The following is a 57671-nucleotide window of genomic DNA, read 5'->3' as shown; positions in this document are numbered from 1 at the left end:
CCGGGGCCAGCGCGGCTTCGAAGGCGTTGCAGCGATTGAGCAGTTCGCCACGATCGACCCCGTGCAGCCAGACCCACAGCGCGTGCTGGGTCGACGGGTTTTCCACGCCGACGCCGGTCATCGCCGGGAAGCTGCGCAGACCGTCGATCTGCACATTCAGGGCCTTGGTCAGGGATTCACCGAAACCGATCACAGCCGACTTGCCGTCCACCAGATTCATCAGGTTGTCGATCGCCTGCGGCAGTGCGGCTACCGACTCAAGGGCGAAAAACAGGTGACGTGCTTGCGCAGGAACGGGGGTGGCGAGAATGCCCGGCTGGTAGTAACTCATGTGAACTCCTTGGGAAAGTGCGCGGGAGTTTACCTGTGGCTGGAGGGTTTGTGGGGTTGAAATACTGGTGAGTGGCACACGGAAGCCTGTGGCGAGGGAGCTTGCTCCCGCTCGGGGGCGAAGCACCCGCAAACCCCGCCGGCATGGTGTGTCTGGAAAAATGGCGTGGCAGGTTTTGGGTCTGCTGCGCAGCCCGGCGGGAGCAAGCTCCCTCGCCACAGGGGAACGATGTCTAAGCGGTGCTTGCATCCTGGCGCCAAGCACTCGGGCTCATCCCCGTCCAGCGCTTGAACGCCCGACGAAAACTGCGCACGTCGCTGTAGCCGACTTCTTCGGTAATCCGCTCGATGGGCATGTCCGGATTGGCCAGCAAACTCATGGTCCGTGCCTGACGCACCTGCTCCAGCAGTGCCTCAAAGGTCAGCGCATGCTCGGTCAAACGGCGACGCAAGGTGCGACTGCTCATGTTCAGGTCGCCGGCGATCTTCTCGATATGGCTGCCCCGGCTCAAGTCTCGGGCAATTGCCCGTTCCACCGCTTGAATCAGATCGAGTTTCTGGTGTACCTGCGCCGCTTCCAGCTCCAGCAAGGCCACCGCCTGACGCAGCGCCAGCGAATGATGATTGGGCAGATTGACGTCCAGCCATTGCGCATCGATCAGCATGCGGTTGTGCAGGCAGCCGAAGCGTACGTCCGGCCCGAGCAGGCGGTGGTATTCGCTCAGGTAATCCGGCGCGGCATGCACGAACTCCACGGCAATCGCCTTGAACTCATTGCCCGCCAAGGCCCGGCCATACACCAGCAGGCTGGCGAAAAACTCTTCGACGGCGAACACCTGCACATCGGCGAACGGCAAGCGGCACTCGGCGTTCAACTGCACCTGATCGCCGACCACGTCGACACTGGACACCACGATCCCGCCGGAGGTGTGCTGATGGCGGATGCCGAGGGCAAAGGCATCGCGCAAGGTCTTGCACAGCGACAGCACATGGCCGAGCAGCCCCAGCGTCCCCAACACATTCTGCGCCCCGACCCACAACCCCAGCCCCTGATTGGGCAGCACTTTGAGCGCGCGCTGAATCATCGCCACGGCCTGGCGGTAGGAGATCCGCTGCGCCGGATCCTGCAGATCTTCGAGGGTGAAACCCAGGCCACGGCACAGGCTTTCGGGGTCGATGCCTTTGTTGTGCACGACTTCGGCGAGGGTTTGCAGAAGGAACGGCGAGACCAGCGCCAATTCAAAAGTGGGGTCTTGGACTTTTACGTTCATGGGGGCTGACATTCCGGATCAAGCTTGATTGTTATTTTTGTAACCGGTTATGTCGAAGGAAGTTAGCACAGGGTTGGCCGACTGTCCGCAGAAGTCCCCCTAACTGTCCGCCAATACCCTGCCCCGGCGGGCGCCAAGCGCTTATTTCTATGGTGCCGGACGTTCTGCGTACCGGCGCCACGTCCCACCACAATAATAATGAGGACAGCCATGAGCCCGAACCGCGCCACTTTCCCCTTGCGTCTGGCACTGACCTTGCTCGGTTGCACCGCGTCCCTGCCAGCCTTGGCCACCGAAGCCGGCGTCGACAACATCGGCCCCGGCACCGACGGGTTCTTCATGCTGCCGCTGGAGGTCGACAGCCTTCCGCAGAACATGGTCGCGTTCAACCTCTACTACAACCATTACAAGTCGACCAAGCTCAACATCAGTTCGCTGGGCGGCAAGGTGCCGAATGTCGAGATCGAATCCACCGCCGTCATCCCGCGCATTGATTACCTGAGCCCGGTGCGGGTGTTCGGCGGACGCCTGGCCGGCTACATCGCCCAGCCCTGGCTGAAGCAGGAAGTCTCGGTGTACGGCCTCAGCGATACCCGCGAAGGCATGGGCGACACCACGATTGCGCCAATCATCCTGTGGGACATGGGCAAGAACCTGACCCTCGGCGCTGCGCTGGAAGTCACCGTGCCCACCGGCGAATACAGCGTCGACCGGCTGGCCAACACCAGCAACAACTTCTACACCTACAAGCCGCTGTTCTCCTTCACCTGGCTACCCACCGACAAGACCGAAGTGTCGATGAAGACCACTTACAGCTTCAATGAAAAGAACAAGGACACCGACTACAAGTCCGGGCAGATCTTCCACTTCGATTATTCGGCCAGCTACAAGATCACCGACGATGTGATGTTCGGTATCAACGGCTACTACCTCAAGCAGACCACCGACGACAAACAGTACGGCCACACCGTGCAGTTCGCCGGGCAGGATGTGGATGACGGCGTGCGCGGCAAGGTCTTCGCGATTGGCCCGGCGCTGCACCTGACCTTCCTCAAATACGCCAGCGCGGAGATTCGCTGGGCCAAGGAGTTTGACGTGGAAAACCGCCCCGAAGGCGAGATGCTCTGGGCCAAGGTCAGCATCCCCTACGCCTTCTGACCTCGACCTGTAGGAGCTGCCGCAGGCTGCGATCTTTTGATCTGGCTTTTAAAAAACAAAGTCAAAAGATCGCAGCCTGCGGCAGCTCCTACAGGGAACGGTGTTGCTGGCGAATCCGATGACAACCTTCGTCGATTTTCCCTTAGGGGCCACGGAAACGTCTGACATCTTTCCCGCCAGTGCTTCGGGATACTTCGCACTTCGTCTTGCCAGGGACGACAGCGAGCCACATCCCCCTTAGACTGCTTCACATTGATCATGGAGGTCACTATGAGCGCCGAACTTTCACTTATCGTTTCAGACTTCGAAACCCCAGAGCAGGCCGCCAGCTATGATCGCTGGTTCCGGGCACAGGTACAGGCCTCGATGGATGATCCGCGGCCCAACATCCCCCACGAGCAGGTGATGGCCGAGATGCGCGCCCTCATCGAATCGAAACTCAACAAAAACAGTGCGGGTTGACTGGCGACCTGAAGCTCGCACTCAACTCTGGCAAACCCTGAACTACATCGCTGACCGTAACGCCGTTGCGGCCAGTCAACTGAACGCCGCCATCGAAGCGGCTACCTCGGCCCTCCCACTTCACCCCTATCTTTATCGCTTCGGCAAGGTCGCCGGTACCCGGGAAATCGTTGTCCATCCCAACTACGTCGTGGTTTATCGGGTGACCGACCGGATCGAGATTCTCAACCTTTTGCATGCTCGACAAGCGTATCCCTGATCCTCCCCCTTCCACTCAAAAAAAGGGCGACCCACCGGCCGCCCAAAGTACTACACGAGAGTCCTTTACAACGTCAGCTGCCCCCGTTCCTCCTCGGTCAGCTGCTGTTTCGCCTGTTCATCCAGTGCCCCCGCTCCCAGCACCTGCACCGGGCTGTTCGGGTTGTAACCCGGCGCCGGCGCACGGCTTGCACCATCACGGCTCGGCGCCAGTTGTTCGTTGCCGAAACTCAACACCTGCACGGTGAACACCGACGCCTGGTTCTGCCGCGCCGCTGCTTGCTGCTGACGCGCCACGTCTTCAGCGGCCTGGGTTGCCGAAGACGCCGCCGAACTGGCCGAGGTGATCGCGCCGGTGTTCACCGCCGCCACCACCGGTACGCCACTGGTTTTACCCTGCACGGCGATGTTGGCGGCGTTGACTACGGTCAGCGCGGCGATGTTGACGTTGCCCGAGACGCGAATGCCCGCCTCGCCCGCATCAATGGTGCCCAGCGGCGCGATCAGGTCGATGTCTCCCGGCGCCACTTCGGCAATCGGGTTAAGGGTGGCGATACCCGCACCGGTGCTCGGCACCGAAGGCGACAGGGTTACATTGCCCCAAGTGTCGTACACGCGTTTCGGCGGGGTGTAGACCACAGTGGTTTTCGAGCCGCGACCGGCGTTGATGTCGCCCTCGGCGGACCAGCCGAGGATCGAGCCGCCGAAGGTGGTCATGATCCGGCTCTGCCCCAGCAGAATGCTGCCCTGCGAGTAGAGCTGAATGTTGCCCGAACCCTGCGTAATGATCCCCGCCGTGGACGGTGGTGCTGCGCCTTCGATGCCGAACACCTGACCGCCGCCCGGCGTGAGCATCTGGATATCGCCGCCGAACAGGGTCTTGACCCCGGCGCCACCGTAGAGCGTGATGTCGCCGTCGTAGCGGATCGGGTTGCCCGCCACATCGGTGGTCGGGAACAGCGCCGCGATGGCATTGCGACCACGCAGATAGCTGCCTTGACGCGGGCCGTCGACGTCGTTGTACTCCAGGCCGCCCGCACGCAGTTCGGCGAAGTACACCTGCCGCGCAAAGATCGCCTGCTCGGCGCTTGGCAGCGCGGCATAGAACGCCTGTGCCTGCTCGGCGTTGCCGCTGAAGCCGTAGCCGAGGGTCAGCCAGCTCTGCAATTCGTCGAGGTAGGTCTTGACCACTTTGCCCGGCTGGCTGTTGAGAGCGGCATTCGGATCAGCAAGGTTTTGCGGACTCAGGTAACGGGCGATGAACCTTGTGTAATCCGGCCCCTGCGCGCCCGTGCCCGCCTGCAATACCACGCTGGCGCCAGGCCGCAAATCCCCGGCCACTATCGAGCCGAGACTGGTGATGCTGGCGCGGTTTTCCATCAGGATGTTGCGCCCGGCATTGATGTCCAGCGTGCCAGGGCCGGCGATATCGAAGCTGCTGTAGAGAATGTCGCGACCCGCCGACACCCGCGATACATCTCGCTGGTCATTGTGGACGAACAGGTTGCCAGTGGAAAAAATGTTCTCCTTGCCGCTACTCATTTCCACTGTCGGCACCGCCGCAGGCTGCCCCAGGGTAGTGCCGGAAGCAACGATGTCGCGTCCGGCGATCATCCACACAGGCCCCGCCGCTTCGTACCAGGTGCGTCCGGAAGTGGAAAAGCTCAACGTTTCGCCACTGCGAATGCCCACCAGATCCCCCGTCAGCGCATAGAATCGCGCCGGCCCCTGTACGTCGTTCAATCCCGAGTAGCTGTTGGGACCAAAGGCAAACAGCGGATATCGCACGTTGCCCTCAGGTGCCACACCATCGTCGCTGTAGTTGGTGCGCAGCGGCTTGCTGGTGTTGCTGTTGGTGGTATACGTGTTGAACGCCGGGTTGAGCGGCGTGGTAATGGCCATCGGGCTGGCTCCCGACTGGTTGATCGCATAGCCACCGGCGTAGATAGAGTCACCTGCCAACAGTTCAAGCTGTCCCGACTTCGACGGTGCCAGGAGCAGTGAGTAACCTAGCAGCGGGTAGATATCCACGCCAGTGAACGTCGCGGACGGCCCTGCATAGATGGACCCCTGCCCCGCCACCGCGCGCAGAATCGACGGGTAGACAAACCGGCCATCGGTAGGCGAGGTATTGCGTCCCGTGATCAGGCCGTTGCTGGTACTGAACTCGGATATCTGTGTGCCCGGCGTCAAGTTCCCGCCAGCCGAGAACAGATCGATTGCGGTGTGATCCGTCCACAATGAGAAGCCACTCAGGGTGCCGCCCTGCTGAACGCTTGCGTCGGCCGCCATGATCGGGCTGGCGTTCATCAGACCGACTCGCCCAGGATCCGCTGCACCGCCCAACACCAGATCACCGCGGCTGCTCAGGCTCATGCCCGAGTCACCCGGAATCAGTACCACGCCTCCGGAAGCGCTACCGGTGGTCGAGGTAAACGGATCAAGTGCCCGGGTTTCCCGAAGATCATTGACCACGGTGCCGGCGCCGTACTGCAGGTTGATGCCACCCAGTGCTCCACCCGTCATTTGTGCCGCACCGCGCAGGTTGATCAGCGCACCTTGCAGATCATGGACCGGTTTGCCGATACCGGTTTCTCCGGCCCGCGCTTGCAGCGACGGGTTGAGCGTGCCGCCGATACGAATATCCATGTCACCACCACCGGTCATCTGCACGCTGCCATCGCTGGCGACTCGACCGGTGCTGCCGACTGCGACGATCAGCCCCTGCCCGCGCGGATAGTGAACGGCATCGCCCATCGGTTTGAGCATGCCGGCATCACCACCAGTCCGCAGGCTGATATTGCCCCCGCCCAAGGTGCCGAAACCGGTGAACCCCACCAGGTACGGTTCAGTATTAATCACACGATCCGAGATCATTTGGGTGGCGTAACTGCCGAAGTTGATCCACCACGCCGTGGGCACATCCGGGCTACCCGTGCCTTGGCGCCACAGCCAGTTGCCCACTGCCACACTGGCCATCTGCTCGCGGAACCCAGCCGCTTCCGATTGCGCTTTCGTGCCCACCGAGTCACCCGACACCGACCCGCCGGCATTGATTGTCAGGTTGCCCCCCATCTGCGGATACCAGGCCTGATAGAGGCTGTCGCTGCCGCCGTTGACCCACTTTTCATAATCGGCGCCGGCGGTGCCCAACACCGAGTTATTGTCCGAGAGATGCCCGCGTTTCTGGTTATACAACGGGTCGACATTCGATGACTGTGTACCGGCGGTGTACACGCCGAAAGGCGAATCCATGCTCAGGTTGCCGGCAGCCATCAGATCGAGATCGCCAGTACCGGTGCGCAGGACACTGAACATCTGCGTATGAGCTTTAGCGGTTTTTCCGGGATTGTTGCCGATGCACAGCTCTGGCTGCAGATCACAAATGAATTGAGCCTCCTCGGGAACCGGCTCGTAATCCGGGCCCGCTCCACTGCCTGGCGCCCAGACCCAGCGAGCCATGGGGGCACAATCGCTCGGCTCGATAGTGCAAGCAACCAGAGCGTCATCGGGGACGGGTTCAAACTCGGGGAAGCCATATTGGTTACCCGCCGCCCAGACCATTCGCCCGGGCGATGTCGTCACCTTCACACCGTAATGAGTATCGGCCAGCCGCAGATCACCCTCGCGGGTCACCGGTTTCACGACACGACTGTCGGCTGAATCAATATCCGCACCCGCTACCACGCGCATCGACCACGACGCACTGCCAGATGGCAGCATGCTCGCCACCGCCCAGTTCTTGCCTTGCTGGTCACCCGTGAACGGACGCAGTTCGATCAGCGAAGTGCCATCGGCAAGCTTTACATCCGTCATCGAAGGAATCAGCGAGCCGCGCAGCAAGGCCAGCGAGCTGCTCAGCTTCACACCGGAAACCGTTAAAAGATCGAGGTCGAAAACCCCTGGCAGCGGCACGCCCCCGGGCCAGGTCATGGCCTGCAGGCTCGTCGCCTTGTTCAGGCGGATACCGGCACCCAGGCGAGTGTTCGCCGGCAACGTCACACTTTCGCTGAGCAACGTTCCCGCCGCATACAACAGATTTCCGTTGGCATCATGGATAGCTCCCGCCAGCACAGTGCCGACGCTGAACGTGTACGCCTCGCCCAGTACCGCCTGGGTCGGCAGCAACGTGCCACTGGCCAGTCTTGCACCCTGAATCGTCACGTCGTAATTGAGTGTCGCGCCCACCGGAAACTGCGTGCCCTCGGCCAGTGTCACCCCACTGCCCGGCACGATCAGATCGCCACCGAACGGCTGCACACCGGCAATCAGTTTCCAGCCGGCATTGTCCTGGGTTTCCGGTGGCGGCGCGAAGCCGTCATTGATGCTGCCGTAAATATCGAGGTTGCCACCGGCACGAATCACCAGGCTGCCCGCTTCGCCGGAACCATTTACGGAGGGGTTCAGCTGCGTGTGCGGATTGAGACTGGCGTAGCGATAACCGGACAAATCCAGATCGCCCTCCACCACCAGATCACCGTCAGCCGTCTTGCTGGCGATCTCCACACCGGGTCGCAAGTGGAACGCATCGGCATACGTGGCGTTATTCAACCCGGCGAGCTTGCGTTGCAGCAGATCGTTGTTGCCCAGTGCGGCGTTGATAAAGTTGCTGCTGTCGCCGTGAATGCGTTCAAGCATGGCCTGATCGATGACTTGATACGGCCGACCACTGACCGCCTGATCGACACCCTCGCGGGCATCGGTGTAGCGGCGCAAACCGTTCAGGCCGATGGAGCGAGCGCCCTGAATGGTCAGCGCACCGCTGGCATCGATGGCGATGTCATTGCTGCCCAGACGCGGCGCGTTCAGCTCCAGCGTACCGCGCAGCATTCCATCGTGTTGTCCGGCAAGGAAACCGGGCACGGCATCGGTGCCGTGGCGCAGGTCGATCCGTGCGCCGCTGCCCAACGAGAGCAAACCATCGCCGGAATTCAGTTCGACCGTGGCGCGGTTCGGCGCATCGATGATCTTGCCGTAGCTGTCGACCCGCAGTACGCGACCATGGGCATCGAGCACGCTGCTACCCGCCAGGGTCAGACCATTTTTCGCCGACAGACGAATGCTGCCGACACGCTCGCCACTGGCGTCGATCAGACCGGCCACCGTCAGGCTGCCATTGTCCACCGACACATTGACCTCACCGGCCTTGAGGCCGTCGCCGATCACCAGGTTGCCTTGCTTGAGCTGCAAGCTGCGGCTGCCGTAAACCTGCCCGGCATTCAAGCGCTGGTTGAGCGCGGCAAACTGCTCAGAGGCGTTACCACCCAGGCGCTGCGCGCGAATGTCCACGCCACCGGCCTTGTACGGCACCAACGTGCCGCCGGCGTCGTAGTAACCGCTGCTGCCGCCGACAATCTCGCCTTGCAGATCGACCATCCCGGCCGCATCGGCCAGCGCGACGACGCTGAGGTTACCGGCCTGATTGTTGTTCGCCGACAGGTCGATCCGCGAGCCCGCAGCCTGACGGATATTGCCGTTGGCGCTGTACAGCAATACGTCGCCGCCCCAGCTGTATTTGCTGACATCGTTGAACGGCAAGGTACGTCCGGCCATGTCCAGCACGGCACCAGTGCCCAGCGTCAAATCGCCCTCGGACTTGACGGTCAACTTGCCGCTGGCCAAGGCGATACGGCTGTCGAGCACGATATCGCGGGCTTCAAGATTCAACTCCGCACCCAAGGCATTCGCCACGCCGGCAGCGCCAGCGCCACTGAGCGTCAGGCTGTTGCCAGCCTTGAGCAGGCTGACCGAAGCCGCTTCACCGGTGAGCAACGGCGTGCGCAGGTTCAGATTGCCGCCACTGTAGCTGTAACCCTTGAGCGGATCGTAAGCGCCCTGTTCCTGATACACCGCCAGGCTGCCCTTGTGATTGGCGGTGATGCGCTCGTTGGCGCTGAGGTTGACGTTGGCAAAACCCAGCGCCAGACGATTGTTCTGATCCAGACCGCTGGCCTGAGGCATCGGGCCGTAACCCAGCTCGATCCGCTGGGCCTGAATGTCCAGCGTACCGCTGCCCGTACCGGCGCCACCGGTAATGACGCTGCCGGCGCTTTGCGTCGCGCCGTTCCAGATCAGGTTGGCAGTACGAATGCTCGCCACATCGTTGGCATCGCCCAGACCGTAGATCGCCGGGGTGACCAGCACCAGGTTCTGCAGTTTGCTCTGGCCGGTCTGTGGATCGATCGTGTCGAGGCTGACGCTGCCGAAGAAATTGAAGGCGTCGCGAGTGGTCAGGCTCAGGGTTTCCAGAGCCGGCGCGGCAAACTGCGTATCACCGCGCAGCAAGCGGTCGAGTACGTTCTGGTTCAGCGTCAGGCCGGCGGGCACGCGGCTGCCCGCCGCTGCAAGTGCTTCGGCGCTGCCGGCATTGACCGAGCCGACCGACAGTGCCAGATGACGGGTGCCGAAACGCACCGCTTCACCGAGTTCGAACTGGTTATCCGTGGCGGCCGTGATACTGCCGTTCGAATACAGCAGGGCCGGATTGTTGCACGCACTCGCTGCGCAAGTGCCGATCCGGATGCTGCCCGCGCCGCTGATGCCGCTGGCCGCTTCCGGCGCCAGCACATTGGTCCAGCCGTTGGAAACGACCAACAGGCTGGAACCTTTCGGCTCATAAACGTAACCGGCCAGCGAGTCGTAGGCCACGTTGCCACGCCCCAGCGTATTGATCCCGCCTCCCGCCTCGACCGTGATGCCGCCAAGCGTTGACGTGGTACGCAGCAAAACCTGCGGCGCAGACAGAATCGCCCCTTCACGCAAGACAATACTTTCACTCGCGCCCAGGAAGCCGATGATGTTAGCGGTCGTGTTGTACAAGACATTCGGCATCGCACCGATGGTCAGCCGCCCCGCGTTGAGGCTGTTGAGCGTGTCGGCGTACAGCGACACACCGTTGAAACCCGGTGTCGATGCACGGCCCGCACCCAGTATCTCGAAGCTGCTCCCGGCGTTGCCGCCACGTACCACCGCTGTGCCGGCCATGCCGCCCTCGGCAGCCTCGAACAGCGTGCGCCCGTTGAACTGCAAAGCGATGTCTTGCTTGCCGCCGGAGGCCAGGCGCAGATCCAGTGTCTTGCCGTCCATGGGTGCCAGCGCACGCGGCACACCGCGCCGGGCGGCGTCGCTCTGGATGAATTGAGAGAAACCGGTTTCGTTGTACTGCGAGTAACGACGCAACACATCGGCTGACGTGAGAATCAACTGACTGGCCAGGCTGTCACGCAGGCCGGTATTGGCAATCGACATCTGCCCGCTGCTGGTCCATGAACCATTGCGCAGTGGCAACGCCCCCGTTGTCACGCCGGGTGCTGCCTGACCGTTTACCTCAACCCGGAACGCACCAGGCATCAGGGCAAACGTTGACGGCAACAGTGTGTAAGTACCCGCCGCCAACCCCGGCACACCGGCGCCAATAGTGATCTGCTGGCCAATGCGCGGATCGCCCGCACCCGCTTCGGCCAGCATCGGCGCGTAGCTGCTCTGGTTGCCGGGCACGATGGCATACACCGGGTTGCTCGCCAGCCCCGGCAGGCTGAAGGTGCCGTCAGTCGCAGTGCGCACCAGCGGGTTGAAACGTGCATCGGTGGAACCCCCGCGACCGGACACGAAACCGGCGCCACGCAGATCGCCACCGCCGGACAGGTCGATGACCGCACCGCTTTGCACATCGGCGAACTGCGTGCCGATCGACACGCCTGATGTTTCGCCGGAGATGCCGTCGAGCACCACGGATTTGCCGTTATAGCGATAGTCGATACCGTCCGTGGTGCCACCGTATGGCATGACCAGGCCGGCACCGCTGACCGAAGTCAGACTGCCCGGCAAGAGGCGAACCTCGTGAGTGGTGCTGAGCAAATCGTCACCCAATACGATCTTGCCCAGCGGTGCACGCAAGACACCGCCCTGTTCGATGTACGCGGCGGAAAAAATCAGCTTTCCGAATGCCGAGTACGGCACCGCAGTCGGTGCCGCGCCGTGGCCGCTGATCCGCAAGGTGTGTTCGGAAACCGGGACGGCGCCCTGATAACCGGCACGCACCTCAGCCTGAATGCCGGTGGCGGGATAGATCTGCGCCGCACCGAGGTTCAAGTCGCCCGGCGTCCACAGCCTGGTTTTCTCCGCACCATCATTCGGCGCGAGGAAGCGCAGGTCGCCGCTGCTGTCGAGGCTCACCAGACCGAAAGCCCGACGGCTGTATTCAACGGCCGGCGCCTGCCGTTGCAGGATCGAACCCTGAGTCCCGAAGGACAGGCCATTGCCCACGTCCAACAAATTCGCGGAGGCATTGAACGTTGCATCGGACGATCGGGCCGTCGGGCCAGGGAGCAACCGTGGGCGCATCATGTTGAAGCCGGCGAAGTAGGTGCCCACCCCTGACAGACGCAGGTATGGAGCACTCAAATCAACCCGTGCCGAGCCTTTGGAATTCTCGGCGAGAGACAGAGCTGCGGCAAAGAGACTGAGGCTCTGATTCATGCGCAGATTGACGTCACCGTCAAACGACAACAGACCGTTGCTCAGCAGGCTGAGATTGTCGAAACCGCCCGTCATCAAGCCATCGGCACTCAGACGGGCTTGACCGTAACGCAAGCCATCGGCGCCTTCGCCGGGTTGCAGGTTCGCGGGCAGCAGCTCGTTTTCTGCCGCCTGGCCAATGATCATTTCCCTCGGCGAGCGCACCGCGTTGCTCGCCGAATCGGAATACAACGGCGTCTCCAGCGCCAGTTCCAGACGACCACCGGCCGCCCCGACGCCACCCGCCGCCGCACGCAAGTTGCCTTCAACGAAAAGACCGTTATAGGAACTCAAACTGATGCGCCCGCCGTCCGTTGCGATACGCGTCGGGCCTTGACCGGCGATATCCAGAACGGCCTCGGTGCCCGTGGCATCCAGCCGCGCGCCCGGACGTACAATCACGTAGGCATCGGCAGCCGTGGCGGTTGCCAGTTTCGGATCGATCTCGCCGCCGAGGATGATGCTGCCGCCCCTGCCGACCTGCCCGTAAGTGCGGCCCAGGGTGTCGGTCGCCGCATTGGCACGCCCGGCGACATCCAGCACGGCCTGCTCGCCGATCCAGATCGAGCGGTCATGTGCGCTCGGATCAGCCGTTTGAATCGAAGTGGCCGGCTGGATCGAGCCGAATTGTTGCTGACGAATATCGATCGTGCCGCCCCAGGCATTCAGTTCACCGTCGACAGTGATCTGCCCGGCACCGCGCAGCTTGATGCTCTGTCCCGGGTCGACGCTGATGCGCGAGCCACGGCCCAGGGTCAGCGGGCTGTTGGCCGCGTCTATCAGCCCGACCAGCGTCGCGCCACCTTGCAGGGTCAGGCTGGCACCGGCACGTTGGGTCAGCACGCCCTTGGTCGGGTTTTCCTGGAACAGCGTCGGTGTCCACAGCTCCAGCGCCGTTCGCGGATCGACGCCACTGACCTGATTGGGTGCCGCATCACCGAAACGGTACACCGGCAGGGTCACATCAATTGCGGCGCCTTCGGCAACGTCGAGCCCGCTGAGACCGATCAGGTTGTAAGCGGAGAACCCCTTGCTGAACAGGTCGGTGGACAGTTGCAGGGTGTTGTCTGCCAGGGCTTTATCCGTCTGGCCGACGAGAATCCTGTTGGCCTGCACCGTCAAGGTGCCACCGCCCGTGACGCCATAACCGCGCAGTTCGCCATCGAGGTTCAGATGCGATGTGCCCGGCGCGGAAATAGCGCTCGACTCCAGCGTCAGATCACCACCCTTGCCACCCCGGGTCTTGCCATTGGCGAGCATGGCGCCACCGGAAGAAGCGTCGAGCAGGCTGCCGGCAGCGACGTCGATATCACCGCTGCTGCGGATCGATATCAAGCCACCGTTCAGATACGCGAGGCTGGCGTTATCGTCCGGGTTGGTGCGCAGGTTGCTCCACAGCCCTCGGGTGTCGAGATGCACGCCCTCGGCGATGCGGGTTTGCGTGGTTTTTCCGGCTTTGGCCGCCAGGCGAGTGTCGGTGTTTGCGCCACCATTGAACTGATTGAGTACGTTGCCCAGACGCAGGCTGCCACCGCGAGCAGTCAGGTCGGCGCCGATCTGAACATCCGGGGCGTACAGGGTGATGTCGCCACCGCTATCGACCGTCAGCGCACCGTCAACGGCGATCTGATCCTTGGCCGAAACCTTGAGCGCACCGAGGCGGAACCCGTTGAGCTGATCGTTATCGAGATACAGCTTGCCCTTGCGGGTATCGGACACCGCGCCGGTGAGGTCCGGATCATTTCCGGCCACCGGGCGCGCGCCACCGATCTGCACCTGATCGAGCAATGGATTGAGGGTGTAGAGCAGGCCATTCGACGCCGCGACAAAGGTCGGGTCGTAACTGCCGACGATCAACTGCGCACGCCGGGCCAGCGCGGTCTGGCTCTGCTGGTAGCCGTCGAGCACCGGTTTCGGCGCCTGATTCTGCCGCTCGCCCTGGTACACATCGCCGATCATCTGCCCGTCAAGCACGGCGTTGGCCGTGGCGATCACCAGTTGCCCGGCATCGCGGCCCACGGTGTAACCCGACTCGAAACGCGAGCGCGGGGCAATCAGCGGGGTGTAGTAATAACGGGTCTGGCCCCAGCGCTCGCTGCTGTCTTCATAGCCTTTGTACAGCCCGGTATAGAGCAGATCCCCCGGCGCGCGCGACACTTCATACAACTTGCCGTCGGCGCCACGCAGCCAGCTCTGGCGGATCTCGCCGCTCTGCACATCCAGGGTGCCGCCGGACAGGTTGATCAACGAGCCTTTTTCCGTGACCACGTCGTTGCCGGCAAAACTCACCGTGCCGCCCTGAGCCATCCATTCGCCGACGCTGTGCCCTTGGGTGCCGAGGTAACCGCCGACTTCGAGCAAACCGCCCGCCGTGTACCAGCGATCCGTGGCGTAGCCGTTGGTGCCGGCCGGCACATACACCAGATCGCGCACATCGACCCAGATGTCATTGCTGTTGAGCGCGCCTTTCTCGCGGTTGACCGAGGCATCGCGCTGCTCGTTGCCTTGCACGTTGATCTTGATGCTGTTGTTTTCCATCGCCACTTTGACGCCGAGGGCACCGGACACATCGATCATCGCGCCGTCGCGCACCAGGCTGCGGCGCTGTGCGCTGACCGCGACCTGGCCGCCGGTGGCCAGGGTGATCGAGCCGTTCTGGAACTCGACACTGCCGCCGCTCTGAATCTCGACGCGTGACTGGTCGCTACGGATCCGGTTATTGGCCGTGACGCCCGTCAGCGCGGCCTGATGCTGGCTGTCGAGGGCGGTCAGGTCACTGCTGTCGAGCATGATGGCCGTGGCACTGCCCTGCCCCAGCGTGACGCTGCCGCTGCTGTCGGTGTTCGGGTTGGTCAGGTGAATCGTGCCACGCGTTGCCACTGACGTGCTGGCGAGCAATACACCGTTCTGCACCACCTCATGACCGGTCAGGGTGATGTCGCCGGTGGCGGACTGGATCAAGCCGTTGTTGGTGACATTGCCCGCCACGGCACCGGCCTTGAAACCTGGGATGACTTCGTTGCCGAAGGTGGTGGACAGCGCATTGCCCTCGGTGCCCGAGCCCTTGCGGATATAGAAACGGTCACCGGCGGCGAGCACGGTCTGGCCCTTGGCGGTGCTGATGCTGCCGTCATTCTGCACTTCATTGCCGAGCAGCAAGGCATAACCACCGGCAGCGGTAGACGATGCCGGCTTGTGGGTGTCGATGGAGGCACCGCGTTCCACCAGCACCTTGCCGACGGCATCGGTGAAGGTCGGCTGGGTGCCGGTGCTGTCGAAGTACAAGCCACGATCACGGAACTGGATATCGGTGATGTTCGCCGCTGCCGCCACCAGGTTGCGCACATTGACCTGACTGCTGCCGCTGAACACGATGCCGTTGCGGTTGATCAGCATCACCGTGCCGTTGCCCTTGATCTGACCTTGAATCTGGCTGGCCCGGGCATTAGGGTCGTTGACCCGGTTGAGCACCGCCCAGTTCGACTGCTGGGCGAATTCAACGGTGGTATTGCGACCGACGTTGAAGGTTTCCCAGTTGAGAATGGCCTTGTCGGCGGTCTGCTCGATTGTCACTGTGGTTTTGCCATCGACCTGGGTCTGCTGCGGGCCCTTCGCGTTCTGCCAGCCTTGAGTCAGGCTGTTGTCGACCTTCAAGCCACCCTCGCCCAGGCCGTCCGGCACGAACTGCACCGTGCCCAACGCAGCAGCGCGCCCGGCCGCCTGCGCCGCCTGTTGCGCAGCAATCGCGGCAACCGTGTTGTTCAGGGTCTGTATCGAACGCTGCAACTGCGCATTGGCTTTTTGCTGTTGGGCCAATGGCGGTATCATCCCCGGCAACCCGCCAACGCTCGGACGCGCCGCTGCGGCCTGCTGCGCTGCCCCCTTGGCGGCAAACCAGCTCGAACTGAACGCCGTTTGCGCCTGCGCACTGCCCGCCACCAGACACAACGCCACCGCGTGCGCCAATGGCTTGAGCAGCCACAGCGTCGGCTCCACGGCATCACGCTGGAAGGACTGAACGTGGGTACGACGACGGGATGGGCGAGCGAGCATCACTACGAGATCCTTTTTTGATTGCCACATATGGCCGCAGGCGCGCAAATACCTGCTGTTACGACATAGGCAGTTGGCGGAAGGCGCGACCGAACGGATGTCACACAAACTTCATGTTGGGCGTGTATCCGAGCCAAAAAAAATGACGGCAACCCGAAGGTCGCCGTCATCGCTGTTACGACCGCGCGAGCTTACAAAGGACGACCGATAGCGTTGCAGACGCTGGCGTTGTTGATGTCCAGGTTGTTGCCCGAGGTGTTGGTGATGAAGTTGGCGGTTACAGCGGTTTTCCAGGCGTTAGGCACGGCGACGAACTTGTGGGCCTGAGTCGCAGTGTTGTTGCCCGGATTGCTGTAGTGCTGAGTCAGGAAGGCTTTGACGGCTGCGGCCACGGTTGCATCCTTGTAGCACTGACCGAAAATGAAGTTGGTGTAGGCAGCCAGCTTGTAACCCGAAGCCGGGTTAGCCACCACTGGCGACCAGTTGGCAGGGTTTGCAGCCTGGGCCGGGGTCGAAGGAGCCGACACCGACGACAGTGCCAGGGTGACGTTGAGCGAAGTTGGCTGAACACCGTTGACGCGAGCAACGACAGCGTTGCTGGTAGCGTCGACACCGTCCGGACCGACATAACCGATCGAGCCGTCAACCGCGTTCACAGTAGTGGCGACATCGGACGTGTTGGCGACGCCAACCCAGTTCGACGGCAGCGCCGAACCGGCTGGCAGACGCGCGTTGGTGAAGGTCGAGTTGGTAGCGAACTGAGTCGGGCAAACCGAGTTCAAGTGACGGCTGAGGATTTCCGAAGTGCCGCTGGAAACGTTGCGGTAAACAACGCGAATCGGCGTGGTGTCGGTCGTGCCGAGCAACTGGCCCCACGTGGTTTTGGCACCGGAGAAAGCGTCGCACAGCTGAGCGCTGGTCAGGTTCAGAGCGGTCTGGCCGGCTTTTTTGTACGGGATGGCAACCGAAGTGGCCACCGAAGGCAGTTGAATCAGCGGGCCGTACGAAGCGCCGTAGGTGGTGTTGTAGGTGCTGATTTCCGAAGCGCTGAGGATCGAATCGCTACCGGCGAAATGCACGGTGCCGGTGGTGCTGAAGCCGGCCGGGTTGTTGGTCAGGAAAGCAATCTTGCCGGCCCCGCTGCCCACGGCGGCGTAGCTGAAGTTGGCTGGCAGGATGCTGTCGGCCGAACCTTTGTACAGAGCGGCTGGCAGAGTGGCGCCACCACCGGTAACGGCCATGGCTTGAGCGGAAGCCAGGGCGGCGACGGTCAGGGAAGCGGCGATCAGAGTGCGCTTGAACATGAAGAATCTCCTTTTCAACGATGGGTGTGAACACAGGTTTTCAGGGGTCTTGCATGACACTGGGAAGACTCACCGCTGACCTTCGCAAGCGGGGTCCGTGGTTAAGTCGCACTGAGAAATTCGCAGTTTCCGGTGACAGATAAAGGAAAAAACCTCGGGAGCTGCGTAGGGTTTTTCAGCGGGTTTTCTCGGGTGTTTGCGGGGGATGGCGAGGGGTCTGGATCGTGGGTTTGGCTGAAATTGGCTGCAGCCGTTGCGGGGTGGTTGCAGATGACAGAAAGGAGAACCCGAGGATGGGGGAAACCTGACTCGGGTGATGCTGAAGCCTTGGAAAAAAGTCTGAATTATTTGTTGTTCTGCATGGCCCTATCGCTGGCAAGCCAGCTCCCACAGGTATTGATGTTGTGACACAGATCGCATTAACAACACTGCCCCCTGTGGGAGCTGGCTTGCCAGCGATGGGGCCCGGGCAGACAACATCAATCGCAGCTACTGCACCAACTGGTTGATCTCAATGATCGGCAACAACACCGCCATCACAATCACCAGCACCACCCCGCCCATCACCACAATCATCAGCGGTTCGAGCAACGCGGTCATGCCCATTGCCCGCCGTTCGATATCCCGCGACAGGGTCTGCGCCGCCCGTTCGAGCATCGGCGGCAGCGCGCCGGTTTTCTCGCCGCTGGCGATCAGGTGAATCAGCACCGGCGGAAATACGTTCTCCACCCGCAACGCCGCCGCGAGGTTCACCCCTTCGCGAACCTTGGCCGTGGCGTCGCTGACGCTCAGGCTGAGTCGATCATTGGATAACGTCTGCCGCGCCGCCTCCAGCGCCCGCAACAACGGCACCCCGGCACCGCCGAGAATCGCCAGAGTCGAGGCGAAACGCGCCGTGTTCAGCCCGAGGATGAAACGCCCGATCAGCGGCAACTTCAGCACCCGATGATGCCAACTCAAACGCGCCGCCGGGTTGCGTAAATACAGGCGCCAGCACCAGAAAGCGCCAGCCATCACCGCCGCACACAACCAACCCCACGCCCGAATGAAATCACTGGCCGTCAGCATCGCCAAGGTCAGTCCCGGCAGATCCTGCCGCGCCTGGGAAAACGCGCTGACCACCTGCGGCACCACATAACTGAGCAGGAAAATCACGATGCCGATCGACACCAACCCGACCACACCGGGATAGATAAACGCGGTGAGGATCTTGCCGCGCAGGTTGTTGCGCTCCTCGATGTAATCCGCCAGCCGCTCCATGACCTGCGCCAGATCACCGGACTCCTCCCCCGCAGCGATCAACGCGCGGTAGATCTCCGGAAAATCCCGTGGCCGCGCGGCCAGCGATTCCGCCAGACGCATGCCGCTGCGCACATCGGCGCGTACCGCACTGAGGGTGTGGGCGATGTGTTTTTTCTCGGCCTGCTCCACCGTCGCGCTGAGCGCTGCTTCCAGCGGCAGACTGGCGCCGAGCAGGCTCGCCAGTTGTCGCGTGGCCCAGGCCAGATCGTTATCCGACATACGCGCACTGAACAGACCACCGCCGCCATGCTGGGCGACGTTGCTTTCCTTGTGCACCGACAACGCGGTCAAACCACGGCTGCGCAACACGCCGAACGCCGCGCCCTGGCTGTCCGCCTCCAGGTGCCCGGACTCGATCTTGCCGGTAGCGTCGGCGGCTTCAAAACGATAGCGATTCATCAGGCGTCCCGGGTCACACGGAGGATTTCTTCAGGGGCGGTGGCACCGCTGCGAATCCAGCGCTCACCGTCCTCGCGCAGGCTGAACATCCCGGCCTTCGCCGCTGCCGCACGCAAAGCCTGCTCCCCTGCCCCCTGGTGAATCAGGGTGCGGATGTCGTCGTCGATGCAGAACAATTCGTGGATGCCGGTGCGGCCGCTGTAGCCGGTGTGATTACACGCCGCGCAACCGACCGGGCGCCAAGTGCCGGGTGTCGCCGGGTCTTCCTGCTTGCACTGATTGCACAGCCGTCGCACCAGCCGTTGCGCCAGTACGCCGAGCATCGACGACGCGAGCAAGAACGGCTCGACGCCCATGTCGATCAAGCGGTTGACCGCCGAGACCGCGTCGTTGGTGTGCAGCGTCGCCAGCACCAGGTGCCCGGTGAGCGAAGCCTGCACGGCGATTTGTGCAGTTTCCAGATCGCGGATCTCGCCAATCATGATGATGTCCGGGTCTTGCCGCAGGATTGCCCGCAGCGCCAGGGCGAAGGTCATGTCGATCTTGGCGTTGACCTGAATCTGGCTGATCCCCGGTAGGTCGTATTCCACCGGGTCTTCGACGGTGAGGATGTTGCTGGTGCTGGCATCCAGTCGCGCCAGCGCGGCATAGAGGCTGGTGGTCTTGCCGCTGCCGGTGGGGCCGGTGACCAGCACGATGCCGTGGGGCTGGCGGATCAGGTGATCGAGTCTGGCCAGCACCTGCGCGTCCATGCCCAGGGTTTCCAGATGCAGACGCCCGGCCTGTTTGTCGAGCAAGCGCATCACCACCCGCTCGCCATGCCCGGTGGGCACGGTCGACACGCGAATATCGATCGGTCGCCCGGCCACACGTAGCGCGATGCGGCCGTCCTGTGGCAAGCGTTTTTCGGCGATGTCGAGCTGGGCCATGATCTTGATCCGCGACACCAGCGCGCCGTGCAACGCCTTGCGCGGCGAGACCACATCACGCAGCGTGCCGTCGACCCGGTAGCGCACCACCGAATGGGTTTCGAACGGTTCGATATGAATGTCGCTGGCCTCATCGCGGGCGGCCTGGGTGAGCAAGGCGTTGATCATACGGATCACCGGCGCACCGTCCTGGGTGTCGAGCAGGTCGGTGATTTCCGGCATGTCCTGCATCAGGCGGTCGAGGTCGACTTCGTTTTCTGCTGCACCAACTACCGCCGCCGCACTGCCGGTATCCGCGTAGGCTGTGGCAAGCAGGCCATCGAGTTCGTCGTCGCGCACGCGCTTGAGCGACGTCTCACCAAACTGTCGGCGTACCTCGCTGATCGACCAGCCGGGCGTCGATGGGCACACCGTCAGCACGCCGTCGCACAACAGAATGCGCTGGGCCTTGGCCCAGGCGTAGGGAAGTGAACTCATCTATAACCCCTCCCCAACTCTAGGGTCTAGACATGTTTTTGTGGCGAGGGAGCTTGCTCCCGCTCGGGGGCGAAGCTCCCGTAAATCCGGCATGCAGGGTATATCTGGAAGAATGAGGTAGCAGGTTTTGGGTCTGCTGCGCAGCCCAGCGGGAGCAAGCTCCCTCGCCACAGGAATGTTTTTCAGCTTGCGGGCCGAGTTCATGGCCTTGGCCCAGGCGCAGGGAAGCGAACTCATATCAAAACCTCCCCAATCTCTCTGCCTGGAGGTGTTCCTGTGGTGAGGGGATTTCTTATGGAGAGCGGATTTCTTGTGGTGAGGGGATTTATCCCCGATGGGCTGCGCAGCAGCCCCGAAACCTGACATCCGAATACATCTGACTCACCGCGTGCATTGGCTTTAGGGCTGCTGCGCAGCCCATCGGGGATAAATCCCCTCACCACAGGTTTACTTCTCAGATTGAGGGTCGGATTCAAAAGCGTAGGAGCTGCCGCAGGCTGCGATCTTTTGATCTTGATCTTCAGCGACATTGAAAAAAGCCAAAGCAAAAGATCGCAGCCTTCGGCAGCTCCTACAGGTTCGGTGTCGTTCCCCATTCCTGTGGCGAGGGAGCTTGCTCCCGCTGGGCTGCGCAGCAGACCCAAACCCTGCAACCCCATTCCCGCAGACACACCTTGCATGTCGGACTTGCGGGCGCTTCGCACCCGAGCGGGAGCAAGCTCCCTCGCCACAGTCATCATGCTGTTCAAAAGCGCGTGCTCCCTTCAATCGGCACAGCCTTGATCGTCGCCCTCGGTCCCGTCCCCGGCACCACCGCCGGCACCCCCTGCGCCGCCGTCGGCAACTGCGGCGCCTGCATGTCCGGCATTGCCCAGCTGCGTTCCGGTTGCAGGCCGCCCTGGGCGCGGCGCATGAAGTCGTAGCGGTTGAGGGTGATGCTGCGCCCCGCTTCGCTGTCGCGGATGATGTACGGGCGCAGGAATACCATCAGGTTGGTCTTGGTGATCGCCCGGCGCTCGTTGCGAAACAGCGCGCCGATCCCCGGCAGCGTCCCCAGCCATGGCACCGCTTCGTTGCTCTGGCTGTAGCCGTCCTGCAGCAAGCCGCCGAGGACCATGATCTGCCCGTCGTCGAGCAGGATGCTGGTATCAATCGCACGTTTGTTAGTCACGATCCCCGCCGACGCCGCACTGGCCGACGCGCGCTCGTCGATGCTGCTGACTTCCTGATAGATATCGAGCTTGACCGTGCCGCCCTCGGAAATCTGTGGCCGCACATTCAGCTTCAACCCCACCTCTTCCCGGGTCACGGTCTGGAACGGGTTGTTGCTCGTCCCCCCGCCCCCGGTGACATAGCTGCCGCTGACAAACGGAATGGTCTGGCCGACAAAAATGCTCGCTGCCTCGTTATCGAGGGTCAGCAGGTTCGGCGTCGACAACACGTTGGTGCCGCCCTTGCTCTTCAGCGCCCGGGCCAACACTTTGAGGTCGAGAATCTTGCCGATGCCGGGGATATCGACGGTGCCGTTGACGTAGCCGAGGTTCAAACCCTGGGGCAGCACATCGAGACTGGTCTTGCCATTGAGATTGATCCCCGAACCGCCAAGATTCGCCCCACCGATCACGCCTTTACCGCCGAGATTGCCGGTCTGCCACTGCACACCGAATTCGCTGGCATCGTCCTCGCCGACCTCAACAATCAGGCTCTCGATCACCACTTGCGCGCGGCGCTGGTCGAGCAGGTCGATCACCTCGCGCAGGTTGCGATACAACGGCTCCGGCGCGGAAATCAGCAAGGTGTTGGTGGTGGCGTCAGCCTGAATCGTCACCCCGCCCGCGCTGAACGCGACGTTCTGCTCACTGGCCTGACTGCCGCCGCTGCCGGTCGAACTGCTGCCCTGCGCGTAACTGCCGCCGGTGCTGCCGGTGCTCGACGTGGTCGAGGTGTTGCCACCTGTTTGCGTGCCGCTCTGCGCACTCGAACCGCCATTGTTGTTGCCGTTGCTGCCCATGGCACTGAGCACCGAGCGCGCACTGTCGCTGGTGCCGCTGTCGCTCTCGCCGGTCAACAACCCACGCAACGCTTGCGCCAGTTTCGCCGCCTGCGCGTTACGCAAATAAACCACGTGCAGGTTGCTCGGATTGCTCTGCGCGTTGTCGAGTTTGTAGATCAGATTGCGCGCCAGCTCGGTGCGCTCGGGGCTGCCGGCGCGGATGATGATGGTGTTGGAACGCGGGTCGCCGATCACCGCGATTTTCTGCGTCGGATCGTTGCCCGGCGCGTCGAGCAGATCCGCGACCATCGGCGCGATGTCGGCGGCGATGCCGTTCAGGATCTGCACCACGTCGGTGTCGATCGCGCTCGGCGTGTCGATGGTCTGGATCAACTGGGCGACGCGGGTCAGGTTCTCGGCGTAATCAGTGACGACGATGGTGTTATTGCCGGGGTAGGCATTGATCGGATTGTTCGGCGACACGATCGGGCGCAGCACCGGAATCAGGTTCACCGCGTTCTCGTATTGCAGGCGAAAGGTGCGGGTGAGCATGCCGTTGCCGGCGGGTTTGTCCGGGCTGTAGATCGGCCCGCCGAGCAGTTTCGCATCGGCTTCCGGCACCACTTGGGCGACGCCACCGACATCGACCACGCTGAAACCCTGCATGCGCAACGCCGCGAGCAACATGTCATAAGCCTGGCGCGCCGGCACCTGCCCTTCCGAGACCAGCGTCAGGCTGCCCTTGACCCGAGGATCGACCAGAAACTGCTGGCCGGTGGAACGCGACAACGCGCGCACCACCGCTTGAATATCGGCGTCGACAAAATTCAGCGTCACCGGCTGATCGCCCAGCGGATTGCTCGGCAGTGTGCTGCCGCGTGGGGCGCCGCCACTGCGTGCGCGTTCGGTAATGTTGTGCATCTGCCGTGGTTGCGGCGCGGTTTGTGCCTGGGCGCGTTGCCGATCGAGCAGCGCATCGCCGCTGCGTTGGGTGTTGGCCAGTGGCCGACCGAGTTCGCTGTCCACCAGCAACGGCGGCTGGTTCGGCGGCGTGGTGGTGTTGCTGCACGCGCTCAATGCCATCAGCAGCATCGGCAACGCCATGCGCGCCGGTTTGGATCCTGACCCCTTCATGAAGCTTCCTTAGCGCCCAGCGCCTGATCCATGCGAACGGTGCCTGACAATGTGCCGGCAGTGACTTCGGTCGAAGCGTTGTCGGCGCGTTGCAGACGGGCCTCGACTACTTGCAGAGAAAGTTGTGCCGGGGTGCTCAGCAGCCAATCGAGCACTGCGTCGGCTGGCGCCGCATCGAACGTCAGCTGCCAAGCGCCGGCCTCCCCGGCCTGTAATTGGTAATGCCCGGCCAGACCGCTGGCCTGCAGCGTATGCTCAAGAGACTGCGCCAGACTTTGCCCTTCGGGGCGCACGCTGACTTCGCGCAACAGCACTTCCAGCGCTTCGGTCTGCGCGCGTAACTTCGGGGTTTCGCTTTGCCAATAAGTGATTTTTTTCAGAGGCGGCTGAATCAATGCGACCCACACCAACAGCGACAGCAGCACCACCGCCATGCCGCCGACCATACGTTTTTCGCGCAGGGCCAACGCTTGCCAGCGGACTTGAAGCTGCGTGCTGAAACGCTGCCAACGGGCGCGGTACACCGCGAGCGATGCCTTATTCATCTTCTGCTCCGCTGTCGTCAGCGCTTTCGTCGGGGGTGGTGACTTCGTCGCTCGGTCGCAGCAGCCAGCCTTCATCATCAGCCGTCGCACTGATCCCGACCTGGGCCAATGCGCTCTGCCAATCCTTGTCCTTGTCATTGGCGCTGCGCCGGGCATCGGCCAGCAGACTCAACTGCAAGGTGTCATCGACAAACGTCAGGCGCTCGACCGTGCCGGCCATGAACGGCATGCCACTGCCGGCCTGCAACACCAGCCGATTGAACGGCTGCGCTGGATCCTCCGCCGCACCCTTCTGCCGCGCCGCCAATTGCTGACGCGCCTGCTGCAGCGGATTGAGGATCACCGGCAACTCGGGAAAGGCCTGCTTCACCCGCAGCGCCATCTGTGCCTTGAGCTGCTGGCCCTGGCTGGCTTCGCGGGCGGCATACAGGTTCAAGCCGATGACCCACACCGCCACCGCCAAGGCGCAAAGCCCCAACGCCCGGCCCCAACCGCGATGCTCGCTGCGCTGCTGTTGCACCGCGCCCTGCAAGCCCCAACCGGGTAGCGGCCCGGTCCAGCGTTGCGCCTCGGCCATCGGCAATTGCGCATCCGGCGGTGGCGTCGAACCGATCCAGTGCAGCGGCGTGCCGCAGCTCAACAGCCAATCGCCAATCTCCTCGTCGAACAGCGGCTGCACCCGCGCCACCTGCACGCTTTCGCGCAGCAACAAATGGCCGTCCTGCCGACAGGCCACCGTGCCCGGCAGCACCGGCAAGCGGTACGCCGCCGGGTATAGACCGCGCAGATTCAGACCGGCCTGCTTCAGCAGTTGCCCCAGATGCTGCAAACGCTGACGCGGCGCCCAGGCAATCTGCACCTGCCCCGCTTCATCCCGCGAACTGTGAGCGATGTGCATGTCATTGCAGTCACCGAGCATCAAAGCCTGCGCCGCGCATTGCACCGCCGCTGCGGTCTTGTTCGCTGGCAACGGCGGCAATTCGATGCTCGCCAATAGGCTGTCCGCCGGGTGCAGAAAACCGCTCAGCGCTGGCTGCTTCGCTGACTGCCCCAGTTGGCTAAAGGTCTGGCGCTGTTCACGAACGACCTGCCCCTGACGGTCCAGCCACGCGCAGTCCATTTCACTGTCGAGACTCAACCCTGCCAGCGGCGGCAAACTCACACGCAACTGGCTCATACGCCCACCCGCGACCAGATCACTTGCGGCAAACGATCCTCGCTGCGATGCAACAACGCATCGAGGCTGACCCGACGCTGATCCCGCCGCGCCTCGCCACGCAGACGAAACCAGTCACTGGTGATGCCAACCTTGATGCTGGTCAGCTCCAGATTCGGCATGCGCAAGCGGTTGACGAAATCGCCACGGTTGATGAACCAGCGCCCGGCGTCACGCTCATTGATCAGCGCCTGCGCCCGCTCCAGCGACAACCCCGGCACATACGCGGCCAACACCGGCGCGGTGGCGGTATTGCCGTTGAGCCAGGTGGTCGCCGGAATTACCGTGAGATACGGCGCCAGTTTGCCGATGACCGCCTCATTCACACCCTCGACGCTGCGCAGATCATCAACGCTGCGCAGCATCGGCAACTTCGGATTCTGTGGTTTGCGCGACGCATTCGGCGACGTGGCACGGCCACTGTCAAAGGCGTTTTTGCTCGCGGTGTTTTCGGCAATCTGCGGATTCAACAGATACGGATAAGAGACGATCACCCGCTGACTGATGCGCTGACTCAACCCGGCGCTGATGCCGATCAACTCGCAAAGCCGCTGAAACACCTGCACCTGCGCCTCATCGATACGCTCGTTGGCCACCAGATTGCGTAGGTTGAACTTGCCCTGCTCATCCTCCAGCCGCCCCTCGAAACCGTGCGCATTCAAACGCTGCGCCCACGGCTGATCGAGCCGGGTCAACGGATCACGCTGCCGCGCATCCCAGAGCAATTGCCGGCTGATCTCCAGACCACCGTGCAACACCCACCGCCCCTGCACCCGCTGCTGATCCGCCTCCAGCGCACGAGTCGAAACGCTCTGCCGGGTCAACATCCCCGCCGCAATCACCGCGACCACCGCCGCGATCAACAGCGCACTGATGATCGCCATCCCCTGCTGGTTCGATTGGCTGTTCATCGCCGGCCTTACAGCTGCCAGGAACCGATATCGGCATTCACGCCGTCGCCGTCAGGCTGACCGTCGGCACCGAGGGAAAAGATATCGATCTCGCCATTGGCGCCGGGGTTGAGGTACTGATAAGGACGACCCCACGGGTCATTCGGCAAACGCTCCAGGTACGAACGCCAGTTACTGTTCTTCGCATCCGCCGGCCGCTCCACCAGCACTTTCAGCCCCTGCGTCATGCTCGGGTAAGTGCCGTGATCGAGCCGATACAACTTCAGCGCCTGCATCAAACCACCGATGTCCTGCCTGGCTGCCGTGGCCCGCGCCTGATCCGGCCGGTCGAGCACCTTGGGCACCACCATCGCCGCCAGAATCCCGAGAATCACCACCACCACCATGATCTCGATCAGGGTAAAACCCTGCTGCCCACGGGGCATCCGGCTCGGTCGTCCGGGCTGTTTGAACTGCGCGATATCCATCTCGACATTCCCTTGGCTTGATTCGATTCGACGCGCAGTGTTGCAAGAAGATATGTCAGGGATGTTGAAAATCCTCGGGAGTTTTCGTCGTCAAGCCGTCAAGGACGCGGGTTAGGGTCGAGGGCTGTGTTTTGGTTTTGGGCCTTTTATGCGCGCGTGTTCCCGAGAAGCGGGTTTCACCCTGATTGAAGTGCTGGTGGCGCTGGCGATCATTGCCGTGGCGATGTCGGCGGCCGTGCGCGTGGCCGGGTTGATGACCCAAAGCAGCGGAGTTATGCGTGATCGCTCGATTGCCATGATCGCGGCGCAAACGCGCATGGCGGAACTGCAACTGGAAGGTCGATTGCCGACCGGTGTGAAAGCCGTTGATTGTGATCAGGGACGGTTGTTGTTGCGGTGTGAGCAGGTAATCGCAGCGGCAGAGAATGGCCGATTACTCAAGGTCGGCATCCAGGTCTTCAACCGCAACCAGGACACCCCGCCCCTGGCCCGCCTGGAAACCCTATTGAATCGCCCCCTGTAGGAGCTGCCGAAGGCTCGGGCCGCGTTCGGACGATCTTTTGATCTTGTTTTTTAAAACTAAAAGATCGCAGCCTCCGGCAGCTCCTACACAAACATCTCAGGCAACGGAATTGGCGCATACACCATCGCCGACAGACCAACTCCCCCAGTCTCCAACGTCGTACGAAAAATCTTCGACCAACATAAAACCCTGTGGGAGCGGGCTTGCCCGCGAAGGCGCCAGAATGGGCACCAAATCAACCACCAAGTGATGCCGATACGCTCATTAAACGATGATTACCTGTCGAATGCCCGATCATTTCCAGAGGATGATGTCGGACAGAAGCAGTCAACGCATGACAATGGTATTGTCCACTCCTTTTCATTGTTTCTGACAGATCATGAATAGAGTCAAATCCTCAATCCGGGCCGTTGCTTCCGCACAAGGTCTCCCTGAATCAGCCCATCTTCTAATTGAATTCGGGCCCCCTGGGGCCGCTTGCTTCGAGCTTCCCGATACTGTTGTGAGACTTCTACCTTGCTCTCGTTGATGGATATCTACATGCCCAACACCTCGCAGAACGCGCGACTAAATGAGTTGCTGACTGTGAGCGAAGCCAATATTGACAGGGCTGAATCCAACGCCGACCTATTGAACGTGATCCACGAGTTCGCCTCGTACGATGGCCCGCTCAAGTTCAATTTCACACGTGCATGGTGGTTTTTCGGCACCGGCCTGTTATTGATTGCGGGCACTGTGGCCCTTTTTGGCTATATCGACACCTATCACGTGGTTTCTTTTTTTCACCGTCTGCAAATTGAGCCTGGCTTGTTCGGCGCAGTCACTGGTGTGCTAGGCATCGGGTTCGCCATTGGGAGCATGAAATGGATGAAATCCAAGGCTGATCGCTTGCCATCGCTCAGCCGCGAAATTGCTGAACTATCCTCCTACTTCCACAACGAGTTGATGTTCCTGGAAGAAAACTCGCACTGCACCCTCAACGAACTGGATACGCAATTTGGTGACTACCGCCGGGGCAACTACAGCCGCGAGTTGGTTGAGTCGTTAGAGGGCGTGTTTACCGGCAAGCTGCGCGATCTCCCTTATCACTACCGCCAGTTGCACTACGTCAACAAACGGGAGGAGCAAGTCACGGTGACCGACAAAGATGGCAAAACCAGTACGGAGACTCGAGTGGTGTATGACCATTACGACCGGTACAGTCTGGTTTTCGACTTTCCCTGGGTCACCGGGATATCGGTCAGATCCGATAACCAATCAGAGAACGACTATTCATGGCCAATGGACACGGCTTCTCCGGACTTTAATAAATCGTTCTGTTTGACAGGGCAGAGCGAGATACTCTGCGCGAAATTCATCAAACCTTCGACAGTGCTGCATTTGTTGAAATTATTTGAAATCCTCGATCGTCCGAACCTGGAGTTCTCCGACGATGGCTTGCTTTGCCTCAGCTTCGCGAGCAGTGACCTACTCGCGTTCGACACAGAATATTCGCTGGCTTCACCCAACGAGTTTTACGCAGAAATTTTTGCAGGTGTCGAACTGCCGCGCCTGATGTCTGTGCTCCAATGGAGCCACGCACTCTCTGAGCTGCACGATGACAACTTTACCTTTACCGCCTCTCCACCAAATAAATGCAAAGAGAAGTAAGCCATGGACATTGCACTCATACTCTCCGCTGTTATCGCCGTAATCATCATTTTGGTGGGGTTGGGCATCTACAACGACATCATCGCCCGACATAACGGGGTACAACGTGCCTGGTCGGACGTCCTGGTTTACGAACGCCAGAAGACAAAAGTTCTCGATCAACTGCAAAAAGTGCTCGCAGACTTCATGGTTTTTGAGTCCAGCCTCCTCGAAAAAATCACCGGCCTTCGCAGCGCCATTCACGCCCTTCCTGCTGGCGCAAACGGAAACGCACTCACCAACGTTGAAACCGCCTCGCGGGAACTGATGGGTGGCTTGCGCATTGCTTTTGAGGCTTACCCTGACCTGAAAGCATCGGAAGCGGCGAACAACATGATGCGTGAAATTGCCGAACAACAAGAAAACGTAGGCGCAGCCATCACCATCTACAACCGCAACGTCGAACTGTTCAACAACTCCATCGAGATGTTCCCAGGCTCGGTCGTCAACGGCCTGTTCAACAAGAAACCGCGTGTGACGCCGTTCACCGATACCGAAGCTTCGCAAGGCTTCTCCTACTCCCCGAATATCTAACACTTGTAGTGCTTCAAACCATCACCCGCGAGGGTGATGGTCGACCACCTCCCTCATTTAGCCGAACACGAATGTCCGTGCCCAACCCATAACCTTGTGGGCAAGTTCACAGCAGCGCCTACAGGTTTTGGGTGTCCGCAAATTACGCATCCACCACAAACCCTGTGGGAGCGAGCCTGCTCGCGAAGGCGCCAGAATGAACACCCGATCAATCACCAAGTGTCCCCGACACCTACATCACCCCTGCAACTGCAAATTATCCAGCGCCCGATTCACCGCCAACTCCCCGAGCATGATCAACTGCGCAATCCCCGCCAGCGCGTGACGCTGCGACACCGGCAACAAACTGGCTATGTTCTGCGCGAGGGTTTTGGCTGAAGCGAGCGTTTCACTGGCATCGACCAGCAGCTCTTCAGTTTTGTTGTCCGCCGTCACGGCATACATCCCACGGGTTTTACGTGGCGGCGGCGTGGACCCGGGAGGACAGAGGTAATGGTCGAGGGCGCGGTCGGCGGCTTCGTGGAGTTTTTTGGAGTCGATGGATTCGTAGGGGGAAACCGAGGCGGTTTCGGGCGGGCTGGGTGTAGGTTTGATCATGGTGAAGCTCCTTGAGAAATGGAGCCGTCAGCCATCGCTGCTAAACGAAGAGGTGGCGGCTTTACGCGGGTTAGCAGACCAGGCTCAAGGATCCCGGCGCACCGAAGTGCCCCACGCAAAGCCACCATAACGTCATGGCGGAACCTGCGTGCCTTGAAAATTGGCGAGCTGCTAAACCCGGTCACTGAACATTCAGCGACCAAACCACAATAGAACCCGCCCCTAAGGCGCACAAGACGGCGGATTCTGGCGTAGCTGTAGGCAAAGGCGCAAGGATATGTAGCCTGGGAGAGTGTCTGGAGATGTCTTTTTAAACGACGACGTTTATCGAGGCCTTACTGCGGCACCTCCCAAATTAAAAAATCCGCCCCATTACCGGCATTCCTGCGGACAGAGCGTAAGCCCAGTCGGGGCGCAAAGGCATTGCGAGCGACTCGCCTGAAGCCACTCACAAACAGTCAATCAAAGAATTGTAAGAAATGTTGAGCGCAACTTTTGCCTCAGGCATTCTGTGCGACGCAAAAGTACATGGGCGGTAGATTTCCGCGTTCCTCCCCCAGGACGCATTTTCTAGCTCCCCCCAACGCTTGCCCTACGTGCTTTCTCAGTGGCCGGAATGTCGACTTCAATTCCAATCAGGCCAAGGACATCTGAATCTTTGAAAAGGAACTTCCCGTGAGTGGCAAACCTGCAGCCCGCGTCACAGATCCCACCAATTGCCCGCTCCCGGGGCACGGCACTAATCCAATTGTCAGCGGCTCGCCCAATGTCAATTTCGACGGTCTACCCGCCGCTCGTATGACCGATAAATCCGCGTGCGGTAGCCCGATCACTGGAGCGGTCAGCTCTACGGTTTTTATCAATGGGCTGAATGCCGCGACTCAAGGCAGTACCGGTGGCCACGGCAATGTAGTTGTAGGTGGCTCGGGCACGGTCATCATTGGCGACACCGTCGTATCAGCGCCTATCAGCGGTCTGACGTCGATGCCCGTGCACTTCAGCGACAAGTTCAGGCTTATTGACGACGAGTCAGGGGAGCCGCTGGCTAATCTTGACTACGCCATTCAGCGTGCTGACGGCAGCATCGAGCACGGTGTCAGCGATTCATTGGGGTATACGCACGTAATCAGCTCGCACCTCGCCGAAACGATCCAGCTGTTTTTGGAGGATTGAAAATGGATGTCAAAGTAAATAACGGAAGTTTCCCTCATGGCTGAAGTCATTAGCAAAAACGGCCGAAAAATGTCATCTGTAGCCAGCCGAACGGTGACGCCTGTCAAAGACTCCAGCACTAAAGCTGTATCCGTAGACGCAAAGCAACAAAAGAGGCGTGCCGAGAATGCGGAGTTCTTAAAGAATAAAAATGTGCAGGCCTTTCTGGATACGTTGGCCCAAGTCGAGGGTGGCGATTATCACGCGAAATTCGGCTATGGTTGGGCAGCCGGCTGGAAATCCGGGAAGTGGACATTCAGCGATGAGTCTACTCACCCAGGACCAGGTTTTGGTGGTTCAACTACAGCTTCTGGCAGGTACCAGATCACGAAAGCCACATGGTCGGAACTCTCCATCAAAGCAATGGGGCTATCTGACTTCAGCCCCGGAACGCAGGACTTGATCGCCGTTGAACTCCTGCGCAACGTGAGTGCTATCGAACCGCTGATCGGTGGCGACTTAAAAACTGCAGTTGGAAAAGCATCAAAAAAATGGGAAGCGTTGCCTATGGGGCCGGGCATGGCAAATCGACCCATCAATGGGAAGCCTTCCGGCCAACCTTATACTGAGTACGACGAAGTAGAAAAAATATATAAGGGCTTTGGCGGTACTGTTAAATGAAACTAAAAATATTAGCCATCAGCCTTTTGTGTTGCGTCAGTTCATTTTCTAGCGCAGCAGACCTTCCCATCAAAGAGGGAATGCCATTTACGCAAGCCCGAAAGGCCTTGATCAAAAATGGCTGGAAGCCGAATCCGACCTACTCAGGTGAATTCGGGGTTGAAAGCGTCATCCAAAGAAAAGGTTTCAATGAAATCGAATCCTGCACAGAGGGCGTCCGTTTCTGCAGCTTCAACTACATCAAGAATGGAGATTGTTTAGGTGTAGGAACTGTGGGCGAAGAAGTCAAAGACATGAAAATTTATTCCTGGAACTTCAAATGCCCTGAAAAGGATTGAAACCAGAAATCGACAACAAGGTGGGCGGCGCTTCCCGAAGGTCCAGGCAAGAACAACCTTACGCCGAGTATCCGGACTTTTTATCGACCTACAAAGCTGCGGGAGAGACTGCCCAATGACGGCTTCAACCCTCGTACTTGTCGCAGTTTATTGCATGGGTATCAGCGAAGCGTTCGCCGACGGCTCACAGGCGTCAAACGACAAGCACGGACCAATAGGCATTGTCATCGGTGAGCGTTTGATGGCGGCCAGGGCCAAGCTAATCAAACAAGACTGGAAGCCGACGCGGATGCATACCACCGATGGCTATGAATACAGTGGCGTGGAGAAAGAACTGGCTGCACACAAGTTCTTCGAACTGGACACCTGCTCATTCGATAGCTCGCGCTGCATCTTGCACTACGCGAAGAAAGGAACGTGCCTGCGCGTCGATACCCTCGGTGAGCAATTTAATGACATGACGGTAACGCGATGGACCCGTGAATGCCCTGAAGCGACTCAATAATCACACCAAGACGGCACGGTAATAATCAACTGCTCCCACAGGTTTCAGCGTTGTACACAACATCTGCAATCAGCATAAAACCCTGTGGGAGCGAGCTTGCTCGCGATGACGCCAGAATGAAAACCCGATCAATCACCAGGTGATTCCGACACCCGCATCACCCCGGCAACTGCAAATTATCCAACGCCCGATTCACCGCCAACTCCCCGAGCATGATCAACTGCGCAATCCCCGCCAGCGCGTGACGCTGCGAAACCGGCACCAGACTGGCGACGTTCTGCGCAATGGTTTTGGCCGACGCGAGCGTCTCACTGGCATCGACCAGCAATTCTTCAGTTTTGTTGTCCGCCGTCACGGCATACATCCCACGGGTTTTACGCGGCGGCGTGGAACCGGGCGGACAGAGGTAATGGTCGAGCGCGCGGTCGGCGGCTTCGTGGAGTTTTTTGGAATCGATGGATTCGTAGGGGGAAACCGAGGCGGTTTCGGGCGGGTTGGGTGTTGGTTTGATCATGGTGAAGCTCCTTGATGACTGGAGCCGCCACCGTTCGCGGTCAAACAAACTGGGTGGCAGCTGTACGCGGGTTGACCGACCGGACATCAAGGAATCCGGCACACCCGAAGGTGTCCCACGCACAGCCGCCGCGACATGATTTCAGACAATGCCTGAACACGTGCAGAACGCTGGCGCGCCTTGATATTGGGCGGACGGTCAAATCCGATCGCTGATTCGTCAGCGACCGAACCACAATAGAACCCGCCCCCAAGGCGCACAAGCCGGCGGATTCTGGCGTAGCTGTAGGCAAAGGCGCAAGGATATGTAGCCTGAGAGAGTGTCTGGAGATGTATTTTTAAACGTTGGTGTTTATCGAGACCTCATTGCATCACTTCCTATAAAGCAGATCTGTTCGCTTATGCTTTTTTTGTACAACGAATTGCACGACAAGGATCCAATGAGCGTTGTCCTCATTTGACGGTCCCACCCGCCAGTTTCTACTTTCCACAGAGGGCAAGAATTCACTACCAAAAGCTGTAATTGGCTAGGGACAAACCCACGACTACCCACAGTACTGCGCCCCAGCCGTGATCAACTGCCCTCGGGGGTAATCAAAGGTTGGGGTACTTAGCCTCCTCTTCTGATTGGATCGCGTGCCAATCTGCCCACAGCTTTGCTTCTGCATCAAATAGCTCACGGGAGACTTTGCGCGGCCTGAATTCGACAATATCTTGTGTATCCGTTGCAAATATGTAGCGACTGGCGCCATTGATGATCGTCGTCCGAATAAATGCTGCGTCGTAGAGGCTTAGGACAGTCCCTCGTTGTGGGGGGCGCTGGCCAACACAAGCGAATAGTAGATGCTTGGGGCTAAGAGGAAGGAAGAGTCTCGTTCCTTGTACCCCCCAGCCGCCTTCGAGGCTGAGCCCCCCACTTGCAGATACTCCCAATCTTGTGAACGGATTATCAGTGGTTGGCCACGTGACTCCAGGTGGGGCATGCAGGATGGTCCATCGATGAGTTGGCATACGATGGATTGTGTTTTTGAGTATGTGTTCGAGGTGCCAAATCCAAAACTTCCGCCCGTTCAGCACCAGTGCTTCGATACCTTCTGCGCCATCCTCATTTTTTACGCGATGGAGTTTGAGGGGCAATTTGCTAAATGGGTCTACAGCTGCCACGGGCTCAAGTTTGATACCAGACGCCAAAGCTGCTTCAACTTTGGCAAGCGACCCCTCCATTGACTCAGACAAAAGAGCCTCAAGTGTTTCGTTCTGCCGCCTCATAAAGCTCTGCATGCCTGTAGGCGTCCTGATCGATTGTGCTACGGCGAAGCGGAACAAATTGCTCCAATCCTCAACGCTCAATTTCGTCTCATTCACTACCTTTGATATCGCCACCGACGCAGGCTGCTCAAAATCACGATCAAGCCATTGCTCAATCTCATCGCTGTCTTTGGAGCCAGAAAAATAGGTGTAAAGGTGCTGATGTTTAGCAATGCTTTTGGGGGAATGAGGCTTCCAATATTCGCATTTCTCATGTGGCACTAGGAGTCTGTAAGTTAGGATTTTGCCGTCAATCGCCCAATGCCTAAGGTAGGACTGAGGTACATAGTGGTTATCTTTTTTGGTGCCTTCCATTGTGGCTTTTCATCCTCATTTATATTTCCTGAGATACCTCTACCCAAAGGATTTTGAGGAATCCATCCTAATGAACCACGCTAAGTGATTGAGAACTCGGAGAAGTGACTGAGCATAGCCGTAGGCGTCAACTAGGGGCAACGAAGGGGTAGGTGTTCTGGTCAATAGGTTCAAAGTGCCGCAGGCGAAGAATATTGACGATGAACGTCAGCCATCGATCAACGGCGGACACCTATGCATGCGTCCAGCATGCAGATTTCATGATTCCACGCAGCCGGGAGAGTCTCAGTGGGCTGGAGTCTAAAGACCCTAATTACATCTATCTCCAACTTATGCACCTTCCACACGCAGTTACTCACCGAAGTCATTGAGCGTGACCAAATTCAGCAGTCACCAATCGCGGATCCAGTAAGGGAAATCAAATCAATCATGGAAGAATACGAATTGCTGAGACCACCAACCGGCACCTTCGAATTCAGTGAAGATACGAACGCCGCACTATCGCCTTGAAGTGACACTCCATATTGTATGACCTGAGCTAATTGACGAATCGTCCTACCAGCTGTTCTGGAAGCTAACCATGCCTTTTCACAGTCTGAAGCCGGACATAATAGGACATGCTGGAAATGCCGGTTCCAGCATCAGAACGTAACGTCGTGCACGGGTAACCCCAACGCGAAGGATTTTCCTGCTGCGGTCGTATGGTGGAGCATCACCTCGCCAGACCAAGGAGGAGCGAAACTCTTTGGCGCCTTGCCTGATGCTTTCCCGAACCAAGATCACCGCATCAAACTGCTTGCCCTTCGATTTGTGGATCGTCATGACATGTATGCCTCCGGTGTCGTTTCCGTCAGCGAGCAGTTGATCTTGCACCAGTGCGTTATCCAGCCCCTGACGAGCTTTGGTGTAGGCACCAGTCGTCATCCACATCTCAGACAGGTTCGAACTGATTCGCTTGCCACGATTGAAAGCGATCAAATAATCAAGGGCTCCTGCGACCTGTGTGAATTCAGTTACTCCAGTTCGGTAGAGCAGTGTTTTGATCAGTATCCAATCCCTGCCAGGGTCACCCGAAAATATAAGGTCAGCAGCACCGTTTATGATTGCTTCAGCGCTCCTCGCGAGATTCGTCTTTGGGGGCTTACCTGCAGCAATATTGGCACTCCACATTAAGTAGGTTGCCGCCTGCTTGAGCGCCGTTGCACTTCCATCCGCGCGTCTGATTGAGGCAAGCAACTCTAGGCATGTTGCGATATCGGCTGCACGCCGCTCGGGAAGCTTGGGCTCCAGAAGGAATGCTGCCAATCTGGCCGAAAGCAGAACTGCGGCTTCGTCGAATAACACTTTGTGGGGAATAGGCTTCGCGCCTCCGTTCAAGGCAGCTGAAATTTTGGCGACGCCACTGCCGGTTGTTGCGAGGATGACCAAGTTTTCCAGTTTCAGGCCATCAGCCTTAGCTCCATTGAAAAATCGACCGAGCGCCACACGTATCCACTGAAGCGGTTCCTTTTTTGGGTCGTACAGCATGCGACCAACACCAGCGTAAGGGACTTTTCTCGGCGTTTTCGCCAAGATGTCATTGCCGAACGCAGCTATGTCGGTGCCAGGACTACGGTTGTTTTCGGAACCAAGATCTACAAAAACGGGAGCTAAAGCCTCTTTGATATTCTCAATTCGCTCCGGACCTACACCTTCCAAGTGGTCAAAAATTTGCTGGTCAAGATCAGCCAGGCAAATAATTTGGCAGAGGTCAGCTAGTTTCTGAATGCAGCCCCAAGCCTCATTCCCAGTATCTTGAGCTTCATCAACAATGATTACAGGGTGAGTATCTGCAACCAGCACACGTAGCAACTGACATCTTTCGAGCAGTTCACTTGCTTTCGGGGCAAACCAGTCAAAACAGATTCGCCCGTCTTCCGCGAACAGCCGCTCCCGCTCGGATTGCCACGCGAGCCAATCCGCCGTCCCCTGCTCTCCTTTCTTCGGTGCCTTCACACCACCAGATAAGGCCTTTTCATCTTGAGGAAGTAGTATCTTGAGCTTGCCCTTCGGTGAGCCAAGCAGGTAGCCATGGCTTTTGAGCAATGACCAGCAAAAGGAGTGAAAGGTCTGGAGACTGAGCTGCGAACGTACCGTCTTATCAACCAGTAGATTCGAGGCCTCTGCAACCCGGGCAACGGCTGCGCGAGAGAAACTGAGGAAGAGTATTGATTGCCCCGGCTGCAACCCAGCAGCAATAATCTTCGTGGCTTTTTGGAGGGCGATGGTGGTTTTCCCGCTGCCAGGCCCTCCGACGATCAGGAGGTGGCGATCTTCGTCCAGAATCGTCTGACGCCGCTCGCAGATGATCATACTGCACCTACCGGATCATCCTCTTCCTCAGCAGGTCCATCACCAGGCCGAGCGGCAGGAGCAGGTTTTGGAAAATCGTTATAAACACGCGTCAAGAAGTCTGTGATGCCCGGAGGTAGTTCATGCAGCGCACAAAGGTCCAGCAACCGGGCTGCATATCCGTTTCCCTTATTGCTTTTGAGCGCCTTGAGCATGTTGTCCTTAACTCCCTTGTCGTCAGGGCGCTCGGCAGGAATGCCAATATTCCCTTGATCACCAGAATCACGGAGCGTGGACAAGAATGTCCATTGGTGGTCAACCGGTGTCTGAGTTACCAAGAGCTGCTCGATGTTTGGGTACGGAATCTCGTTAGGAAAGTCGAAGGCCTCAGCAAACTTCTGATTTTCCTCTGCCTTGCGTGGCTTGTAGTCATAGAACGCGTACGTACGTAGTCCAAGTGCTTTGAAGAAAGCTCCGAAATTAGGCAACGAACCGTCGCCCTCGACCGGGAAAATTGTGATGCCTGCCAGATCCAAGGCGAACAGATCCGGGTTGGCCTGCTCCATCTTCTCAGCGACTGCTGTCAATGCACTGTGCTCAGTGATCCCCTCCGCAACAATTACCCCAGGCCCCAGCATCGCTTCCGCCAATCCACGGCGTGCATGGCGTTTGTACATCTTGCCCTTCAAAGTCGTGCCAGATGCTACGGTTGTCGACTCAACTGTCGCCTCGCCATTGCGCCGCAGGATGATGATCTGTGAGGGGTCGAATCGTTCAATCACATATGGTGAGTGCGAGGTAACAAAACACTGAGTCGTCTCTTCCAAGAGGTACTTCGCAATTCTGCGCTGCGTATGCGGCGGCAGAGCTATTTCAGGCTCTTCCATTGCAAAAATCACGTTGTCCTTCTTTACCTCAGCGATGAAAGACAACAGGGCCAGCACGAGCGTGTTCAGTGTACCAGTCCCAACATGCTGGAATGGGACTGGCTTTTGATCCGCTGTGATGGAAATAAAAAACGACATCGTCTTGCGTAGGTGTTCTCTCGTCAGTTGCGAAACGAATAGCTGAGTTGTTTTACCAGCTCCACCCACAGAAATGTACTGGGCAAGCCTCTCTTCAATCGAGTCCAGCACTGGTCTAAGGTCAGCGGCATCCGAATCAATCGGAGGATCCAGCTCTCGAAGCCGCTTGATGGACTTTTCCCATAGGCCCGTGCGCACGCCTTGCAACCGGAGGATCAGGTCAAGCAAAGAACCACGTTCAAGACTGAGCGCGCGTGATCCTGTGCGTAAGGTCCGGAGATAGAGAAAACCGAACAACCGCTTCACTGTTCTCTTTACACGCTGAAGTTCGCCATCATCGAGGCTGGGGCTATATGAGAAGAACGTGTCCGCCTCGAACTCATCCTCCTCCGGGTTGTAGAAGGCTTGGGTTTCAATGCGCAGGCATCGAATCACTTCCGGAGGAGCGGCGGCATCTACCTCGCCAGCCTCCAGCAGGCGTTGCTCTTTGACATGCCATAGCTCCGTATGAGCGGCGCAGGTACGCTCAACCTCGCCACTGAGGTCTACTAGCATCACTTCGATCTTGATCTTTACAGGGTTGGCCCCGTCAGCATCCAGGTACGAGGCGTTGTAAAAGTCGAATTCTTGAACCGGGGGAAAGCGGGAAAGCCTGTCGGGGCTTAGAACCAAATCCAAGGCCTCGCAAATCGTACTCTTCCCGACGTTGTTGCCCCCTACCAACAGGGTGTGCCCGTCAAACGTGAGGTCAGCCGACTTCACACCACGAAAATTCTCAATCTTCAGATTGATAACGCGCATTTCCGCATATCCCTGTGCTGGATGGTCGCTTCAGCTTGGCTCATTCAGCCGACGCTGCCTAGCCACAACTGTGGAAAAAATGGCCATCATGAGATATGGATTAATCGTCCTGACACGCTCCCTGAGCATTTTCAAGGAGATTGCGAATACCGCTAGTGACATTATGAATGCTTGGCTAGCTTAAATATCCGAGCGACCGCCGCAGGTCGGGAGCTTCCGATCGCGACTGCCAGCTATCGGCCAAAAGCGATCACAAGCATTCCCTAGTCTGTCGGCTCACTTTACAGAGCGCTTAAACTGGCATTCAACTAAACGGCAAAAATAACGACTCCGATCCTTCAAATCAGGGCCTCATAAGACTCGGCAAAACTACCCCCTCCCCCAACCTCTCCACCTCCAACCGCACCCTCTCCCCCCCCTGCTCAATCACCACCCCATCCCCCTCCACCGTCACCAACTTCACCCCAGGCCCCACCCTCTCCCCCTGCAAAAAACTCCTCGGCGGCCCATCGTTCAAACTCAAAATCGCCACCGCCCCGCGACTCCCCGCCATCACCCCGCTCACCTTGATGTCCACCGGCGCCGTCTGGTTGGAAAACCACTGCAACGCCGGGCTGTCACTGCGTGCCGCGAGCATTTGCGGGGGGGCTGGTGGGGTGTGGGATTCGGCGGAGGTCAGGAGTAGAGACGACCAGGTCGCGACGCCGACCAGGGCGGCGAACAGTGCGAGGGCCTGGACGGTTTGCGGGGGTGAAATGCGGGTGGTGAGCATCATGGGCTGAATCTCCTTTTAGTCCCTGCTCACAGGCTACTCGGCAATTCTCACGGTTTTATTTCACACGTCTTACATGTTGGCCGTGCAGGATGTTTTTTTGGACGGGGCAGGACGCAACGGAGCGCGCAACCGATGAATGTGGGCAAGCAACAGGGTTTTACGCTGATCGAGTTGATGGTGGTGCTGGTGATCATCGGGATTGCCAGTGCGGCGATCAGTCTGAGTATCAAGCCGGATCCGCTGCAGTTGCTGCGCAAGGACGCCGAGCGGGTGGCGCAGTTGCTGCAGGTGGCGCAGGCGGAGGCGCGGGCGGATGGCCGGCCGATTGTTTGGGTGAGTGATGGCAAGGGGTTTCGGTTCAGTCGGCGCAGTGACAGTGGTCGGGGGTTTGAGCATTTCAAGGATGACCCGCAGTTGCGGCCGCGCACCTGGCAAAGTCCGAAGCTGGAGGTGCGGGTGGAGCCGAAGCAGAAGGTGGTGCTTAACGCCGAGTGGATCAATCCGCCGCTGCAATTGACCCTGTCGGATGGGCTCAATCGGCTGAGTGTGCTGCGCGATGCCAGTGGAAGGATCAGTGTGCAATGAACGATCAACGGGGCTTTACCCTGATCGAGGTGATGGTCGCGATTCTGCTGATGGCGGTGGTCAGTTTGATTGCGTGGCGCGGGCTGGACAGTGTGACGCGGGCGGACAGTCATTTGCAGGCGAGCAGCGAGCAGAGCGACAGTTTGTTGCGGGCGTTGAATCAGTTGCAGCGTGATGTGGAGATGCGCGCGGGTGTGGAGTTGAGTGAGCCGAAGAAGGTTGGCGTGGATGATGAGCCGCCGAGTGCGCCGCCTGCGCTGACGGTGCGGAGCAGTGACAGCAAGGGGTTCCGGCTGGATGTTATTCGCCGTGCGGCGGATCAGCCTGGGGCTTTGCAGCGGGTGCGGTGGTGGGTTAAGGGGGATACGTTGTATCGGGCGGTGGCTGAGGCGCGCAGTCGGTATCCGTTGCCGGCGCCGGGGGCTGGGGTGGCGGTGTTACAGGGTGTGAGTGATGTGCAGGTGCGGGTTTGGGAGGTGGATAAGGGTTGGCGGCAGTTGAGTGGGAATCGGCGGGAGGACCCGTTGGGGTTGGAGGTGCGGTTGATGCGGGAGACGGCGCAGGGGGTGGAGCGGTATCGGCAGGTGATGGGGCCGCTGCAATAATCTGGATTACTGAGGTCCCTGTGGGAGCTGGCTTGCCAGCGATGGGGTATTCACATCCAACATCTCATTGCCTGACATGCCGCTATCGCTGGCAAGCCAGCTCCCACAGGGTTTTATGGTGTTTGTGGGTGTTGGGTTGGATTAGCTGAGGACGACGACGCCGCCGGGTAGTTCGGTGCATTTGACGCCGTAGGCATCGCGGATCAGCAGGGCGACGCCGGCGAGTTGGTCGAGGCTGAAGCGGGCCTGGACGCGGCGTTGGCCGAGTTCGCGGTTGAGCAGCAGCAACATGCCAGGGCGGTAGCGGTTGATCTCGTCGATCATCTGGCTGAGGGTCGCGCCGTTGAATACCAGTACCTGTTGGCGCCAGTTCATCACTGCGGCGGTGTCGACGCTTTGCACTGCGCCCACTTGCTGCGCGTCGTAGGTCAGTTGCTCACCCGGCTGCAAGCGCAGGCTGCGGCCATCGACATTGACGTCCACCGAACCATCGAGGCAGGTCACGCAGACTTGTTGATCGGTGTTGCGCAAATTGAACCGTGCCTGACTGGCACGCAACCACCCTCCTCCAGCCTGCATCGCCAATGGCAGCCGCGCGGTCTGTACTTCAACCTCACCGCTGACCAGCTCAAAACCCTGCACACCATCATCGGCAGAGCGCTGGTTGATGCGGGTCTGGGTGTTGAGTTCCAGGCGTACGCCGTCGGCCGGTTCGAAACGCTTCTGCTGGCCGACTTCGGTGATGTAATCGGCGCCGAGCCCTTCGAAGCCACCGGGAATCGTCCAGCGCACCAGCAAAAACGCAGCCGACGCAGCAATCGCACCACCGAGAAACGCACGGCGACCGAAGCGCCGAGGCGACTGCAGCATTTCAGCGGCAGGCTGCAGGTTGTGCCACAACACCTTGGCCTGCTCGAAAGCCTGAGCATGCTCGGCGCTCTGCGCGCACCACTGGCGCAACGCCCGGGCGTCGGCCACGGTGGCGCGGCCGGAGGTCAGCAGGACCAACCAGTCGTGGGCTTCACTGTGCAGATTGTCGGCCGCCGATGGCTCGGCAGGTGTCAGTCGAAAGATGTTCAAACGCGCAGATTCTCAACGAATTGATCGGGCACTATTCAGATGACGGTTTTCCGGCCCCGCGACCGAACCGCTGAAACACTTTTCTTTCCAGTTTCGCCGCGCAGAAGCCCAATGCGGCTTTGATTTCCTTCTCGACCATGCGTGTGGAGATGCCGAAGCGCTGGGAAATTTCCAGGTGCGGCGCCTCCTCCAGCCGCGCCGCGATGAAGATTCTGCGACGCCGCGCTGGCAGTTCGTAGAGGGCGCTGAGCAGCGACTGAATTTCCTTTTGCCCACCGACCACCCGCGCCGGGTCCAGCGCCTCGTCGCCGATCTGCAGCAGCTCTTCGACTTCCTCGCCGGTGAGCAGCCGCGCATCGGCCTGACGGCGGTCGGCGGCGATGTTCAGGGCCATGCGATAGAGGTAGGCATTGGGCCGCAGCAGGTTCGGCGGCGTTTCCATGCGGTCGACCCGCAGGTAGGTTTCGTGCAGCACGTCGTTGGCCAGGTCTTCCGAGCCTAGACGGCGGCGCAAGCGCACCCGAAAGTCCTCGTAGGACGTCAGGAACAGCTGGACCATCGAACCTTGTCCGGTGTCTTTCATCCCCCGGAAACTCCTTCCCATTTGGTGCATTCCATGCGTTTCCCTGACGACTCCGGTAACAACAGCAACGTGACCGGCTGACGCAACGCGCTGGGCGTCGGCCGGTCGATCCTGAGATTGCGAAAGCTCTCCACCAGCGCGGTATCGCGCCGTACATCACCGGTGGTGGTGACCAACCGGTTGTGCTGCACCACGCCGTCGCGCCCGACCCAGACCTGCAATACCGCGCGATAACTGCCCGGACGGGTCAGTGGCGAACGGCACAGGTTGCGCTCGATCGCTGCTTGCACGGCGGTGGCGTAGCTGCGACTGACCGCGGCGCTGGCCGGCGTGGGTTTGTCCAGGGCCGAGGGCACGTCCTCGACCTGCGCCACTTGCAAGGTGAACGCGTCGTCGCGGGCATAACGCGCCATCAGCCCGCTGCCGCCGAGCAAACGGCGCAGCGCATCGGCAGCGGTGTATTCGCCATCGACCGCTAACGAGCGCCGGCCACGACTCAACTGACTGTCGACCAGCACCGCCACCCCGGTGGCATGGCTGTACTGATCCAGCGCCCGGGCCAGATCCTGCGCCGGGATGTGCAGCGTCATGCGCATATCGGCCGGCACCGGTTCGGCTGTCGCAGCGCCGCTGAACCAGCCAAGCAGCAGCCCCAGACTCACCCGGCGCACGAGAGTCGCTGAACGCTGAAGACCGTCCCTGGAACTGCCTCGCTGCACGGCTGACGTACCCCTGAAAACCGTCATCCTGATGGCTGTTTATGAATCTGGTGTGACGGGCGGTGCAAAAAAACCATCACGGGATTCGCCCAAGGCTTGCACTAGACTGCATTCAGAGAACGGCCGCTTCGGGCCGGCCAGGAGGCTTGCATGAAATCACTGTGGAAATTCGTCCTCGGCGGGCTGCTGCTGAGCGCCTTCGCCAGTGCCAACGCCGAGCAGCCGTTGGGTTGTGTGGAGGTGACGGTGGGCGGCTACAAGGCGCCGAATTACGATTGTTTGAGTCAGCAGATGGGTAACAATCCGGAGGGTGCTGCGGCTGCGCAGAAGAATCAGGAAGCGCTGAATGTACCGGTGAACAAGCGACCACCGAATCAGGTTGGGCTTGCGACGCCGGCGGCGACAGGCACACGCATGGGCAACACCTTCGGCACCTCAGTCAAACCACAACGCCCACCAAACTGAGGCCCCTGTAGGAGCTGCGGCACGCTGCGATCTTTTGATCTGGCTTTCAAAAATCAAAGTCAAAAGATCGCAGCCTTCGGCAGCTCCTACATTCGATCCCATGCAGGAGCTGCCGAAGGCTGCGATCTTTCCACCAAACTGAAGACCAGACCTTTGTGGCGAGGGAGCTTGCTCCCGCTGGGGTGCGCAGCGCCCCCAAACCTGCCGAACCGGTATTAGCTGACAGACCGCATGCAAAGGTTTGGCGACTGCTGCGCAGCCGAGCGGGAGCAAGCTCCCTCGCCACAGGGTTATGTGCACGTCAGTCGCTCGGGGTTTGGCGAAAGCTTACCGCCAGGCGATTCCAGCTGTTGATCGTGGTGACAGCCATGGTCAGGTCGACCATTTCGCCTTCATTGAATTGCTCGCGGGCCAACTGATAAACATCGTCCGGCACATGACTCTCGGCCAACAACGTCACCGCCTCGGCCCAGGCCAGCGCCGCCCGCTCACGCGGATTGAAAAACCCGCTGTCGCGCCACACCGCGATCGCATACAAACGCCGCTCACTCTCCCCGGCCCGCCGCGCGTCCACCGAGTGCATGTCGGTGCAGAACGCGCAGCCGTTGAGCTGTGAGGCGCGGATCCTGATCAGTTGCAACAGCGGCGCCTCGATACTCAGGTCGCGGGTCAGCGCTTCCATGGCGATCATGGCTTTCATCGCCTTGGGTGAGGCGTTGTAGTAGTCCAGACGCGGGGACATGGGCAGGTCTCGGAATGCGGGATAGTGGATTTACGGTAAGTGCTGATGCGCCAGCGTTACAGCCCCAATTCCACGAAAAACCGCCACACCATTGCCCCCTGACCAAACACAAATCCCCTGTAGGAGCTGCCGCAGGCTGCGATCTTTTGACTTTGATTTTTTATAAACAAAAGCAAGATCAAAAGATCGCAGCCTTCGGCAGCTCCTACAGGGATGGTGACCAATTTTGGGTTTTTGCAACGCGCAACTACTGCCCATCACGCAACAGCGGTAATCTGGCCGACACTTCAATCGCCCCCCGGAGCCGCGTCGGTATGGAACTTCACGTCGTGATCAATGGCCGCAAGGACCTGGCCGGCCAGTTGTACAAGCAACTGCGCGGCGCTATCGAGTCCGGGCGTCTGGCCGCTGGCACGCAGTTGCCGCCCAGCCGTCTGCTGGCCGAGCAACTGGGGATCTCGCGCAAGACCATTTCCGACACTTATGCGCAACTGACCTACGAAAACTTCCTCACCGGGGTGATCGGCAAAGGCACTTACGTCAATGCCCGCCCGGCGCAGATCCAGCGCAAGCAAAGCCATACCGAACTGGCCAGCGCCGAGGTCATCGAAAGCTGGCGCAACCTGCCGGTGTTCCTGCGCCATCCGACGCTGCAAGGTTCGTTGCGCTACGACTTCATTGGCGGCGCCACCAGCAAGGGCCAATTCCCCCATGACGACTGGCGCCGCTGCGTCTCGCACGCGATGCGCCAAATGGCGGCGTCCAAGGGGTTCTACAGCGTGCCCGAGGGCCTGCCGGCGCTGCGCAATGCGATTGCCCGGCACATCGCGTTCTCGCGCGGGATCAACTGTCAGGACGAAGACATCGTGGTGTGCAACGGCGCGCAACAGGCGCTGGACCTGATCACCCGCGTGCTGATCAGCCCCGGCAGTCGGGTGGCGATGGAGGATCCGGGGTATCCGCCCGCGCGGTTGCTGTTCGGCACCCACGGCGCCGAAGTGGTCGGAATCCCGGTGGATGCCGAGGGGATTGTGGTCGAGCAGATCCCCGAGGGCACGCGGATGATTTATGTCACACCGTCGCACCAGTTTCCGCTGGGCATGCCGATGAGCCAGGCGCGCCGCGAGGCTTTGCTGGCCCGGGCGTATGAGCTGGGGGCGATCATCATCGAGGACGACTATGACAGCGAATTCCGCTACGAAGGCCGGCCTACGGACTCTCTGTTCAGCCTTGATCAGCGCGGCATCGTTGCCTACGTCGGCACCTTCTCCAAAACCCTGCTGCCGGAGCTGCGCCTGGGTTACGCGATCCTGCCGCCGGCGATCCTCGAAGCGGTGATCCGCGCCAAACAACTCACCGACCTGCACGCCTCGACCCTGCCACAGTGGGCGCTGGCCAAGTTCATCGCCGAGGGTTGTTTGCTCAAACACATCCGCCGTTGCCACGGGATTTACGCCCAGCGCCGCGAACGGATTCTGGCGCGCATGGCCGGTGATCTTTCGCCGTGGCTCGACGCGGTGCCGGCCAGTGCGGGCTTTCACATGGCGGTGTTCTGCAAGGTGCCGGTGGATTTGCCACTGGTGATCGAGCTGGCGAAAAAGGTCGAGGTCGGGCTGTATTCGATCAATGGTTTCTATCACCAGCAACCGGCGAGAAACGGCCTGTACTTCGGCTTCGGCGCCATCGAGACGCTGGACATCGACACCGCTCTGGATCGCCTGCGCGACATTCTGCAACAAGTGGCGTGAATGATTGGTCTGGGCGATTAACCGCCGATTGGTTATTGGTGATCAGCAGGTGCAGGCCTATTCTGCACTGGCGTTATCCCTCAATGAGCAGGATTCGTCCGGCCTGATTCAGGAGTGTGAGCAATGTCCAACCAAGTGATCAACACCGTCAAGGTTCGCGCCGCCGCCGGGCGTTCGGAAGAACTCGGCCGGCAGTTGCAGAAGATCGTCGACACCTTGCGCCAGACACCGGGTTGCGATTCCTATCTGGTCGACCGCTGCCCGGACGACAACCACCACTGGACGGTGAGCGCACGCTGGCAGTCGGAAGCGGCGATGCAGGCGCATTTCAACCGGCCCGAGGCGCAGGGGTTTATTGACCTGATCGATAGCCGCTTGGCCAATAGTGTGGATTTCAACTCCTTTCCGATCGTCTGATCTGCCCCTGTGGCGAGGGAGCTTGCTCCCGCTCGGCTGCGCAGCAGTCGCAAACCGGCCAGTGTGATTCGTCTGAAGAAATCAGGTGCCAGGTTTTGGGGGCGCTTCGCGCCCAGCGGGAGCAAGCTCCCTCGCTACAGTTGTTTCTCATCTGGCCTGGATTGGTCACCCGATCTTCCCGAATATTGGCCGTTTGAATACCCCGCCCCGCAGACTACTGTGGTCACCACCCCTCCCCAACTGGTGATCCGCCATGAAAGCCCTGCACCTCTTCACCGCCGCTCTCGCCCTGTCCATGTCCGCCGCAGCCCTGGCCCACGACCCGTCCGAGAAAGTCACCGTCCTGCAAGACCAGATGCTGAAAAACGCCCCCGGCAAGAAAGCCATGATGATCGAAGTCGACTACAAACCCGGCCAGTCCTCCATCGCCCACAAACACGACGGCACCGCCATGGCCTACGTGCTCGAAGGCGAAGTGATTTCCCAGGTCAAGGGTGAACAGGCGATCACCTACAAGAAAGGCCAGTTCTGGTACGAACCGGCCGGCTCCGAGCATCTGGTGTCGAAAAACGCCAGCAACAGCAAACCGGCGAAGTTGCTGGTGTTCATGGTATTGGCCCCGGACGAGCAAGTATTGATCCCCCTGAAAAACTGATGGTTGTTTGCACAGCCATAAATAAAAAGGCGCAAAACACTGTTTTGCGCCTTTTTATTTCCCGAGGCAATTAACCGTTTTGCCTTAAAGCCAATAAAACTAATGCATCGCCATAACTCGAAAAATTGTCAGCTTATTTACAGCATGGCGGGTTTAGTCTGAATCAACTGTCGTGCGCCCGTCACAAACAGCCGCGACAACTCTGACTTTCCGACTGAAGTTGCTTCACGGGAGACTCACCATGAAACTTGCCTTTGCCAGTACCTTGGCGATATCGGTTTTAGCCTTGTCCGCCTGTTCCGTACCCACCGCGCCAAGAGCGGTCTCGTCCCTCGATACACTGTTCACCCAACCGGTCGGCCGCAGTAGCGTCGCCCAGGTGAAAAGCGGTCCCGGCGTGTCACTGGGCGTGGTCTACAGCCCAAGCACCCAGACCAACCGCGAATACCTGCGTGACTACCAGGCCAACGCCGGCACCGGTTTCGGCCAGAGCCTGCTGGTGCAGCCGATCCACGACGCCTACGTCAACACTTCGAAACCGGACATGGCGGTGGATTGGGTCAAGGCCTCGCTGCAACGGCAGTTCGGCTCCGTCACGGTGTACCCGGACATGCAGAGCCTGCGCGCGGCGCACCCCGACGTGGTGGCGATCATTGACACCCACAGCCAGTTGATCACTTCGCGCAGCTCCGACATCAAGGCTGATGTCAGTGCGGATTTTTATGATGCGAAGTTGAACTACATCGGCACAGCGAAAGGTTCTGAGGCCAAAGAACTGACGCCGGTATGGGCGGACTTCAAAGGTTCGGACGAGATAGTCGCTGATATTAATCAACAGCAGGATGTGCAAGTTCGGGCGTTGCAGAAGTTTGATCAGTCGCTCAACAATTTATTGACCAGGCCGACAGATAAAGTGTCGATGCTGGATAACAAACAAGCACATAAGTTGTATTGACTCTCAGGCCCTCATCGCTGGCAAGCCAGCTCCCACAGGGATCTGCGGTGAACACAAATTCTGTGAACAACCGAAAAACCTGTGGGAGCTGGCTTGCCGGCGATGAGGCCAGATTAATCAACAAAAAATTCATCAGACATAAAAAAACCCCGGCATCTCACGACACCGGGGCTTCTTCATTCAACCACTACTCAGGCCAGTTCAAGCTCCGCAGTCGCCGCCGCAGGCACCACCGCTTGCCCGCTCAACGCGAGGTCCAGCAGCTCACGGTTGGCAACGGCATACATGGCGTAGTCAGTGCCGCTCGCAGCACGGATTTCCACCAGCATGGCGCGCCAGCGCTCGATCATGCTTTCGTGCTGTGCCATCCACAGCGCCAGGCGTGCTTCCACGTCCAGCGTGCCGTCGCCCTGTTGCAGGACGGAGATGGTGATCGCACGTTGCTGCCAGTCCACATCGTCACGGAACGCTTCACGGGCCAGGGCCTGCCAGTTGTTTTCAACCGGCAGTGCGCTGATCTGTTGCAGGTACCAGGTGATGTCCAGCGCGCTGCCCACGGCGAAGTAGGCCTTGGCCACTTCGGCCGGATCCTGGCCAGTGACGTCGGACGCTTCGATGATCGGCAGCAGCGTGTACAGGTGCGAGGTACCCGCCACCATACGCGCCAGCAACTCCGGTACACCGGCAGCGACGTAAGCCTGATAACGCGCCTGCCAGTTTTCACGGATTTCGCCGCTCAGCAGTTCGTCGAGCTTCAGACCCAGCTCCTTGAGGTGCGGACCGAAGTGCGCGACGTCACGGGCAGCGTTCTGCTCGTTGCGACGGGCACGCAGGAACCAGCGGGTAGCGCGACGGCCCAGACGCATCAGCTCGTCCATCAGCTCCAGTTGCACGTCAGCGGAGACCTGATAGTCCAGCGCTTCGATCTGACGGAACCAGTGCGGGAGGTGGAAGATGTCACGCACGATCACGTAGGCACCGGCCACGTTCGCCGGGCTCATGCCGGTCGACTCTTTGAGTCGCTGAACGAAGGTGATGCCCATGTGGTTGACCAGATCGTTGGCGATCTGGGTGCTGACGATCTCGCGCTTCAGACGGTGGCGACGCATGGCTTCGGAGAACTTGCTGACCAGGGTCGGCGGGAACGCCGTTTCCATGTCGCGGGTCAGGTAGTCGTCGTCCGGCACCAGCGAGTTCAGCAGCTGTTCCTTGAGGTCGATCTTGCTGTACGAGATCAGCACCGACAGCTCGGGACGGGTCAGGCCATGACCTGCCGCAACGCGCTCGTTGATCTGCTCTTCGGTCGGCAGGAACTCGATGGCACGGTCCAGCTTGCCACGGCCTTCCAGATCGCTCATCAGGCGCTTGTACTCGGCAATGCGCTCGTAGGCACGACGCGCCGCCAAGGACAGGGCCTGAGTCTGCTTGTAGTTGTTGCCCAGCACCAGACCACCGACTTCGTCGGTCATGCTCGCCAGCAACTGGTTGCGTTGCTTGTCGGTCATGTCGCCGGCCTGAACCACTTCGTTCAGCAGGATCTTGATGTTCACTTCGTGGTCGGAGCAGTCCACGCCACCGGCGTTGTCGATGAAGTCGGTGTTGGAACCGCCGCCATTGAGACCGAATTCCACACGACCCAGTTGGGTCATACCGAGGTTACCGCCCTCGCCCACGACTTTGCAGCGCAGTTCGTTACCGTTCACGCGCAGCGCATCGTTGGCCTTGTCGCCGACGTCGGCATGGCTTTCGCTGCTGGCCTTGACGTAAGTACCGATACCGCCGTTCCACAGCAGATCCACCGGTGCCTTGAGCAAGGCGTTCAGCAGTTCGGTCGGGGTCAGCTTGTCGGCCTTGATGTCGAAGCGTTCTTTCATCTGCGGCGAGATGGCGATGCTCTTCGCGCTGCGCGAGAAGATGCCGCCGCCTTCGGACATGATGCTGGTGTCGTAGTCGGTCCAGGCCGAACGCGGCAGGTCGAACATGCGCTGACGCTCGACGAAGCTGGTGGCCGGGTTCGGGTTCGGATCGATGAAGATGTGCATGTGGTTGAACGCGGCAACCAGTTGCAGCTTGTCGGACATCAACAGGCCGTTACCGAATACGTCACCGGCCATGTCACCGACGCCGACCACGGTGATGCTGTCTTCCTGAACATTGATGCCGCGCTCGCGGAAGTGGCGCTGTACGCCGACCCACGCGCCCTTGGCGGTGATGCCCATTTTCTTGTGGTCGTAACCGGCGGAACCACCGGAGGCGAACGCGTCGCCCAGCCAGAAGCCGTAGTCGATGGCGATGCCGTTGGCGATGTCGGAGAAAGTCGCAGTGCCCTTGTCCGCTGCCACCACCAGGTACGGGTCATCGTCGTCATGCCGCACGACGTTGGCCGGCGGTACCAGCGCGCCGTCTTTCAGGTTGTCGGTGATGTCCAGCAGACCGGAAATGAAGATGCGGTAGCAGGCGATGCCCTCGGCCGCGATCTCGTCACGGCTGCCGCCCAGTGGCAGGCGACGCGGCAGGAAGCCGCCCTTCGCGCCCACCGGCACGATGACCGAGTTCTTCACTTGCTGGGCTTTTACCAGGCCAAGCACTTCGGTACGGAAGTCTTCTTCACGGTCGGACCAGCGCAGACCACCGCGCGCCACGTTGCCGAAGCGCAGGTGCACGCCTTCGACGCGTGGCGAGTAGACGAAGATTTCGAACTTCGGTACCGGCTTCGGCAGCTCAGGGATCGCGTGCGGGTTGAACTTGAAGCTGAAGTACGACTTGTTCTGGCCGTTGGCATCAGTCTGATAGAAGTTGGTCCGCAGAGTGGCTTTGATCAGGTCCAGGTAACGACGCAGGATGCGGTCTTCGTTGAGCACCTGAACGTCGTCCAGTGCGGTCAGAATCGCCTGCTCCAGACGCTGTTGCTTGTCTTCCAGATCATCGCTGCCCAGCTTGCGCGCCAGGTAAAAACGGGTCTTGAACAACCGGGTCAGCTCGCGAGCGATGTCGGTGTGGTTGTTCAGGGTGCTGGCGATGTAACCCAGGTCGAAGCCCAGACGGATCTGCTTCAGGTAACGGGCGTAGGCGCGCAGCAGCGCCACGTCACGCCATGGCAGACCGGCGGTCAGCACCAGACGGTTGAACGCATCGTTCTCGGCATCGCCACGGACGATGTGGACGAACGCGTCCTGCAGGGTGTCGTTGAGTTGCTGGATGTCGAGGTCCAGACCTTCTGCCGCAGTGAACGCGAAGTCATGAATCCAGAACTCGCGGCCGTTGGTGTGGCGCAGACGGTACGGGAACTCACCCAGCACGCGCAGGCCGAGGTTTTCCAGAATCGGCAAGACGTCGGACAGCGCCAGCGGGGTGTCGGCGTGGTACAGCTTGCAATGCAGCTCGCGTTGGCCGGAAACCTGGCCCAGCGGCTGATAGAAGCTCATCACCAGAGGATTTTTTTCGTTCAGGCTCAGCAGGTGCTGCATGTCGACCACGGCCGAATGCGCTGCGAAACGCTCGCGGTAGCCGGCCGGGAAGCCTTTCGGGAAGTCTGCCAGCACGTTGGTGCCGTGGGCTTCGCCGAAGCTTTCGACGGTCAGTGCGGCATAGTCGTCCTGCCAGCTGCGGCAGGCCTGTACCACTTCTTTTTCCAGCAGCAGCGGGTCGATGTCGAGACGGTTCTTCGGATCGACACGCAGGATCAGTTGCACGCGAGCCAGCACGGACTCGGAGAAGAAGGTCCAGAACTCGCAGTCGGTCGCCTTCAGGCGCTCCATCAGCACCTGCTGGATCTTCTGCCGCACTTCGGTGGAATAGATGTCGCGTGGTACATAGGCCAGGCAGTAGCAGAAGCGACCGTACGGGTCTTTGCGCAGGAACACGCGGATCTTGTTGCGTTCCTGGATCTGCACGATCGACATCACGGTGCTGAACAGTTCGTCGACCGGGGTCTGGAACAGGTCGTCACGCGGCAGCACTTCGAGCACCTGCGCCAGTTCCTTGCCCAGGTGAGCCTTGGACTGGAAGCCGGAACGGCGTTCGATTTCTTCGACCTTGCGCCGGATGAACGGGATGACCCGCACGCTCTCGCCATACACCGAGGAGGTGTACAGGCCCATGAAGCGGTGTTCCTTGATGACTTTGCCGTCGGCGTCGATTTCACGGATCGACACGTAGTCCGGGTAGGCCGGACGGTGTACACGGCTCGGGTGCGCAGCCTTGGCGAACGACAGCAGGGTCGGTTCGCGCAGGTAGTTCACCGCGTAGTCTTCGATGTGCCGGTCTTCGTTGGTCAGACCGGTGCGCAGCAGTTTGGTCAGGCCAAGGAAGGAATTCTGGTCGTATTCGATATGGCCGCCATCGGCCTGATCGACAACGGTGAACTCTTCGTAGCCGAGGAAGGTGAAGTGGTTGCCCACCAGCCATTCCAGGAAGCTTTTGATTTCGGTCTTTTCGTCGGCATCGACGGCGAATGCGCTGTTATCGAGCTTGGTGAGGATCTCCTGCACCTTGGCCTTCATCGGCTCGAAATCAGCGACCGCGACGCGCACTTCACCGAGCACCTGCTCCAGCTCTTTGCTCAGCACATTCAGTTCGGCCGCGTTGGCGCAGCGGTCGATTTCCAGGTACATCAGCGACTCGTGCAGCACGCCTTCGCCGGTGCTGCCCTTGGGCAGGATTTCCAGCAGCTCGCCCTTGCTGCCACGACGCACGCTGAGCACGGTGGTCTGCAGGGTGTGGATGCTGTAGCCGCGACGGTTCAGCTCGGTGCGGACCGAGTCGACCAGGAACGGCAGGTCGTGGTGCAGGACTTCGACCGCGGTGTGGGTCGACTGCCAGCCGTGGCGTTCGTAATCAGGGTTGTAGACGCGCACTTGCGGTTGCGCGTGATCGAAGCGCTCAAGCAGGCGCCACGCGGAAAGAGTACAGCCAGCGAGGTCGGAGAGGCGACGTTGGGTCAGCTCGTCCAGGGAAATGATGCCGAAGAATTGTTCAGCGAACAGCGCCACTTGTGGCAGTGCCTGTTCACTGATGTGCTGCGCCAGTGCCGCTTGCAGTTGGTGCTGGAAGTCGGCTTTGCTGGCTGCGGTGAAGAACGCCATCTGTGGTACTCCGCTTAAGCTTGTTATTGATGGAAAGCGTCGCGTGCAACACCCCTTGCGGGGCTTGTGTCGCCCTGTTCCTGATTCTCGGGCAGAGGAAACAGGGTGACAGGTGGGTGAAGCTGGACGAGACACTCAGGTCACATTCACCTTCCATTGAATGGGCATCTGCAAAAACGACTGTCGGGACTGCCGACAATGCCTTTACGGGTGCTCATCCGTTGCGCAGCTTAATGGGTGCGACAATGTGTCTGCTTGCGGTGCTGCGACATATTCGGTCATTGGCACGTAACCGTGGGCCTGCGCACCGGTAAACATTAGCAGCCAAGGAGAAATCTCGCGTTTCAGGTGGCCACTCAACAGGCAAGCGCACCTGAAATGACCGATTACCTGAAATTCGTTCCCGCCGCACCTTTCCTCCTTGGGAAATTACACCCGCCAAAGCTTACACAGCCTTCGATTGTTCGCACCAAAAAAACCAATAAAAACAACAAGTAGAAACACACTAAAGAATCCTTACAAACTGACAAGAAATGTCTCACATAATTTGAAGACCGAATTCCTACAGCACGATTTGAACGCAAAAATCGGCAGTGCTATCTATATAAGCGCACCTCATAAAAAACCAGGCATCAGTTATCAAGCCGACCCACGGAACGGGTCTCCATCAAAGAAAGGAATCAACACATGCGACAACTTGACCTGCCGGCAACGATATTTTACGGCGATGGCTCATGGGAAATAATTAATTTGAACTCTGGAAACATTCGCGGGGACATTCTTAAAAATTATCCGCTGGGCAACCCGATGCATGGGCTCACACTGGCGATAGAAAGTGACTATCTGGAAATTGGTTTCCAGGAAGGCAATTGGAAACCGTTGATGCTAGAGCTTGAGAGTATTGCGGCTGGTATGGGGGCAGGCGCATTACTGGCAGTGACCGCCGCCTACTTTTTCCCGGCACTGGTTAATACCGTCCCCGGTATCGTGGTAGTCGGCTTATTAATTGCCTTGGCAGCAGCTTTTTTGAGCGCTGATAACGTGGAAAAAATAAATACACTGATCCTTGATCAGTTCAATGGCGCTTCCTCAAAAGGATAGCAAACATCTGTAACGGGCCAGCCTTCCGGCTGGCTCTGTCAAATAGGCAACACAGCCTGCCTACTGGAAAACACCAAGATGAATAAAAATCCGCCTGAACTGACTGTACCTCCATTATTGATTTCCCTTTTCTGCGCGCCCATCTTTTTTATAAACCTTCTTCTTCCTGCACTCCCGCAAAGCGGCTTGGATTTTGCCATCAACGACTTCCTGGACAACCAGCTTTTCGGCTTGAGCGGATTCTGGTCTTCCCTATTCCCCTTCAGTTCCAAAGCAACCGCAAACTACGTAGCAGTTATCGGACCAATATTTGCGCCAATTCTATTCTACAAAGTTTACAAAACAATGAAGATTGACCCAGCCCAGTACAAGAACAGGATTTTAACTCGACTCATCACCGGAATATTCTTTACAGCCTTTATGATCATGTTTTTTATATTAGCTTTTTATTTAACCGAAACAGATCTTGGAAAAGGCACCGGGAAATATGGAAATCTGTTTGGACAAAACATATTGTTTTACTCGATATTCTCTTCAGGCATGTTGATACTTTTTTTTGTCATCCCATTTCTGATCCACCGAATCTTTTTTTACTTTCCATACTTGCTGATCAAGAACTGGAAGGAAAAAAGGGAACGCTGCCACTCTCATTGAGCGCTATGCCTTCCCTTTTTCCTGAGCTGCTTATAGCCCCCCCATCAACATCAGTCAGGCAGCTCCTCGAACGCCCTGAATTTGCTCACGGTGGCACAGTCGTAACACAGGGTTTTCAGGATCAATTTATCCATGCTGGCGTCGATATTGCTGGAGTCACACTCTCGGCAAAACAGCCTCAAATGACCGAGCAAGTCGCTGTCAAAAGCTGCCGCGGAAAAGAACTGCGGCACCAGTTCATCGCGCCAATACATTCCCGGCGACTTGGAAAACCCGGCACCGCTGTCCTTGAGCACTACGTCATACAACAGCCGATGCAACGCTGATTGCGGTACCCGCGAATCACGGTGTGCGTTTTTGCGCCAGTTCCGAGTCAGGGCATCCTGAGCGGTCCCGAGCATGTTGCGCGGGATGGTATTGGACGCATGAGTGCGACCCTTGGAGTTGCCGGTGGCGTAGAAGTGCGCAGCGTTTTTTACCGCCAGGCGGGCAAAGTAATAGAGCTGGCTTACGGAAAAATCCTGCAGGAGTTGTCCCACAACCGTTTCGGCACGCGCCTCGGCCATGAACGAAAAACTGACTTCATTGGCCAGCACACGGATGTATTGAAGCGATTCCTCTCGGGCCAGATCGAAGATCAGCCCGTAGAGTTCGCTCTTCCAGGCGACTTGAATGTCGCCGGACAGCTCCTGATAGAGCGTCAGGTACAGACTTTCCCGATTACAGCGCGCAACTCCGCCGAGTGCCACATTAGGCTGCCAGCGCACTGCGCAATAGTCACTGATACTGCAACCCTCAGTGCGATCGAAGGCCCTGATATCAGAGCTCGTCGCGACCGTTAACACTCCGGCCTGGTGCAGACTCTTCAATCTTTCCTCACTGGCCTCGACGCTCGGTGCCAGATGTTCGCTTCGGGATGTCGCGCTCAACGGCGCGATCCATTCGGGATGGTCGGCATTGCCATCGTCAAGCAAGGCCAGCAACGTCAGTTTCTGCACAAACCCAAGGGTCGAATACGGCACCGCCGGACTCGGTATACCGAAGCGCGATTCAAGTTCGCGTCGATCACGCTCGGCCTGCGCCGCCAATTGTTGCTGATGAACCTGGCAACACGCCGGGCAAGTACACGCCATGCGTCGGCCATGGCGGGCGGATGCAGAGTATCGGTGCTCGCACTGTATGCACTTGTAAGGATGACGCTGCGAGACCGGAGTGCCCCGGGCGTGCCGACGTACCCACATCGGCACATCGCAATAAGGGCACTTTAGATCCTGACTGACAATCGGCGGCAAAACCTTGAGCAAGCTGCGGACAGTGGCCGGGATCTGATACTCGACCAGAAGCGCAGCGCTTTTTTCCCCGTCCAGATATCGCTGATAAATCTGCTCGATCTGATCGTCGGACAGGTGTGCAATTTCATCAGCGCGTTCGAAATACGGATGCATTGAAAGAGGTCCTTTTTTTCAGTTTGTGTTGACGCACTCCTTTGCGTTCGAACCGCAAAATAATGACAATCGTGGCGATAAAACAAGCGAAAAAGCAGAAAACGGCTGCCAAGTCCAAACAAGTAATTTTTCCTGCGGCGTCCTCGGAAATTTCAACCCTCAACCCAGAATTCATCTGTCGGAATTTTCCTTGTTCATTGATTCCGCCAGGTTTCACGCACCCTCTTGTTGCAGGCATCAACAAAGCAACCCACGCAAGAGAGCAGCGCAAATGCGCCAAGGCTGGCAAAATCGCGCTTTCGATTGCACTTAGCGCCCGTCGGCCAGGAATTCCCACATGCAAATGACCACCGCCCTACTGATCGTCAACCCGTGCGACGACGAAGAAGACAACATGGCCATGCTCTGCTGCCATAGCGACAAGGGCGACATGTTTCTGATGAGCCGCTATCCGGACGAGGACGAGCTGGAGATCACCCTGGATGGCGAGCCTTCGACGCTCGACGGCGTGAAAGTCACCCTGACCAAGACTCTGCTGAAGATTGAAATCGCGGCGGCGGATGCCGATGCGCTGAATGGGGATGATGTGCTGGAAATTACCTTCAATCCGGACATGGTTGATCTGGCTGAAGTTGAAGAAACCCTGAAGAACATCCTTGATGGCACCGGAACCTATATCAGCCAGATTTGATGCTGGCTGGACTGGCCTCATCGCTGGCAAGCCAGCTCCCACAGAGACCGATGTGTTGCATAAATCGCATTCGCACCGCTGATACCTGTGGGAGATCACCCTGGATGGCGAGCCTTCGACGCTGGATGGCGTGAAAGTCGCCCTGAGCAAGACTCTGCTGAAGATCGAAATTGCGGCGGCGGATGCCGATGCGCTGAATGGCGATGATGTGCTGGAAATTACCTTCAATCCGGACATGGTTGATCTGGCTGAAGTTGAAGAAACCCTGAAGAACATCCTTGATGGCACCGGAACCTATATCAGCCAGATTTGATGCTGGCTGGACTGGC

45 protein-coding genes and 1 pseudogene (1 of these 46 cut by a window edge) are annotated in these 57671 nt (G+C 59.3%); 22 read left to right on the top strand and 24 right to left on the bottom strand.

What is annotated here, in order from left to right:
- Together ACU680_RS04625 and ACU680_RS04620 are read right to left on the bottom strand one after the other, a co-directional pair.
- Window positions 1–331 carry the 5' end (the start) of a Dyp-type peroxidase gene (locus tag ACU680_RS04625; protein WP_448178768.1) on the bottom strand. 557 nt of this gene lie to the left of the window's left edge, so 331 of the gene's 888 nt are visible here — the first part of the coding sequence; it begins with the start codon at window positions 329–331; its stop codon lies off the left edge, out of view.
- Window positions 332–563: 232 nt separating this feature from the next.
- The gene (locus ACU680_RS04620; protein WP_400757884.1) at window positions 564–1601 is read right to left on the bottom strand and encodes an AraC family transcriptional regulator; all 1038 of its coding nucleotides are present in this window, start codon (window positions 1599–1601) and stop codon (window positions 564–566) included.
- Window positions 1602–1811: 210 nt separating this feature from the next.
- Between ACU680_RS04620 and ACU680_RS04615 the strand changes: the two genes are divergently transcribed.
- From ACU680_RS04615 to ACU680_RS04605, 3 genes are all read left to right on the top strand, one after another.
- Complete coding sequence (locus ACU680_RS04615; RefSeq protein WP_448178767.1) at window positions 1812–2759, top strand: SphA family protein; 948 nt, start codon at window positions 1812–1814, stop codon at window positions 2757–2759.
- Between the two features lie 270 nt (window positions 2760–3029).
- The gene (gene relB / locus ACU680_RS04610; RefSeq protein ID WP_003225628.1) at window positions 3030–3221 is read left to right on the top strand and encodes a type II toxin-antitoxin system RelB family antitoxin; all 192 of its coding nucleotides are present in this window, start codon (window positions 3030–3032) and stop codon (window positions 3219–3221) included.
- Window positions 3211–3480, top strand: coding sequence for a type II toxin-antitoxin system RelE/ParE family toxin (locus tag ACU680_RS04605; RefSeq protein ID WP_045122487.1), 270 nt, complete (start codon window positions 3211–3213; stop codon window positions 3478–3480). Before relB ends, ACU680_RS04605 begins: the two co-directional genes overlap by 11 nt.
- Window positions 3481–3545: 65 nt before the next feature.
- Here the strand turns inward: ACU680_RS04605 and ACU680_RS04600 are convergent, their stop codons facing one another.
- The 10 genes from ACU680_RS04600 to gspG form a co-directional block, all read right to left on the bottom strand.
- Window positions 3546–16049: a filamentous hemagglutinin family protein gene (locus ACU680_RS04600; RefSeq protein ID WP_448178766.1), complete on the bottom strand. Its 12504-nt coding sequence runs from the start codon at window positions 16047–16049 to the stop codon at window positions 3546–3548.
- A gap of 191 nt (window positions 16050–16240) precedes the next feature.
- On the bottom strand, window positions 16241–17353 hold the full coding sequence (locus ACU680_RS04595) for a substrate-binding domain-containing protein (protein ID WP_367084300.1): 1113 nt from the start codon (window positions 17351–17353) through the stop codon (window positions 16241–16243).
- Window positions 17354–17842: 489 nt separating this feature from the next.
- The gene (gene gspF / locus ACU680_RS04590; RefSeq protein WP_448178765.1) at window positions 17843–19054 is read right to left on the bottom strand and encodes a type II secretion system inner membrane protein GspF; all 1212 of its coding nucleotides are present in this window, start codon (window positions 19052–19054) and stop codon (window positions 17843–17845) included.
- Window positions 19054–20460, bottom strand: coding sequence for a type II secretion system ATPase GspE (gene gspE / locus ACU680_RS04585; RefSeq protein WP_448178764.1), 1407 nt, complete (start codon window positions 20458–20460; stop codon window positions 19054–19056). Before gspE ends, gspF begins: the two co-directional genes overlap by 1 nt.
- 233 nt (window positions 20461–20693) lie before the next feature.
- Window positions 20694–21209, bottom strand: coding sequence for a hypothetical protein (locus tag ACU680_RS04580; RefSeq protein ID WP_448178763.1), 516 nt, complete (start codon window positions 21207–21209; stop codon window positions 20694–20696).
- Window positions 21206–23587: a type II secretion system secretin GspD gene (gene gspD / locus ACU680_RS04575; RefSeq protein WP_448178762.1), complete on the bottom strand. Its 2382-nt coding sequence runs from the start codon at window positions 23585–23587 to the stop codon at window positions 21206–21208. The genes ACU680_RS04580 and gspD overlap by 4 nt, the downstream gene beginning before the upstream one ends.
- The gene (gene gspM, locus ACU680_RS04570) at window positions 23584–24132 is read right to left on the bottom strand and encodes a type II secretion system protein GspM (protein WP_448178761.1); all 549 of its coding nucleotides are present in this window, start codon (window positions 24130–24132) and stop codon (window positions 23584–23586) included. Before gspM ends, gspD begins: the two co-directional genes overlap by 4 nt.
- Complete coding sequence (gene gspL / locus ACU680_RS04565) at window positions 24125–25309, bottom strand: type II secretion system protein GspL (RefSeq protein WP_448178760.1); 1185 nt, start codon at window positions 25307–25309, stop codon at window positions 24125–24127. Before gspL ends, gspM begins: the two co-directional genes overlap by 8 nt.
- Window positions 25306–26259 carry a type II secretion system minor pseudopilin GspK gene (gene gspK, locus ACU680_RS04560; protein WP_448178759.1) on the bottom strand — a complete coding sequence of 318 codons (954 nt, stop codon included), beginning with the start codon at window positions 26257–26259 and terminating at the stop codon, window positions 25306–25308. The genes gspL and gspK overlap by 4 nt, the downstream gene beginning before the upstream one ends.
- An 8-nt stretch (window positions 26260–26267) precedes the next feature.
- Window positions 26268–26726 carry a type II secretion system major pseudopilin GspG gene (gspG, locus tag ACU680_RS04555; protein ID WP_086790965.1) on the bottom strand — a complete coding sequence of 153 codons (459 nt, stop codon included), beginning with the start codon at window positions 26724–26726 and terminating at the stop codon, window positions 26268–26270.
- Window positions 26727–26874: 148 nt separating this feature from the next.
- On the opposite strand from gspG, the gene gspI reads away from it, so the two are divergent.
- The 3 genes from gspI (at window position 26875) to ACU680_RS04540 (ending at window position 29472) form a co-directional block, all read left to right on the top strand.
- The gene (gene gspI, locus ACU680_RS04550) at window positions 26875–27249 is read left to right on the top strand and encodes a type II secretion system minor pseudopilin GspI (RefSeq protein WP_108592762.1); all 375 of its coding nucleotides are present in this window, start codon (window positions 26875–26877) and stop codon (window positions 27247–27249) included.
- Between the two features lie 540 nt (window positions 27250–27789).
- Complete coding sequence (locus tag ACU680_RS04545; protein WP_400757864.1) at window positions 27790–28899, top strand: hypothetical protein; 1110 nt, start codon at window positions 27790–27792, stop codon at window positions 28897–28899.
- A 3-nt stretch (window positions 28900–28902) separates the two neighbouring features.
- Window positions 28903–29472, top strand: a complete 570-nt coding sequence (locus tag ACU680_RS04540) for a LemA family protein (protein ID WP_448178758.1) — start codon at window positions 28903–28905, stop codon at window positions 29470–29472.
- A gap of 237 nt (window positions 29473–29709) precedes the next feature.
- Here the strand turns inward: ACU680_RS04540 and ACU680_RS04535 are convergent, their stop codons facing one another.
- Entirely contained in the window at window positions 29710–30069 is a 360-nt protein-coding gene (locus tag ACU680_RS04535) for a DUF6124 family protein (RefSeq protein WP_448178757.1), read from the bottom strand.
- 675 nt (window positions 30070–30744) lie between these two features.
- On the opposite strand from ACU680_RS04535, the gene ACU680_RS04530 reads away from it, so the two are divergent.
- From ACU680_RS04530 to ACU680_RS04515, 4 genes are all read left to right on the top strand, one after another.
- Window positions 30745–31242: a PAAR domain-containing protein gene (locus ACU680_RS04530; protein WP_448178756.1), complete on the top strand. Its 498-nt coding sequence runs from the start codon at window positions 30745–30747 to the stop codon at window positions 31240–31242.
- A 36-nt stretch (window positions 31243–31278) separates the two neighbouring features.
- Entirely contained in the window at window positions 31279–31902 is a 624-nt protein-coding gene (locus ACU680_RS04525) for a lysozyme family protein (RefSeq protein WP_448178755.1), read from the top strand.
- On the top strand, window positions 31899–32240 hold the full coding sequence (locus ACU680_RS04520; RefSeq protein ID WP_448178754.1) for a hypothetical protein: 342 nt from the start codon (window positions 31899–31901) through the stop codon (window positions 32238–32240). Before ACU680_RS04525 ends, ACU680_RS04520 begins: the two co-directional genes overlap by 4 nt.
- A gap of 115 nt (window positions 32241–32355) precedes the next feature.
- Entirely contained in the window at window positions 32356–32745 is a 390-nt protein-coding gene (locus ACU680_RS04515) for a hypothetical protein (RefSeq protein ID WP_448178753.1), read from the top strand.
- Window positions 32746–32902: 157 nt separating this feature from the next.
- On the opposite strand, the gene ACU680_RS04510 is transcribed toward ACU680_RS04515, so the two are convergent.
- The 5 genes from ACU680_RS04510 to ACU680_RS04490 form a co-directional block, all read right to left on the bottom strand.
- On the bottom strand, window positions 32903–33259 hold the full coding sequence (locus ACU680_RS04510; protein ID WP_448178752.1) for a DUF6124 family protein: 357 nt from the start codon (window positions 33257–33259) through the stop codon (window positions 32903–32905).
- Between the two features lie 593 nt (window positions 33260–33852).
- Window positions 33853–34881 carry a DUF4238 domain-containing protein gene (locus ACU680_RS04505; RefSeq protein ID WP_448178751.1) on the bottom strand — a complete coding sequence of 343 codons (1029 nt, stop codon included), beginning with the start codon at window positions 34879–34881 and terminating at the stop codon, window positions 33853–33855.
- 588 nt (window positions 34882–35469) lie between these two features.
- Window positions 35470–37233: a UvrD-helicase domain-containing protein gene (locus tag ACU680_RS04500; protein WP_103486654.1), complete on the bottom strand. Its 1764-nt coding sequence runs from the start codon at window positions 37231–37233 to the stop codon at window positions 35470–35472.
- Window positions 37230–39038: an ATP-dependent nuclease gene (locus ACU680_RS04495; RefSeq protein ID WP_448178750.1), complete on the bottom strand. Its 1809-nt coding sequence runs from the start codon at window positions 39036–39038 to the stop codon at window positions 37230–37232. The genes ACU680_RS04500 and ACU680_RS04495 overlap by 4 nt, the downstream gene beginning before the upstream one ends.
- A gap of 343 nt (window positions 39039–39381) precedes the next feature.
- Window positions 39382–39813, bottom strand: a complete 432-nt coding sequence (locus tag ACU680_RS04490; RefSeq protein ID WP_448178749.1) for a type II secretion system protein N — start codon at window positions 39811–39813, stop codon at window positions 39382–39384.
- Between the two features lie 132 nt (window positions 39814–39945).
- Between ACU680_RS04490 and gspH the strand changes: the two genes are divergently transcribed.
- On the top strand, window positions 39946–40398 hold the full coding sequence (gspH, locus tag ACU680_RS04485; protein ID WP_027613110.1) for a type II secretion system minor pseudopilin GspH: 453 nt from the start codon (window positions 39946–39948) through the stop codon (window positions 40396–40398).
- Complete coding sequence (locus tag ACU680_RS04480; RefSeq protein WP_448178748.1) at window positions 40395–41003, top strand: type II secretion system protein GspJ; 609 nt, start codon at window positions 40395–40397, stop codon at window positions 41001–41003. Before gspH ends, ACU680_RS04480 begins: the two co-directional genes overlap by 4 nt.
- A 141-nt stretch (window positions 41004–41144) precedes the next feature.
- Here ACU680_RS04480 and ACU680_RS04475 read toward each other — a convergent pair whose 3' ends face one another.
- From ACU680_RS04475 to ACU680_RS04465, 3 genes are read right to left on the bottom strand one after another with little or no spacing between them, the layout of a single operon-like run.
- Complete coding sequence (locus tag ACU680_RS04475; RefSeq protein WP_448178747.1) at window positions 41145–42083, bottom strand: FecR family protein; 939 nt, start codon at window positions 42081–42083, stop codon at window positions 41145–41147.
- 31 nt (window positions 42084–42114) lie between these two features.
- On the bottom strand, window positions 42115–42666 hold the full coding sequence (locus ACU680_RS04470; protein WP_027613107.1) for an RNA polymerase sigma factor: 552 nt from the start codon (window positions 42664–42666) through the stop codon (window positions 42115–42117).
- A complete protein-coding gene (locus ACU680_RS04465) occupies window positions 42663–43328 on the bottom strand; it encodes a secretin and TonB N-terminal domain-containing protein (protein ID WP_448178746.1) in 666 nt (221 codons plus the stop codon). The genes ACU680_RS04470 and ACU680_RS04465 overlap by 4 nt, the downstream gene beginning before the upstream one ends.
- 207 nt (window positions 43329–43535) lie before the next feature.
- Between ACU680_RS04465 and ACU680_RS04460 the strand changes: the two genes are divergently transcribed.
- On the top strand, window positions 43536–43850 hold the full coding sequence (locus ACU680_RS04460) for a hypothetical protein (RefSeq protein WP_448178745.1): 315 nt from the start codon (window positions 43536–43538) through the stop codon (window positions 43848–43850).
- 301 nt (window positions 43851–44151) lie between these two features.
- On the opposite strand, the gene ACU680_RS04455 is transcribed toward ACU680_RS04460, so the two are convergent.
- On the bottom strand, window positions 44152–44592 hold the full coding sequence (locus ACU680_RS04455) for a carboxymuconolactone decarboxylase family protein (RefSeq protein ID WP_448178744.1): 441 nt from the start codon (window positions 44590–44592) through the stop codon (window positions 44152–44154).
- 314 nt (window positions 44593–44906) lie between these two features.
- On the opposite strand from ACU680_RS04455, the gene pdxR reads away from it, so the two are divergent.
- From pdxR to ACU680_RS04435, 4 genes are all read left to right on the top strand, one after another.
- On the top strand, window positions 44907–46340 hold the full coding sequence (gene pdxR / locus ACU680_RS04450; RefSeq protein ID WP_448178743.1) for a MocR-like pyridoxine biosynthesis transcription factor PdxR: 1434 nt from the start codon (window positions 44907–44909) through the stop codon (window positions 46338–46340).
- A 123-nt stretch (window positions 46341–46463) separates the two neighbouring features.
- Complete coding sequence (locus ACU680_RS04445; protein ID WP_367084282.1) at window positions 46464–46757, top strand: putative quinol monooxygenase; 294 nt, start codon at window positions 46464–46466, stop codon at window positions 46755–46757.
- A gap of 253 nt (window positions 46758–47010) precedes the next feature.
- The gene (locus tag ACU680_RS04440) at window positions 47011–47412 is read left to right on the top strand and encodes a cupin domain-containing protein (RefSeq protein WP_367084281.1); all 402 of its coding nucleotides are present in this window, start codon (window positions 47011–47013) and stop codon (window positions 47410–47412) included.
- 241 nt (window positions 47413–47653) lie between these two features.
- Window positions 47654–48367, top strand: a complete 714-nt coding sequence (locus ACU680_RS04435; protein WP_448178742.1) for an ATPase — start codon at window positions 47654–47656, stop codon at window positions 48365–48367.
- Between the two features lie 191 nt (window positions 48368–48558).
- Here the strand turns inward: ACU680_RS04435 and ACU680_RS04430 are convergent, their stop codons facing one another.
- The gene (locus ACU680_RS04430; RefSeq protein ID WP_367084279.1) at window positions 48559–53451 is read right to left on the bottom strand and encodes an NAD-glutamate dehydrogenase; all 4893 of its coding nucleotides are present in this window, start codon (window positions 53449–53451) and stop codon (window positions 48559–48561) included.
- Between the two features lie 687 nt (window positions 53452–54138).
- Here ACU680_RS04430 and ACU680_RS04425 point away from each other — a divergent pair.
- A complete protein-coding gene (locus ACU680_RS04425) occupies window positions 54139–54552 on the top strand; it encodes a colicin-like pore-forming protein (protein WP_448178741.1) in 414 nt (137 codons plus the stop codon).
- A 78-nt stretch (window positions 54553–54630) separates the two neighbouring features.
- On the top strand, window positions 54631–55206 hold the full coding sequence (cui, locus tag ACU680_RS04420; protein WP_367084276.1) for a colicin immunity protein Cui: 576 nt from the start codon (window positions 54631–54633) through the stop codon (window positions 55204–55206).
- Window positions 55207–55256: 50 nt separating this feature from the next.
- Here cui and ACU680_RS04415 read toward each other — a convergent pair whose 3' ends face one another.
- Window positions 55257–56651 (bottom strand): hypothetical protein, encoded by a 1395-nt coding sequence (locus ACU680_RS04415; protein ID WP_448178740.1) that lies wholly within the window; start codon window positions 56649–56651, stop codon window positions 55257–55259.
- A gap of 62 nt (window positions 56652–56713) precedes the next feature.
- Here ACU680_RS04415 and ACU680_RS04410 point away from each other — a divergent pair, with 62 nt between their 5' ends.
- From ACU680_RS04410 to ACU680_RS04400, 3 genes and pseudogenes are all read left to right on the top strand, one after another.
- Window positions 56714–56998, top strand: coding sequence for a hypothetical protein (locus tag ACU680_RS04410; protein WP_448178739.1), 285 nt, complete (start codon window positions 56714–56716; stop codon window positions 56996–56998).
- Window positions 56989–57342 (top strand): hypothetical protein, encoded by a 354-nt coding sequence (locus tag ACU680_RS04405; RefSeq protein WP_003225678.1) that lies wholly within the window; start codon window positions 56989–56991, stop codon window positions 57340–57342. Before ACU680_RS04410 ends, ACU680_RS04405 begins: the two co-directional genes overlap by 10 nt.
- Before the next feature lie 91 nt (window positions 57343–57433).
- A pseudogene (locus tag ACU680_RS04400) lies at window positions 57434–57655 on the top strand (hypothetical protein); the annotation flags it as partial.
- Window positions 57656–57671 lie beyond the last annotated feature (16 nt).

The organism is Pseudomonas sp. LF020, assembly GCF_053456425.1.
The sequence above is the reverse complement of the archived record's forward strand: the minus strand, read 5'-3'. Positions and strand labels throughout refer to the sequence as shown.

Excerpts from the sequence above, each read along its gene's own strand:
- gspG (WP_086790965.1), bottom strand. The coding sequence starts at position 26,726 with ATGGATATCGCGCAGTTCAAACAGCCCGGACGACCGAGCCGGATGCCC.
- gspF (WP_448178765.1), bottom strand. The coding sequence starts at position 19,054 with ATGAATCGCTATCGTTTTGAAGCCGCCGACGCTACCGGCAAGATCGAG.
- ACU680_RS04415 (WP_448178740.1), bottom strand. The coding sequence starts at position 56,651 with ATGCATCCGTATTTCGAACGCGCTGATGAAATTGCACACCTGTCCGAC.
- gspE (WP_448178764.1), bottom strand. The coding sequence starts at position 20,460 with ATGAGTTCACTTCCCTACGCCTGGGCCAAGGCCCAGCGCATTCTGTTG.
- gspH (WP_027613110.1), top strand. The coding sequence starts at position 39,946 with ATGAATGTGGGCAAGCAACAGGGTTTTACGCTGATCGAGTTGATGGTG.
- ACU680_RS04480 (WP_448178748.1), top strand. The coding sequence starts at position 40,395 with ATGAACGATCAACGGGGCTTTACCCTGATCGAGGTGATGGTCGCGATT.
- ACU680_RS04460 (WP_448178745.1), top strand. The coding sequence starts at position 43,536 with ATGAAATCACTGTGGAAATTCGTCCTCGGCGGGCTGCTGCTGAGCGCC.
- ACU680_RS04535 (WP_448178757.1), bottom strand. The coding sequence starts at position 30,069 with ATGATCAAACCTACACCCAGCCCGCCCGAAACCGCCTCGGTTTCCCCC.
- gspM (WP_448178761.1), bottom strand. The coding sequence starts at position 24,132 with ATGAATAAGGCATCGCTCGCGGTGTACCGCGCCCGTTGGCAGCGTTTC.
- gspL (WP_448178760.1), bottom strand. The coding sequence starts at position 25,309 with ATGAGCCAGTTGCGTGTGAGTTTGCCGCCGCTGGCAGGGTTGAGTCTC.
- ACU680_RS04445 (WP_367084282.1), top strand. The coding sequence starts at position 46,464 with ATGTCCAACCAAGTGATCAACACCGTCAAGGTTCGCGCCGCCGCCGGG.
- ACU680_RS04520 (WP_448178754.1), top strand. The coding sequence starts at position 31,899 with ATGAAACTAAAAATATTAGCCATCAGCCTTTTGTGTTGCGTCAGTTCA.
- pdxR (WP_448178743.1), top strand. The coding sequence starts at position 44,907 with ATGGAACTTCACGTCGTGATCAATGGCCGCAAGGACCTGGCCGGCCAG.
- ACU680_RS04595 (WP_367084300.1), bottom strand. The coding sequence starts at position 17,353 with ATGTTCAAGCGCACTCTGATCGCCGCTTCCCTGACCGTCGCCGCCCTG.
- ACU680_RS04600 (WP_448178766.1), bottom strand. The coding sequence starts at position 16,049 with ATGCTCGCTCGCCCATCCCGTCGTCGTACCCACGTTCAGTCCTTCCAG.
- ACU680_RS04410 (WP_448178739.1), top strand. The coding sequence starts at position 56,714 with ATGACAATCGTGGCGATAAAACAAGCGAAAAAGCAGAAAACGGCTGCC.
- ACU680_RS04440 (WP_367084281.1), top strand. The coding sequence starts at position 47,011 with ATGAAAGCCCTGCACCTCTTCACCGCCGCTCTCGCCCTGTCCATGTCC.
- ACU680_RS04540 (WP_448178758.1), top strand. The coding sequence starts at position 28,903 with ATGGACATTGCACTCATACTCTCCGCTGTTATCGCCGTAATCATCATT.
- ACU680_RS04495 (WP_448178750.1), bottom strand. The coding sequence starts at position 39,038 with ATGCGCGTTATCAATCTGAAGATTGAGAATTTTCGTGGTGTGAAGTCG.
- gspD (WP_448178762.1), bottom strand. The coding sequence starts at position 23,587 with ATGAAGGGGTCAGGATCCAAACCGGCGCGCATGGCGTTGCCGATGCTG.
- gspI (WP_108592762.1), top strand. The coding sequence starts at position 26,875 with ATGCGCGCGTGTTCCCGAGAAGCGGGTTTCACCCTGATTGAAGTGCTG.
- ACU680_RS04455 (WP_448178744.1), bottom strand. The coding sequence starts at position 44,592 with ATGTCCCCGCGTCTGGACTACTACAACGCCTCACCCAAGGCGATGAAA.
- relB (WP_003225628.1), top strand. The coding sequence starts at position 3,030 with ATGAGCGCCGAACTTTCACTTATCGTTTCAGACTTCGAAACCCCAGAG.
- ACU680_RS04425 (WP_448178741.1), top strand. The coding sequence starts at position 54,139 with ATGCGACAACTTGACCTGCCGGCAACGATATTTTACGGCGATGGCTCA.
- ACU680_RS04620 (WP_400757884.1), bottom strand. The coding sequence starts at position 1,601 with ATGAACGTAAAAGTCCAAGACCCCACTTTTGAATTGGCGCTGGTCTCG.
- ACU680_RS04405 (WP_003225678.1), top strand. The coding sequence starts at position 56,989 with ATGCAAATGACCACCGCCCTACTGATCGTCAACCCGTGCGACGACGAA.
- ACU680_RS04490 (WP_448178749.1), bottom strand. The coding sequence starts at position 39,813 with ATGATGCTCACCACCCGCATTTCACCCCCGCAAACCGTCCAGGCCCTC.
- ACU680_RS04525 (WP_448178755.1), top strand. The coding sequence starts at position 31,279 with ATGGCTGAAGTCATTAGCAAAAACGGCCGAAAAATGTCATCTGTAGCC.
- ACU680_RS04430 (WP_367084279.1), bottom strand. The coding sequence starts at position 53,451 with ATGGCGTTCTTCACCGCAGCCAGCAAAGCCGACTTCCAGCACCAACTG.
- ACU680_RS04515 (WP_448178753.1), top strand. The coding sequence starts at position 32,356 with ATGACGGCTTCAACCCTCGTACTTGTCGCAGTTTATTGCATGGGTATC.
- ACU680_RS04545 (WP_400757864.1), top strand. The coding sequence starts at position 27,790 with ATGCCCAACACCTCGCAGAACGCGCGACTAAATGAGTTGCTGACTGTG.
- ACU680_RS04500 (WP_103486654.1), bottom strand. The coding sequence starts at position 37,233 with ATGATCATCTGCGAGCGGCGTCAGACGATTCTGGACGAAGATCGCCAC.
- ACU680_RS04470 (WP_027613107.1), bottom strand. The coding sequence starts at position 42,666 with ATGAAAGACACCGGACAAGGTTCGATGGTCCAGCTGTTCCTGACGTCC.
- ACU680_RS04510 (WP_448178752.1), bottom strand. The coding sequence starts at position 33,259 with ATGATCAAACCAACACCCAACCCGCCCGAAACCGCCTCGGTTTCCCCC.
- ACU680_RS04435 (WP_448178742.1), top strand. The coding sequence starts at position 47,654 with ATGAAACTTGCCTTTGCCAGTACCTTGGCGATATCGGTTTTAGCCTTG.
- cui (WP_367084276.1), top strand. The coding sequence starts at position 54,631 with ATGAATAAAAATCCGCCTGAACTGACTGTACCTCCATTATTGATTTCC.
- ACU680_RS04615 (WP_448178767.1), top strand. The coding sequence starts at position 1,812 with ATGAGCCCGAACCGCGCCACTTTCCCCTTGCGTCTGGCACTGACCTTG.
- ACU680_RS04505 (WP_448178751.1), bottom strand. The coding sequence starts at position 34,881 with ATGGAAGGCACCAAAAAAGATAACCACTATGTACCTCAGTCCTACCTT.
- gspK (WP_448178759.1), bottom strand. The coding sequence starts at position 26,259 with ATGAACAGCCAATCGAACCAGCAGGGGATGGCGATCATCAGTGCGCTG.